The organism is Paraburkholderia sp. BGA-UO-ETr-F21, assembly GCF_059567925.1.
In genome coordinates this window covers 287,400-344,389 of the sequence record NZ_JCAQOY010000036.1, presented here as the reverse complement: position 1 = coordinate 344,389, position 56,990 = coordinate 287,400, and the positions used below count along the sequence as shown (strand labels likewise).

The 56,990-nt window shown below is 60.7% G+C and carries 52 protein-coding genes and 2 pseudogenes (2 of these 54 cut by a window edge); 42 read left to right on the top strand and 12 right to left on the bottom strand.

The window, feature by feature from the left end; genetic code table 11:
• From AC57B1_RS22590 to AC57B1_RS22500, 19 genes and pseudogenes are all read left to right on the top strand, one after another.
• On the top strand, positions 1 to 651 hold the 3' portion of the coding sequence (locus AC57B1_RS22590) for an electron transfer flavoprotein subunit alpha/FixB family protein (RefSeq protein ID WP_496418851.1). Its footprint begins 282 nt before the window's first position; the window shows 651 of its 933 coding nt (coding positions 283–933); the start codon falls outside the window, past its left edge; it ends in the stop codon at positions 649 to 651.
• A 10-nt stretch (positions 652 to 661) separates the two neighbouring features.
• Positions 662 to 1,681, top strand: a complete 1,020-nt coding sequence (locus tag AC57B1_RS22585; RefSeq protein ID WP_496418722.1) for a Gfo/Idh/MocA family protein — start codon at positions 662 to 664, stop codon at positions 1,679 to 1,681.
• A complete protein-coding gene (locus tag AC57B1_RS22580) occupies positions 1,681 to 2,478 on the top strand; it encodes a shikimate dehydrogenase family protein (RefSeq protein WP_496418850.1) in 798 nt (265 codons plus the stop codon). The genes AC57B1_RS22585 and AC57B1_RS22580 overlap by 1 nt, the downstream gene beginning before the upstream one ends.
• Positions 2,479 to 2,718: 240 nt before the next feature.
• The gene (locus AC57B1_RS22575) at positions 2,719 to 3,735 is read left to right on the top strand and encodes an aldo/keto reductase (RefSeq protein WP_496418721.1); all 1,017 of its coding nucleotides are present in this window, start codon (positions 2,719 to 2,721) and stop codon (positions 3,733 to 3,735) included.
• A 129-nt stretch (positions 3,736 to 3,864) separates the two neighbouring features.
• Positions 3,865 to 4,887 (top strand): zinc-dependent alcohol dehydrogenase, encoded by a 1,023-nt coding sequence (locus AC57B1_RS22570; protein WP_496418720.1) that lies wholly within the window; start codon positions 3,865 to 3,867, stop codon positions 4,885 to 4,887.
• Positions 4,888 to 4,927: 40 nt separating this feature from the next.
• Positions 4,928 to 6,406, top strand: a complete 1,479-nt coding sequence (locus AC57B1_RS22565; RefSeq protein ID WP_496418719.1) for a sugar ABC transporter ATP-binding protein — start codon at positions 4,928 to 4,930, stop codon at positions 6,404 to 6,406.
• A gap of 2 nt (positions 6,407 to 6,408) precedes the next feature.
• The gene (locus AC57B1_RS22560; RefSeq protein ID WP_496418718.1) at positions 6,409 to 7,401 is read left to right on the top strand and encodes an ABC transporter permease; all 993 of its coding nucleotides are present in this window, start codon (positions 6,409 to 6,411) and stop codon (positions 7,399 to 7,401) included.
• Between the two features lie 24 nt (positions 7,402 to 7,425).
• On the top strand, positions 7,426 to 8,367 hold the full coding sequence (locus AC57B1_RS22555) for a substrate-binding domain-containing protein (protein ID WP_408346405.1): 942 nt from the start codon (positions 7,426 to 7,428) through the stop codon (positions 8,365 to 8,367).
• Between the two features lie 51 nt (positions 8,368 to 8,418).
• Positions 8,419 to 8,931, top strand: coding sequence for a VOC family protein (locus AC57B1_RS22550; RefSeq protein ID WP_408346403.1), 513 nt, complete (start codon positions 8,419 to 8,421; stop codon positions 8,929 to 8,931).
• Between the two features lie 109 nt (positions 8,932 to 9,040).
• On the top strand, positions 9,041 to 10,054 hold the full coding sequence (locus AC57B1_RS22545) for a zinc-binding dehydrogenase (RefSeq protein WP_496418717.1): 1,014 nt from the start codon (positions 9,041 to 9,043) through the stop codon (positions 10,052 to 10,054).
• Positions 10,055 to 10,141: 87 nt separating this feature from the next.
• The gene (locus AC57B1_RS22540) at positions 10,142 to 11,440 is read left to right on the top strand and encodes an MFS transporter (RefSeq protein WP_496418716.1); all 1,299 of its coding nucleotides are present in this window, start codon (positions 10,142 to 10,144) and stop codon (positions 11,438 to 11,440) included.
• Positions 11,430 to 11,876, top strand: coding sequence for a MaoC family dehydratase (locus tag AC57B1_RS22535; RefSeq protein WP_408346397.1), 447 nt, complete (start codon positions 11,430 to 11,432; stop codon positions 11,874 to 11,876). The genes AC57B1_RS22540 and AC57B1_RS22535 overlap by 11 nt, the downstream gene beginning before the upstream one ends.
• Positions 11,877 to 11,942: 66 nt before the next feature.
• Positions 11,943 to 12,449 (top strand): heme-degrading domain-containing protein, encoded by a 507-nt coding sequence (locus AC57B1_RS22530; protein WP_408346395.1) that lies wholly within the window; start codon positions 11,943 to 11,945, stop codon positions 12,447 to 12,449.
• Between the two features lie 490 nt (positions 12,450 to 12,939).
• A complete protein-coding gene (locus AC57B1_RS22525) occupies positions 12,940 to 13,854 on the top strand; it encodes a LysR substrate-binding domain-containing protein (protein WP_496418715.1) in 915 nt (304 codons plus the stop codon).
• A gap of 166 nt (positions 13,855 to 14,020) precedes the next feature.
• On the top strand, positions 14,021 to 15,298 hold the full coding sequence (locus AC57B1_RS22520) for a dicarboxylate/amino acid:cation symporter (RefSeq protein ID WP_496418849.1): 1,278 nt from the start codon (positions 14,021 to 14,023) through the stop codon (positions 15,296 to 15,298).
• Positions 15,295 to 16,755 carry a cysteate racemase gene (gene cuyB, locus AC57B1_RS22515; protein WP_496418714.1) on the top strand — a complete coding sequence of 487 codons (1,461 nt, stop codon included), beginning with the start codon at positions 15,295 to 15,297 and terminating at the stop codon, positions 16,753 to 16,755. The genes AC57B1_RS22520 and cuyB overlap by 4 nt, the downstream gene beginning before the upstream one ends.
• A gap of 752 nt (positions 16,756 to 17,507) precedes the next feature.
• Positions 17,508 to 18,053, top strand: coding sequence for a hypothetical protein (locus AC57B1_RS22510; RefSeq protein WP_496418713.1), 546 nt, complete (start codon positions 17,508 to 17,510; stop codon positions 18,051 to 18,053).
• A gap of 52 nt (positions 18,054 to 18,105) precedes the next feature.
• The gene (locus AC57B1_RS22505) at positions 18,106 to 19,227 is read left to right on the top strand and encodes a porin (protein ID WP_408346387.1); all 1,122 of its coding nucleotides are present in this window, start codon (positions 18,106 to 18,108) and stop codon (positions 19,225 to 19,227) included.
• Between the two features lie 132 nt (positions 19,228 to 19,359).
• Positions 19,360 to 19,546, top strand: a pseudogene (locus AC57B1_RS22500) (DODA-type extradiol aromatic ring-opening family dioxygenase); the annotation flags it as partial.
• 335 nt (positions 19,547 to 19,881) lie between these two features.
• On the opposite strand, the gene AC57B1_RS22495 reads toward AC57B1_RS22500, so the two are convergent.
• The 4 genes and pseudogenes from AC57B1_RS22495 to AC57B1_RS22480 all read right to left on the bottom strand — a co-directional run.
• Positions 19,882 to 21,498: an FUSC family protein gene (locus tag AC57B1_RS22495; RefSeq protein WP_496418712.1), complete on the bottom strand. Its 1,617-nt coding sequence runs from the start codon at positions 21,496 to 21,498 to the stop codon at positions 19,882 to 19,884.
• Positions 21,499 to 21,667: 169 nt separating this feature from the next.
• Entirely contained in the window at positions 21,668 to 21,835 is a 168-nt protein-coding gene (locus AC57B1_RS22490; RefSeq protein WP_408346381.1) for an RraA family protein, read from the bottom strand.
• A 47-nt stretch (positions 21,836 to 21,882) separates the two neighbouring features.
• Positions 21,883 to 22,440: a hypothetical protein gene (locus AC57B1_RS22485; protein ID WP_408346378.1), complete on the bottom strand. Its 558-nt coding sequence runs from the start codon at positions 22,438 to 22,440 to the stop codon at positions 21,883 to 21,885.
• A gap of 58 nt (positions 22,441 to 22,498) precedes the next feature.
• Positions 22,499 to 22,918 (bottom strand): annotated as a pseudogene (locus AC57B1_RS22480) (TolC family protein); the annotation flags it as partial.
• 274 nt (positions 22,919 to 23,192) lie between these two features.
• Between AC57B1_RS22480 and AC57B1_RS22475 the strand changes: the two are divergent.
• The 4 genes from AC57B1_RS22475 to ligK are packed head-to-tail and all read left to right on the top strand — an operon-like array spanning position 23,193 to position 27,092.
• Positions 23,193 to 24,032 (top strand): IclR family transcriptional regulator, encoded by an 840-nt coding sequence (locus AC57B1_RS22475; protein ID WP_408346375.1) that lies wholly within the window; start codon positions 23,193 to 23,195, stop codon positions 24,030 to 24,032.
• Positions 24,025 to 25,326 carry an MFS transporter gene (locus AC57B1_RS22470; protein WP_496418711.1) on the top strand — a complete coding sequence of 434 codons (1,302 nt, stop codon included), beginning with the start codon at positions 24,025 to 24,027 and terminating at the stop codon, positions 25,324 to 25,326. Before AC57B1_RS22475 ends, AC57B1_RS22470 begins: the two co-directional genes overlap by 8 nt.
• Before the next feature lie 54 nt (positions 25,327 to 25,380).
• Entirely contained in the window at positions 25,381 to 26,406 is a 1,026-nt protein-coding gene (locus AC57B1_RS22465; protein ID WP_496418710.1) for an amidohydrolase family protein, read from the top strand.
• A gap of 2 nt (positions 26,407 to 26,408) precedes the next feature.
• Complete coding sequence (gene ligK / locus AC57B1_RS22460) at positions 26,409 to 27,092, top strand: 4-carboxy-4-hydroxy-2-oxoadipate aldolase/oxaloacetate decarboxylase (protein ID WP_408346366.1); 684 nt, start codon at positions 26,409 to 26,411, stop codon at positions 27,090 to 27,092.
• Here the strand turns inward: ligK and AC57B1_RS22455 are convergent.
• Together AC57B1_RS22455 and AC57B1_RS22450 are read right to left on the bottom strand one after the other, a co-directional pair.
• Complete coding sequence (locus AC57B1_RS22455) at positions 27,080 to 28,342, bottom strand: LysR family transcriptional regulator (protein WP_408346363.1); 1,263 nt, start codon at positions 28,340 to 28,342, stop codon at positions 27,080 to 27,082. The genes ligK and AC57B1_RS22455 overlap by 13 nt on opposite strands.
• Before the next feature lie 50 nt (positions 28,343 to 28,392).
• On the bottom strand, positions 28,393 to 29,094 hold the full coding sequence (locus AC57B1_RS22450; protein ID WP_408346360.1) for a GntR family transcriptional regulator: 702 nt from the start codon (positions 29,092 to 29,094) through the stop codon (positions 28,393 to 28,395).
• A gap of 420 nt (positions 29,095 to 29,514) precedes the next feature.
• Between AC57B1_RS22450 and AC57B1_RS22445 the strand changes: the two genes are divergently transcribed.
• The 5 genes from AC57B1_RS22445 to AC57B1_RS22425 all read left to right on the top strand — a co-directional run bounded on the left by AC57B1_RS22445 (position 29,515) and on the right by AC57B1_RS22425 (position 35,557).
• Positions 29,515 to 30,816, top strand: a complete 1,302-nt coding sequence (locus AC57B1_RS22445) for a gallate dioxygenase (RefSeq protein ID WP_496418709.1) — start codon at positions 29,515 to 29,517, stop codon at positions 30,814 to 30,816.
• Between the two features lie 180 nt (positions 30,817 to 30,996).
• Entirely contained in the window at positions 30,997 to 31,374 is a 378-nt protein-coding gene (locus AC57B1_RS22440; RefSeq protein WP_408346354.1) for a porin family protein, read from the top strand.
• Positions 31,375 to 31,402: 28 nt separating this feature from the next.
• Positions 31,403 to 32,752, top strand: a complete 1,350-nt coding sequence (locus AC57B1_RS22435) for an MFS transporter (RefSeq protein WP_408346351.1) — start codon at positions 31,403 to 31,405, stop codon at positions 32,750 to 32,752.
• Positions 32,753 to 32,916: 164 nt separating this feature from the next.
• Positions 32,917 to 33,624 (top strand): substrate-binding domain-containing protein, encoded by a 708-nt coding sequence (locus AC57B1_RS22430; RefSeq protein ID WP_408346348.1) that lies wholly within the window; start codon positions 32,917 to 32,919, stop codon positions 33,622 to 33,624.
• Between the two features lie 172 nt (positions 33,625 to 33,796).
• Positions 33,797 to 35,557 (top strand): tannase/feruloyl esterase family alpha/beta hydrolase, encoded by a 1,761-nt coding sequence (locus AC57B1_RS22425; RefSeq protein WP_496418708.1) that lies wholly within the window; start codon positions 33,797 to 33,799, stop codon positions 35,555 to 35,557.
• 241 nt (positions 35,558 to 35,798) lie between these two features.
• Here AC57B1_RS22425 and AC57B1_RS22420 read toward each other — a convergent pair whose 3' ends face one another.
• Positions 35,799 to 36,116 carry a DUF4148 domain-containing protein gene (locus AC57B1_RS22420; protein ID WP_408346343.1) on the bottom strand — a complete coding sequence of 106 codons (318 nt, stop codon included), beginning with the start codon at positions 36,114 to 36,116 and terminating at the stop codon, positions 35,799 to 35,801.
• Positions 36,117 to 36,468: 352 nt separating this feature from the next.
• On the opposite strand from AC57B1_RS22420, the gene AC57B1_RS22415 reads away from it, so the two are divergent.
• The gene (locus AC57B1_RS22415) at positions 36,469 to 37,326 is read left to right on the top strand and encodes a DMT family transporter (protein WP_496418707.1); all 858 of its coding nucleotides are present in this window, start codon (positions 36,469 to 36,471) and stop codon (positions 37,324 to 37,326) included.
• Between the two features lie 221 nt (positions 37,327 to 37,547).
• Here AC57B1_RS22415 and AC57B1_RS22410 read toward each other — a convergent pair whose 3' ends face one another.
• Both AC57B1_RS22410 and AC57B1_RS22405 read right to left on the bottom strand, forming a co-directional pair.
• Entirely contained in the window at positions 37,548 to 39,227 is a 1,680-nt protein-coding gene (locus AC57B1_RS22410) for an ABC-F family ATP-binding cassette domain-containing protein (RefSeq protein ID WP_496418706.1), read from the bottom strand.
• 335 nt (positions 39,228 to 39,562) lie between these two features.
• Complete coding sequence (locus AC57B1_RS22405; RefSeq protein ID WP_408346337.1) at positions 39,563 to 40,510, bottom strand: LysR family transcriptional regulator; 948 nt, start codon at positions 40,508 to 40,510, stop codon at positions 39,563 to 39,565.
• Positions 40,511 to 40,638: 128 nt separating this feature from the next.
• On the opposite strand from AC57B1_RS22405, the gene AC57B1_RS22400 reads away from it, so the two are divergent.
• From AC57B1_RS22400 to AC57B1_RS22390, 3 genes are all read left to right on the top strand, one after another.
• Positions 40,639 to 41,373, top strand: coding sequence for an SDR family NAD(P)-dependent oxidoreductase (locus AC57B1_RS22400; protein ID WP_496418705.1), 735 nt, complete (start codon positions 40,639 to 40,641; stop codon positions 41,371 to 41,373).
• A gap of 71 nt (positions 41,374 to 41,444) precedes the next feature.
• Positions 41,445 to 42,044, top strand: coding sequence for an NADPH-dependent F420 reductase (locus AC57B1_RS22395; protein WP_496418704.1), 600 nt, complete (start codon positions 41,445 to 41,447; stop codon positions 42,042 to 42,044).
• Positions 42,045 to 42,352: 308 nt separating this feature from the next.
• On the top strand, positions 42,353 to 43,876 hold the full coding sequence (locus tag AC57B1_RS22390; protein ID WP_496418703.1) for a sensor domain-containing diguanylate cyclase: 1,524 nt from the start codon (positions 42,353 to 42,355) through the stop codon (positions 43,874 to 43,876).
• A gap of 203 nt (positions 43,877 to 44,079) precedes the next feature.
• On the opposite strand, the gene AC57B1_RS22385 is transcribed toward AC57B1_RS22390, so the two are convergent.
• Positions 44,080 to 44,514, bottom strand: coding sequence for a hypothetical protein (locus AC57B1_RS22385; RefSeq protein ID WP_496418702.1), 435 nt, complete (start codon positions 44,512 to 44,514; stop codon positions 44,080 to 44,082).
• Between the two features lie 191 nt (positions 44,515 to 44,705).
• Here AC57B1_RS22385 and AC57B1_RS22380 point away from each other — a divergent pair, with 191 nt between their 5' ends.
• From AC57B1_RS22380 to AC57B1_RS22360, 5 genes are all read left to right on the top strand, one after another.
• On the top strand, positions 44,706 to 44,987 hold the full coding sequence (locus tag AC57B1_RS22380) for a hypothetical protein (RefSeq protein ID WP_496418701.1): 282 nt from the start codon (positions 44,706 to 44,708) through the stop codon (positions 44,985 to 44,987).
• 153 nt (positions 44,988 to 45,140) lie between these two features.
• Positions 45,141 to 46,049, top strand: coding sequence for a LysR family transcriptional regulator (locus AC57B1_RS22375; RefSeq protein WP_496418700.1), 909 nt, complete (start codon positions 45,141 to 45,143; stop codon positions 46,047 to 46,049).
• Positions 46,050 to 46,164: 115 nt separating this feature from the next.
• Positions 46,165 to 47,034, top strand: a complete 870-nt coding sequence (locus AC57B1_RS22370; RefSeq protein ID WP_408184069.1) for a class II aldolase/adducin family protein — start codon at positions 46,165 to 46,167, stop codon at positions 47,032 to 47,034.
• Between the two features lie 84 nt (positions 47,035 to 47,118).
• Positions 47,119 to 48,423 carry an MFS transporter gene (locus tag AC57B1_RS22365; protein ID WP_408184068.1) on the top strand — a complete coding sequence of 435 codons (1,305 nt, stop codon included), beginning with the start codon at positions 47,119 to 47,121 and terminating at the stop codon, positions 48,421 to 48,423.
• 302 nt (positions 48,424 to 48,725) lie between these two features.
• The gene (locus tag AC57B1_RS22360; RefSeq protein WP_496418699.1) at positions 48,726 to 49,478 is read left to right on the top strand and encodes an AraC family transcriptional regulator; all 753 of its coding nucleotides are present in this window, start codon (positions 48,726 to 48,728) and stop codon (positions 49,476 to 49,478) included.
• A gap of 22 nt (positions 49,479 to 49,500) precedes the next feature.
• Here the strand turns inward: AC57B1_RS22360 and AC57B1_RS22355 are convergent, their stop codons facing one another.
• On the bottom strand, positions 49,501 to 51,078 hold the full coding sequence (locus tag AC57B1_RS22355; protein WP_091807968.1) for a DHA2 family efflux MFS transporter permease subunit: 1,578 nt from the start codon (positions 51,076 to 51,078) through the stop codon (positions 49,501 to 49,503).
• 325 nt (positions 51,079 to 51,403) lie between these two features.
• On the opposite strand from AC57B1_RS22355, the gene AC57B1_RS22350 reads away from it, so the two are divergent.
• The 3 genes from AC57B1_RS22350 (at position 51,404) to AC57B1_RS22340 (ending at position 54,398) form a co-directional block, all read left to right on the top strand.
• Positions 51,404 to 52,063, top strand: a complete 660-nt coding sequence (locus tag AC57B1_RS22350) for an alpha/beta hydrolase (RefSeq protein ID WP_496418698.1) — start codon at positions 51,404 to 51,406, stop codon at positions 52,061 to 52,063.
• Positions 52,064 to 52,281: 218 nt separating this feature from the next.
• A complete protein-coding gene (locus AC57B1_RS22345; protein ID WP_091807970.1) occupies positions 52,282 to 53,334 on the top strand; it encodes a rod shape-determining protein in 1,053 nt (350 codons plus the stop codon).
• Positions 53,335 to 53,612: 278 nt separating this feature from the next.
• The gene (locus AC57B1_RS22340) at positions 53,613 to 54,398 is read left to right on the top strand and encodes an alpha/beta fold hydrolase (RefSeq protein WP_496418848.1); all 786 of its coding nucleotides are present in this window, start codon (positions 53,613 to 53,615) and stop codon (positions 54,396 to 54,398) included.
• Between the two features lie 81 nt (positions 54,399 to 54,479).
• Here AC57B1_RS22340 and AC57B1_RS22335 read toward each other — a convergent pair whose 3' ends face one another.
• Positions 54,480 to 54,881, bottom strand: coding sequence for a hypothetical protein (locus AC57B1_RS22335; RefSeq protein WP_496418697.1), 402 nt, complete (start codon positions 54,879 to 54,881; stop codon positions 54,480 to 54,482).
• Positions 54,882 to 55,313: 432 nt separating this feature from the next.
• Between AC57B1_RS22335 and gltA the strand changes: the two genes are divergently transcribed.
• Positions 55,314 to 56,612: a citrate synthase gene (gene gltA / locus AC57B1_RS22330; RefSeq protein ID WP_091807975.1), complete on the top strand. Its 1,299-nt coding sequence runs from the start codon at positions 55,314 to 55,316 to the stop codon at positions 56,610 to 56,612.
• Between the two features lie 220 nt (positions 56,613 to 56,832).
• Positions 56,833 to 56,990, top strand: the 5' portion of a protein-coding gene (locus AC57B1_RS22325) for an amylo-alpha-1,6-glucosidase (protein ID WP_408346310.1). Its footprint extends 2,116 nt past the window's final position; the window shows 158 of its 2,274 coding nt (coding positions 1–158); its start codon is at positions 56,833 to 56,835; its stop codon lies beyond the right edge, outside the window.

Genomic DNA, 56,990 nt, shown 5'->3' with positions numbered 1-56,990 from the left:
GGCAAGAACATCGCGCCGCGTATCGCCGCGAAGCTGGACGTCGCGCAGATCAGCGATATCACCGCAGTCGACAGCGCTGACACGTTCGAGCGCCCGATCTACGCAGGCAACGCGATCGCGACGGTGCAATCGGCTGACCCGATCAAGGTCATCACGGTTCGTTCGACCGGTTTCGACGCTGTGGCGGCTGTTGGCGGAAGCGCAACGGTCGAGAAGATCGAAGCGGCGGCAGACAGCGGCATCTCGTCCTTCGTGAGCCGTGAAGTGACGAAGCTGGACCGTCCGGAACTGACGTCGGCGAAGATCATCGTCTCGGGCGGTCGTGGTCTAGGCAACGGCGAGAACTACACCAAGGTTCTCGAGCCGCTGGCAGACAAGCTGAACGCAGCGCTGGGTGCATCGCGTGCAGCAGTGGACGCAGGCTTCGTGCCGAACGACTATCAGGTCGGCCAGACCGGCAAGATCGTCGCGCCGCAGCTGTATGTCGCGGTCGGTATCTCCGGCGCGATCCAGCATCTGGCCGGGATGAAGGACTCGAAAGTGATCGTCGCGATCAACAAAGACCCGGAAGCGCCGATTTTCAGCGTCGCCGATTACGGTCTGGTGGGCGATCTGTTCGACATGGTGCCTGAACTGACCGTTTCGGTTTGATGCTACCCACATGGAGCCCGACATGCGCAAGACCCGGATTGCGATCGTTGGCGTCGGGCTAGCCGCTGCGCCTCACGCGCTTGCGCTTAACGATTTGCGTGAGGAAGTCGAGGTGGTCGGGGTAGTGGGCCGCTCGCGCGAACGGCTGGAGTCGTTTAAGGACCGGTATGGCTTTCCGCTCGGCGAATCGTTCGAGGCGGTGCTCAAAGATCCCGAAGTCGATGCCGTTCTGGTGTTGACACCGCCGCACACGCATCTTGATCTCGTGCTGCAGGCCGCGACTGCCCGCAAACACGTCCTACTGGAGAAGCCGCTCGATATCTCGACGCAACGCGCAGAACGGATCGTGCAAGCGTGCCGCGACGCTAATGTGCGGCTCGGCGTGGTATTTCAGAACCGCTTTCGTCCGGCAGTCCAGCGGCTTGCCGCTCTTGTGCATGGCGGAGCGCTTGGCCCGCTCGCTTACGCGGGACTCGATCTGCGCTGGTGGCGCCCGCAGTCCTACTACGATGAACCGGGCAGGGGCACCTACGCACGCGATGGCGGCGGCGTACTGATGACGCAAGCGATCCACGCTCTTGATCTACTCATGTGGCTGGCAGGTGACGTGTCATCGGTAGCAGGGACGACTGCGACCACCCTATTGCACTCGATGGAAGCGGAGGACTTCGCAAGCGCCGCGTTAAATTTCGAAAATGGCGTGGCCGGCTACGTGCGTGCTACCACTGCTGCGTTTCCGGGATTTCCCGAGCGCATTGAACTGGTCGGCAAGCTCGGCACGGCAGTGCTCGAGGGCGGGGCTTTGCGGGTGTTCTTTCAGAACGGCGGGACGCACGAATTCGATGATCCGTCTTCGACCGGCTTCGGTGCTAAGCCGATGGATTTTCCTCACGTCGCACATCGCGAGCTGATCCGTGATTTTTGTGCTGCGATCCGGGAGGGTCGGGCACCGGCAGTCGTTGGTGACGATGGGTTGCGCGTGCAACGATTGATCGAACGCATCGCGCATGGACACGGAGGCAGGCTTTGATGCAGATCGATGGCGAAACAAAAATCGTCGCCATTCTGGGTGACCCCATTGCGCAGGCGAAATCACCCCAGTTGTTCAATGCGCTATTCGAACGTCATGCAGTGGGTGCCGTGCTGATTCCATTGCATGTGCCGTCGCTTCGACTCGGTGCGGTTCTCGACGGCCTCCGCAATATCGTCAACCTGGCGGGGGTGGTCGTTACGGTGCCCCACAAGTTTGCTGCCGCTGCACATGCGGCGGATTTGTCCGATTCGGCCCGGCAAACGGGCGGCGTGAACTGCCTGCGCCGGGAAGCGGACGGTACATGGTCGGGGGGCATGTTCGACGGCACGGGTTTCGTAAGAGGTCTACTTGCATGTGGGCATTCCGTGCGGGGAAAGTCGGTGTTGCTGGTTGGAACCGGCGGGGCAGGCACGGCGGTCGCGCACGCGCTAGTCGATGCTGGCGCTGTGTCGATCGACCTTTACGACGCCGATCCCGGATCGCTGGCACGTCTCGAAGACGCCCTAAGGTCGCGCCAAAGCACTACGTCGATACGTCGAGGCGTGGCATCCGCACAATCAACGCATGACCTGATCGTGAACGCGACCCCATGTGGCATGCGCGCCGGAGATCCCTCGCCGATCGATCTGACTGGTGCCGCTCAGCAAGCGGTCGTTGCCGATCTCATCATGAAGCCCGAGCAGACGCCGCTGTTGAACGCGGCCAAAGCGAGCGGTCTCACGGTACATCCAGGTCGCCATCTTTTCGAATGTTCTGTTGAAGCGATGGCCGCATTTCTACGACTCATGGCCTGACTCCTTCCAACGTATGAATGCTGTAATCGCCGCGTCACAATGTTTCGCATATACAGCGGTAAATCTAGGGAAAACCCGCTTGATCGATATTCCAGCGAAGCCTAACATCTACTCGAAGTAACTATCCGGTGAGTTACGAAAGTGGCCGATGAGTAAGTAAAAAAGTGTTTGCCGCATATGCCTTGAATGAATCCAGAGTTCCTCTATAGCGCTGACTCTGGTCGATACAGGAGATAGAAGATGGATCCGGTAGTAAAGCGAAAATGGCCGCGTTCAGGGCTCGAGACAACCGTGATGGGCTTTGGTGCGGCGCCGATTGGCAACATCTTCAGGCCGATCAGCGAAGAGGATTCCGCGACGCTGATCAAGGCCGCGTGGGACGCAGGCGTGCGCTACTTCGACACCGCGCCGATGTACGGGCACGGCCTGAGCGAGGCGCGTTGCGGTCAGGGGCTGCGCTGGTATCCGCGCGAGGAGTATGTGCTCTCGACGAAGGTAGGGCGGCTACTGAAGCCGCGCAAACGCGCGGAGATCAATTTCGAGCCGTGGGTGGACGGCCTGCCGTTCGAGCCCGTATTCGATTACAGCTACGACGGTACGATGCGCTCGATCGAGGACAGTCTACAGCGTCTGGCGCTGGAGCATATCGATATCGCGCTGATTCACGACATCGACGTATTTACGCATGGCGAGCGCCAGCCTGAAATGTTCGATGCGGCGATGAAGGGTGCGTCCAAAGCGCTGCTGAAACTTCGCGACGAAGGCGTGGTGAAAGCGGTGGGTCTCGGCGTTAACGAGTGGCAGGTCGCGCACGAAGCGATTCGCCAGCAGGATTTCGACTGCCTGCTGCTGGCTGGCCGCTATACGTTGCTCGAGCAGGATGCGCTGGACGGCTTTCTGCCGCTGTGCGAAGAGAAGCAGGTGTCGGTGATTCTTGGCGGCGGCTACAACAGCGGCATTCTGGCGACGGGCGCGGTGCCGGGCGCGAAGTACAACTATGCCCCCGCACCGGAAGCGATTCTGGAACGCGTGCGCAAGATCGAGCAGGTCTGCCGGGAATACTCGGTGCCGCTCAAGGCCGCGTCGCTGCAATTCGTTCTCGGCCATCCGGCGATTCCGACCAACATCCCCGGCGTGCGCACTGTGGCGCAACTGGAAGACAACCTTCAGACATTCCGCGCCGACATCCCAGCGGAATTCTGGGTTGAATTGAAGCGCCGCGGGTTGATCCGCGAGGATGCGCCGACGCCACAGTAGGGTCGATCGAGCCGTTGCCGCGCACTCACGATCTACGCGACACGGGACAAACTCAACAAGCAATGCTGCCACGGTCCGCCATGGCGGAGGGGGCGTTTCGTCCCTGCGTTCACCGTTCGCGAGAAAGCCATGAAAGCTGCTGTACTAGTTGCCCCCAGACAGTTCGAATTGCGCGATGTGCCGATTCCGGAATGCGGTGCATCCGATGTATTGATCAAGGTCGAGCGCTGCGGTATCTGCGGCACCGATCTGCATATCTATAACGGTAATTACTCGGCCGATCGCCTGCCGCTCATTCCAGGACATGAGTTTTCCGGGACGATTTCCGAAATCGGTTCCGATGTGAAGGGACTGCGTGTCGGTCAGCCGGTGACCGCAGATATCAATCTGGGTTGCCGTAGCTGCTTTTATTGCCGCAAGAACGAGATCCTGAACTGCACGCAGATGCTGCAACTCGGGATCCATGCAAACGGCGGCATGGCTGAGTACGTGCGTGTTCCGGCGTATGCGGTCGTTCCGTTGCCGCCGTCGATGCCGATCGAAGAAGGCACGATGGTCGAACCGTTGTCGTGCATCGTGCGGGCATTTCGCAAGAGTCATCTGCGTCTTGGCGAGAGTGTCCTGATCATTGGTGCAGGTCCGATCGGTCAGTTGCACCTGCAACTTGCGCTGCGTTCGGGAGCGGCGCCGGTGGTGGTCATGGAGCCGAATGCGCAGCGCGCGCAACTGGCCAAAGAGCTGGGCGCGGACCTGGTTGTGACTGATGCAGCGGAGCTGGAGGCCACCGTGCGGACCGCCACCGATGGACGAGGTGTGGATGTCGCGATCGAGAGCGTTGGTTTCACCGAACTCTACGAACGGGCACTTGCGCTGATCCGTCCGGGTGGTCGCGTGGTTGCCTTCGGCATCGCGAAGCCGGGTCACACATTCCGTATTTCAGCGCTCGATTTCGTTCTGCGCGAGCAGGGCGTCCAGGCGAGCGTAGCGGGAATGGGCGACGACATGCACGAGGCCGCGACACTGCTCGGCTACAAACGTATCGCTGTTGCGCCGTTTCTGACGACGATCTATCGGCTCGAGGATGTCGATCACGCCTTTGCGCGTCTCGCCGAAGACAAAAGCGTACTGAAGATCCAGTTGCAGGTCGCCTGAACGAGCGCTTTGTCAGCGTCGTCAACCCAAGAGGTGCGCGATGAATGCCCTTGAAGTACGAGGAATCAGCAAGACTTACCCGGGCGTGCGTGCGCTCGATCAGATCGCCTTCACCTGCAACAAAGGGTCCGTCCACGCATTGGTTGGAGAGAACGGAGCAGGCAAGTCGACCCTCATCAAGATTCTGAGTGGCGCGATTGCACCGGACGGCGGGGAGTTGCTGCTCGACGGACAGCCTTACGCGCCACAGTCGCCGAGCGAAGCGGCTAGCGCCGGGGTCTCGACTATCTACCAGGAGTTCAATCTGATACCGGGATTGAACGTGGCGGAGAACATCTTCCTCGGACGCGAGCGGATCGAAAACGGACTGCTCGACAGCCAGTTCATGCGCAAGGAGGCGCAGGCGCTACTGGAGCGCATCGGTGCGCCGATCGATGTGCGTCGACGGGTTGGTACGCTTTCTGTCGCCGAACAGCAACTCGTGGAAATCGCCAAGTCATTGGCCATATCGGCGCGGGTGCTGATCATGGATGAACCCTCGGCAACGCTGTCCGACCACGAAATGACGTTGCTGTATAACGTAGTCAGAAAACTCTCCGGCGAGGGCGTGACGATCATCTATGTGTCCCATCGCATGGATGAAATCTTCGATCTTTGCGATACCTGCACGGTGATGAAGGACGGCCGCTCGGTATGCACACGGCCCGTCGGCGAATTGAGCCGGGAAGCATTGATCCGGCTCATGGTGGGCCGGGAACTCGATACTCGCTTTCCCGATAAGCGACCGCCGGCCACCGGAGAGATCGTGCTCGAAGTCGCGGGTTTGCGCCTCGAACAACGCGTGCGCGACGTCAGCTTCACCGTTCGTGCCGGCGAGGTCGTCGGCCTCGCGGGGCTCGTCGGCGCAGGGCGAACCGAAGTTGCGAGAGCGATTTTCGGCCTCGAGAGCGTCACTGGTGGCCACATTTCGTTCCAGGGCCGCAGTCACCGACCCGAATCGCCTTCGCAGGCAATCGAGGCGGGTATCGCGCTGGTTCCCGAAGATCGGAAGACTCAAGGTCTCGTGCTGGGATTGAGTATTCGCGAGAACGCCATCTTACCCACGCTGAAAAGCATCTGCCGGTTCGGCTTCGTCGACGGTCGCAAGGAGCGGGCGCGCGTCGCAAAAGTGTGCAAGCAACTCGCGGTCTCCACTTCGAGCGTGGAAGTGCCTGTCGTGACGCTTTCCGGAGGAAACCAGCAGAAGGTGGTTTTCGGCAAGTGGATGGCGCATTCGTTTTCGTTGCTGATTCTCGACGAGCCGACCCGGGGGGTCGACGTGGGCGCGAAAACGGAGTTCTACAAACTCATCGATGAAATCGCACGCTCGGGTAAAGCAGTGCTTCTGATCTCTTCGGAATTGCCGGAACTCATCGGCATGGCCGACCGCATCGTCGGCGTGCGCGACGGTGTCGTGACAGGCGAGGCCCCTGCGCTCGGCGCAACCGAAGAGTCCGTCCTACAAATGATTGCGAGGTAATCATGGCTATCGCCGAGTCGATGTCGAATGTTAGTTCCAGCGAGCGCTTTTCGAATAACGCCTATCGGAGAATCGAACTCGTTCAACGCTACGGAATTCTGGCGATCTTTCTGTTGCTTTGCATGACGGCGGCTCTGTCGTCGCCGTTTTTTCTCACGCCGGACAACCTGCTCAATGTTGTGAGACAGGTGTCAGTGGTCGGTCTCACCGCGCTGGGCATGACCTTCGTCATCCTGACCGCGGGTATCGATCTGTCGGTCGGTTCCATCCTTGCCTTGACGACCCTGGCGGTTGCCGGGCTGAAGCCCTATGGTCCTGTCGCGTCGCTTGCTGGCGGTATAGGGGTGGCAGTGGCGTGTGGATGGTTGAACGGCTTTATAACCACGAAAGGACGCATCCAGCCGTTCATCGTCACGCTCGGCATGATGACGGCGCTAGTCGGTGTCGGGCTCGCCTATTCCGATGGTCAACCGGTCATCGGTGTGCCCGTGTCGCTCGGATGGATCGGTCGCGGTCGTGTCGGTGGTGTCCCGGTGCAGGCCATTCTGTTCGTCCTGATGGCTCTGGTTTCGATGTTGATCCTGAAGAGGACGCGCTATGGACGCCACGTCTACGCAGTGGGCGGAAACGTCGAAGCTGCGCGCCTGTCGGGCGTTGCAGTGGATCGGGTCCGGGTCATCGCGTACGTGCTGTCCGGCCTTTTCGCTGGACTCGGCGGCATTGTCATGGCCGCGCAATTGAACATCGGCGAGGCGAATCTTGGTAAGGGTCTTGAACTCGATGCGATCGCGGCGGTTGTGGTGGGTGGCACGAGCCTGGCCGGTGGTGCCGGCGGAATCGGTGGAACGATCATCGGGGTACTGCTGATCGGCGTGCTCAACAACCTGCTCAACCTTTTGAACATTCCTGCTTATACGCAATTGATTGTGAAGGGCGCCATCATCGTGATAGCCGTCCTGATTCACGCTCAGCTTAGTCGTTCCAAGGGCCGATAGGCTATACGACACAAAGGAGACAACATGAAGACATCAAAAATTACACTGACGTTGACTACGGCGGCGCTGTGTTTTGGTGCAGTGAACGCCGCATGGTCCGCGTCGGAAACCATCGGGCTCTCTCAGGAGAGCCTGGACCATCCGTGGCTCGCAACTCAGCGTAAGCAGATTGAAGCCGGTTCCAGCACAGCCGGCGTCCGGTTGCTGGCTACCGATGGACAGGGCAACGTCGCAACGCAGATTGCCGGCATCGAGGACATGCAGTCGAAGGGCATCAAGTTGTTGCTGGTTCAGGCGGGCAAGGCAGAAGGGCTGCGTCAGGAATTGCAAAGTCTGAAAGAGCGCGGCATCCCGTACATGTTCGTGGGCAAGCCTATCGAAAATGCCGGCGCGATCACTATGGTGTCGGGCGACAACCGTGCGTTGGGTGTGGACGCCGGGCAATTCATTGTGGATACCTTGACGCAGAAGAACGGCAAACCGAAGGGCAACGTGGTCATTCTCGAAGGGATTCCGGGAGACGAGACGTCGCTGAATCGGGTCGGCGGGGCACTGTCGGTCATCAAAAAATATCCAGACATCAAGGTCGTTGCGTCGCAGCCCGGCGACTACCGCCGTCCTAAAGCATATTCAGTGATGCAGAACATCCTTCAGGCTCATCCTCCGGGGACGCTCGATATTGTCTTTGCCGCAAATGGAGAGATGGCGCTGGGAGCGATTCAGGCCATCAAGGAAAGCGGACGCTCGAAAGAAATCAAGGTAACCGGGCTTGACGGACAGAAGGAAGAATTCGACGCTATCCGGGCCGGCGATGAAGCCGCCACCTGGCTCTATCCGCCGGCTGGCACCGAGGGCATCGCTGTGGCGCTGAAAATCCTGAAGGGAGAAAAAGTCCCACCCAAAATTGTGCTGCCGACGGTGCGTGTGACGAAAGAAAACGTGGATATGGTCAAACCCGCGTTCTAAGTTTGAGTATTGGGTTGATCCATTTACGAACTACTTGATGGAAAGCAGACGATGAAATTCTTCGGTATGGAGCACGTTGGCTTCACGGTTCCCAATCTCGACGAAGCCGTGCAATTTTTCGAACGCGCTTTCGGGGCGGTCACGGCGCTGGAGACGGGACCCGTCGTCGCGGACAACGCATACATGGTGCGGCGCCTGGGCGTGCCCGAGCATGCCCGGATCGAGAACATCAAGGTTCTGCGCGTTGGTAATGGCGCCAATCTCGAACTGTTCGAGTACTCGGGGGAGAGCGAAACATCAGCTCTCAAGCGCAACAGCGAGGTAGGCGGCTTCCACATGGCCTTTCAGGTGGAAGATGCCAAGGCGACTGCCGCTCACTTGCGGGAGATCGGCGTTGACGTGCTGGACGGGCCGACCTATGTCGACTCCGGTCCAATGAAGGGACTGACCTGGGTGTATCTCCGCACGCCGTGGGGGCAATTCCTGGAAGTGGTGAGCAGAAGCGGTCCGCTCGGATATGAAGAGGCAGGCGGCCCGACTCTTTGGGCACCCGAATCGGCATAACGCAGGCGAAGATCGGCAGCGGTATTCGTCTCGACAGGTGTCCGCTGTCGTTTTCGGAATTCAGTGTCACAGCTGTACAGCGGTGTTGTCGCCCGCTTGGAGACATCAAATGCAAGAAATGGAAATCTGTTTTCCCGCGAAGGAGCAATTCGTTCTGCAACCGTGCGAACCGGCAGGGGCATTGCGCCCGAACGAGGTCCGTGGCCGTACGGTTGCCACGCTCGTGAGTCCCGGGACGGAACTGGCGTGGGCGAGCGGAGAGGACTTTCCTGTCAGGCCGGGCTACTCGGCGGTGTTCGAAGTTCAGGAGCGTGGCGCGGAGGTGAATGGCGTGGCTGTGGGTGATCTGCTGTTCTGCATGGGCAGCCATCGCACCTACCAGCAGGTCGACGTAGCCCACACGGTTGCGATACCGTCCGGAATGAACGCTCAAAGTGCGCTGCTGGCGCGCCTCGTCGGGGTATCGATGACAACGTTGATGACGACGAAAGCCCGGCCCGGCGACCCCGTTGTGATTTGCGGTGCGGGTCCGGTCGGCTATCTGGCCGCGCATATTTTCCGGATCAGCGGCTACGAAGTTACGGTCGTCGAACCGGATGCGAAGCGACGCGCGCAGGCCGAGCATTCGGGCTTGCAATCAGTGCTGCCGGCGTTTCCCTTCGACCGTGCCGACCTGGCAGGTCAGGTCGCCTTGGTGGTCGACTGCTCTGGCCACGAGCAGGCAGTGCTGGACGGTTGCCGGATCGTCCGTCAGAACGGCGAAGTGGTACTGGTCGGCGTGCCCTGGCGCCGCCAGACGGATTTGTCTGCTCACGAATTGCTCAATGCCGTGTTCAACGGTTTCGTGGAGTTGCGCAGCGGCTGGGAGTGGGCGTTCCCGTTGGTCTCCCGCGGTTTCAAGTGGGAAGAACTGCTTGAGGGCTACAACAACAGCGCGCAGAGCATCATGGCGGGCTTTCGTAAAGCGATGAAATGGCTAGTTGAGGATCGCATTCCCTTGGCAAGGATGGTGCGAGTCGAAACGCCTGAAGCACCTGAAAAAGTCTATCGTGATCTACTGGCGCGAAACATCGATGAACCTTTCGTTGTGTTCGATTGGCGGATGCTTCACATCGAGCATTGAGTTTCTTCCCTACTCCATACGATTGCGGCAGATGGCTTTGGTCCCGGAATGCGCGGGGTTCCGGGACGTTCATTTAAGGGAATAGCGGTGGCTCACTCCAACTACAGATGGCGTATTTGCGCGCTCCTCTTTTTCGCAACAACAATTAATTATCTGGATCGGCAGGTTCTCGGACTGCTGAAGCCTGACCTTGCCGCCAGGTTTCATTGGACCGAAACCGAATACGGCTACATGGTGGCCGTCTTTACGGCCTGCTATGCCTTCGGACTAATCCTGTCGGGCAAACTGATCGATCGATTTGGCGTCAAGGTCGGCTATGGAGTCTGTGTATTGGTCTGGAGTCTGGCGGCCTGTGGGCATGCGCTGGTGCGCAGCACGTTGGGGTTCGTGTTCGTGCGATCGTTGCTGGGTCTGGCCGAGTCGGGAAATTTTCCATCGGCAGTGAAGTCGGTCTCTGAGTGGTTTCCTCGAAAAGAGCAAGCCCTGGCAGTGGGAATTCTTACGTCCGGGACCAGCATCGGCGCCGTGGCCGCGCCTGCCATCGTGCCGCGTCTGGCGGCTGCCTATGGCTGGCAGGCTGCGTTTCTTGTAACGGGGCTTACGGGCTTCATCTGGCTCGGTCTATGGTATGTCATGTATTACGCGCCGCAAAATCACCGCAGGGTTTCGCCGTCGGAATTGAAGTACATCGAGGACGACCGTAGCGCGAACGAAGACGCGGTCAAAGTTGTGTCCTGGTTGTCTCTGCTGAGGCTGCGAAAGACCTGGGCGTTCATTGTAGGGAAGGTATTAACGGATCCCATCTGGTGGTTCATGTTGTTCTGGCTCCCTTCGTATTTTTCGACCCGCTATCACCTCGATTTGAAAAACCTTGGATTGCCACTTGTCGTCGTCTACTTCGCGACCTCGATCGGAAGTATCTTTGGCGGCTGGCTTTCGTCGCAATTGATCACGCGGGGCTGGACGGTGCAGCGTGCGCGCCAGAGCGTCATGCTGGGCTTGGCGTTTCTGGTGGTGCCGATCGCTTTCTCACCCTGGATCGATAACATGTGGGCGATGGTTGGACTGCTCAGTCTTGCGGCCGCAGCACATCAGGGATGGTCAGCTAATCTCTTTACAACGGTATCCGACATGTTTCCCCGAACCCTGGTCGGGTCGGTAGTTGGCAGCGGCGGCATGGCCGGAGCGGTAGGAGGTACGGTGTTTCCGTTATTCGTCGGGGCACTCCTCGATCATTTCGTCGCGCTCGGCCGAATCAACTCGGGGTACAACGTTCTCTTCATAGTATGCGGCTCGGCGTATCTCGTCGCCTGGGGCGCGATGTTTCTGATCCGATCGTCGCAACGACAACTGGATGGTTCTTTGAGGCAATCGCTTGGACTCTGATTTCTATCTGAAAGTTGGTGACGAGGTCATTTTGACGAAAGCGGTGACGGCTCAAGTCATCGACGCTTTTGCTCGAATGAGCGGCGACTTCTCACCGGCTCACATGAGCGAGGAGATCATGTCGCGATCGCCGTACAAAACGCGTATCGCTCACGGTGCACTGCTTGTTGCATGGATGTCGCACTGCTCGACCGAAATAGTGGAGCGACTATCGGGCCTGCGAGATACGGGTGAAACGCCCGTGTCGCTCGGGTATGACCGGGTCCGTTTTCTTAAGGCCGCGCTTATAGGGGACATTCTGACGTACACGTATCGCGTGCAGGCCATCGACCTGAAGAGGCGACGTTCGGTTTCGAAACTGGACGTGGTCAATCAAGCGGGAGAGCTCGTCTGTGTGGCCGAGCACATCCTGAAGTTCGTTCCGTTGGTTGGCTAAGCGCTCTCTGGCTGCCGTTTTTTCAATAATTTTACTGGATGGCGGACTCGCTCCGCTCATATCGTCATGACTATTGCCGAAGACCTTCAGTTGATTGCGCAGCAGGAAAAGTTGCTGGTCGCACCGCATTTCGATGCAGATTTCGGCTGGCAGATTGGGGCGCATTTACATGAAATGGCCAAGGCAAGAGGGCTGCCGATTGCGATCGACGTGCGGACGTTCGGCCAACCCATCTTCTACAGTGCCCTAGCCGGGGCAACGCCCGACAACGCGGATTGGGTGCGGCGGAAAAGTAATACCGTCGCGCATTTCCGTTGCAGCTCATACGCGGTCGGCCTGCGACTGACAGAATCCGGTGCAACGTTGAGCGACAAATTCGGTCTGTCGATTGCCGACTATGCGACGCATGGCGGTGGATTTCCGCTAACTGTACAGGGTGCGGGCATCATCGGTTCGATTACCGTGTCCGGGTTACCGCAACGCGACGATCACGGTCTGATAGTCGAGGTATTGTGCACGTTATTCGATCACGATCCCACGACGTTGCGGCTGGCTCACCGGGATGGTGAATAGGAATCGTAGACGGATCAGACGCGCGGCGTTGTTCTCACGCGGCTGAGCCGGTCACGGACGCTGACCCCAACTTTCCGTAGAGTCCCGCGCATCTCTGTCAGTGGGCAAGCGACTATTGCGTCTGGTCGAATCGGGGCAGTCGGAAATTGCCCATGAATTCGCGGCGTCGGTCTGCAAAAGTACGCCGGACGCCGTCGAAGGTGTTAGAGCCTTCCGCGAAAAACGTCGCGCCGAATTCGAGTGAATGTCTTCGACGGGGCAGTGCGTCAGTCCGGGAAGTTCCTGGCTAACCGCACAACACGGTTCTTGCCGGGATTGTGTTCTAACCGCAGTGGCTAGTGCTGTTCCATGAAGTGATCGACGACCGGGGCACATCGGGATCCGGTATCGATTGCGTGCTGCACAGACAGCTCCGGATTCGCGCATCTTCTGTCAGGTTGGCCAGACTACGGATAAAATCGACGATTCCGCAGACGGTCCGAAGGCCAACATGGAAATCAAATGGATTGAAGATTTCATCGCTCTTGCGCAGTATCAGAGCTTCTCCCGTGCCGCTGAATTTCGCAATGTCACGCAGTCCGGCTTCAGCCGCAGAATCCAGTCACTCGAACAATGGGTCGGCGCTGACCTGATCGACCGCAGCAGCTTTCCTCCCGTCCTGACACCCGCTGGTCAACTGTTTCGCGAAGTTGCCGACGATGTCCTTGCCCGGCTTCTCGATACGCGGGCCATCATCCGCACCGAACAGCGCATTGCGGGGAAGAGTCTGCAGATTTGCGCTGGACACACAATTGCGTTGAACTTTCTTCCAACATGGCTCAAAGCGCTCGCGCCCCAATTCGGAGAGGTACGGGCGCGCGTAATTCCGACCAACGTCCACGACTCGATTCTCATGCTCGTGAATGGCAATTGCGAGCTGATGTTTGCCTATCATCATCCCGAGCTGCCCCTCCATCTCGACGCCGCGAGGTACGAGCATCTCACCGTCGGTCTGGATACCCTGATGCCAACCAGCACGTCAAACGAACGTTCGGCTCCCAAGTTCCGCCTGCCGGGGACCAGGCAACGTCCGTTGCCCCTTATCTCCTACACCGAAACAAGTTACTTCGGCCGTTGCCAGGCGCTGCTGTTGAAGAAGGCATCGGACGCGCCGTCGTTGCGGCTTCACTACGAGTCCGACATGGCGGAAGTTCTGAAGAAACTCGTCATGGAGGGGGAAGGAGTGGCCTGGCTTCCCAGGAGCACGATTACGAAAGAGCTTGCCGATGGCGACCTCGTACCGGCAGGGCCGGCGAGCTGGCACTTGCAGGTGGAACTGCGCGCATATCGTGATTCAACGAATCGCAGCGAATTCCTGGATACGCTCTGGTATCACCTGCGCGCCGGCTCCGCCACACTGGAATAGGGTTTTCCCGCATTATGCGAATTTCGCATGGGCGCATGTCGTAACAGCATGAGCGTTTTTTTTCACGTCCCTACCATCCGTTCTACGGTGAAAGCGCCGCTTTCATTTTTTCTCACGCGCGTGGCCGTCACTTCCCGTCGCCCACGCCGCTACAGGACGGATGACCATGAAGAATCGCCTTACCCTGAGCATCGCGGTAGCCATGCTCCTTGGAGTCGGAGCTGGCTACGCATGCCACACGAACATTACTGACCCCGCCACGCTGAAAGCGGTTGCCGGCTACTTCTCGATTGTCACGGATATTTTCCTGCGATTGATCAAGATGATCATCGCACCGCTGGTCTTCGTCACGCTCGTGTCGGGGCTCGCGGGGATGGATAGCGGCGATGATGTAGGCCGGATCGGCCTGCGCTCGGTTGGATGGTTCATTAGCGCGTCACTCATCTCTCTGGCGCTCGGGCTCATCATGGCCAACGTGCTGGAACCCGGGGCAGGTCTGCATCTGACTGAGAGTTCCAGCGAAGTGAACACGGGGCTCAACACGGCGGCATTGAATGTCAAGGACGTGATCACGCACGCATTCCCGACAAGCCTGCTGGATGCGATGGCGCGCAATGACATCCTGCAGATTCTCGTATTCTCGCTCTTCCTTGGCGTCGGCCTTAGCGCACTCAAGCGTGACTCGCGCGTCGGCATCGTCATCCAGGCGATCGACGGAATGGTCCCCGTGATGCTTCGGCTCACGAACTACGTCATGCGTGCCGCGCCGCTTGGTGTCTTTGGTGCCATCGCTTCATCCGTGACGCTGCGTGGCCTTGACGTGATCTACACCTACGGCAAGCTGATCGGGTCGTTCTACCTGGGGCTGTTGATCCTCTGGGCCATCCTTATCGCGATCGGCTATGCCTTTCTCGGACGCAAGGTGGGTAGTCTGCTGAAGGCAGTCCGTGAACCCGCGATGATTGCATTCTCGACGGCAAGCAGCGAGGCCGCATATCCGCGCCTCACCGAGCAACTGGAAAAGTTCGGCGTCGACAAGAAAGTGGTCGGCTTCACATTGCCGCTGGGCTACGCATTCAACCTCGACGGTTCGATGATGTATCAGGCGTTCGCGGCGATTTTCATTGCCCAGGCCTTCGGCGTCCAGATGCCGGTGTCGCAGCAGATCTTTATGTTGCTGATTCTGATGTTGAGCAGCAAGGGAATGGCAAGTGTGCCGCGCGGGTCGGTGGTCGTCGTTGCGGCTGTCGCGCCGATGTTTCATCTGCCTGTCGCCGGCGTGGCTTTGGTCCTGGCGATCGACCAGATTCTCGACATGGGTCGCACGATGACCAACGTGATTGGCAATAGCGTTGCTACTGCTGTCATCGCGAAATGGGAAGCTGCACGCGAAGCAAAGTCGACGGACGCCTCCTTTGAGCAGGTTGAGGCCGGTGCACGATGAGTGCGACTGTGGCGGAAAGCCGGCGCAAGCTGGGCGTAGTCGGAGGATTGGGCCCGCTGGCAAGTGCCGATGTGTTCTTCAAGATCGTGAAGGCGACGCCGGCGTCCTGCGACGCCGAGCATGCGGAGGTCATCTTCGAGCAGCATCCGTTCAGGGGAGCCGGGGCGGGGAGTACCGCGACGACGGAGCGCAAACTGTACATCTTCAACATGATCCGGGATTTCGAGAAACGCGGGGTAACGATGATTGTGCTGCCGTGTTTTCTGAGTCACACGTTTATCGACGAACTGAAAGCGAATACGAACCTGCCCATTGTCGATATCGTCGAAGCAGTTCACGGCCACGTGCAGCGAAAGTTTCCCGCCGCGAAGCGTATCGGCGTGCTCGCATCCGGTTACGTCCGTGAAAAGCGACTCTTTGAACGGTATTTCGCCGCCCCCGAATTCGAGGTGGTGTATCCGCGCACTGCCGACAATACCGATACGGTAACCGAAGCCATCTATGGCTCAGAGGGTATCAAGAGCGGTAATCTCCGTGGCCGCCCGGTGGCGCTGTTACGCGCTGCGTGCGAGAGCCTCGTGGATCAGGACGTCGACGTCATCGTGCCGGGCATGACGGAGATTGCGCTCGTCGCCGAGGAAATCGGGCAGTTGCATGTGCCACTTGTCGATTCCAACATGGCGTATGCACAGTATGTCGTCTCGGGTCGTCCCGGTTCACCCGCACCGGTCTTCAAGGTCGGCGTGGTGGGTGGCGTAGGCCCTGCTGCGACGGTCGATTTCCTTAACAAGGTCGTCCGTCATACGCCGGCGTCGCGCGACCAGGAGCACATCAAGCTTCTGGTTGAGCAGAATCCGCAGATTCCGGACCGAACAGAAAACCTGATCAGCGAAGGGGTGGACCCGACCGTCTCCCTTTACGCCACGTGCAAAAAACTGGAAGACGGTGGCGCAGACATCATCGCAATCCCCTGCAACACTGCCCATGCGTTCGTTGACCGGATCCAGCCGTATCTCGGCGTACCTATCGTCAACATGCTCACCGTCACGGTGAACCACCTGCGTGATTCCTTTCCCGGCTTGCGCGATATCGGCGTGCTGGCCACATCGGGCACGATCGAAAGCGGCGTCTACCAGAAGGCTCTCGAATCGCAGGGCCTGCACCAGATTGCCCCTGGCGCCGGTTTGCAGGCGCGTGTGATGGACGCCATCTACGGAAAGAACGGCGTCAAGGCAGGTTTCAAGACCGGTCAATGTCAGGAAGACATCATCGCAGCAGTCGAAGGACTGATTGCAGAGGGCGTTGAAGTGATTATCCTTGGATGCACAGAGCTCCCAATCCTCCTTCCTGCCGGCGAATTCGTGGACCGTAACGGCGGGCGCGTGCAACTGGTTGACCCGACTGAAGTCCTCGCGAGGCAATGCATTGCTTACGCGAAGGGCGGTGCCACTCACTGAGCTGAGACCGGCTCGCTCCCAAAAGCTTTCGTGACCCGGTTCGAAAGCGGACCGTGCGCGCCGGACGCAATACGCCAGTGACTGCCATGGCGTCTGCTCCATCGAAGGCATGTATTGAGTTCTCGCACTCATGTTACGAAGCTCGCGTGCATTCAGCGTTTGCGCGTCGCACTGGCTGTGCGAAAGCCGCGCGCAACGTCTGAACGATCGCCTGCTGCGTGGTCTCGTTCATGGTTTTCATGTTTCGGCGGTGTCTGGGATAGCGACGGCGACCCTGTGCTCAAAGCTCCAAACCTAGGTTGCGACTTCGTTTGGATGCCATCTAATTTGTTTATCCAGCTTGGCGGGCGTAGCAAACTTATCCCAGGTTCTCAACAAACACTTGGGATCCCGTTGGAGCCAGAGCTGGTGCGGCCTCCGTTGCTTCATGCGAGCGTGAAAATCTCGGCGTCTCCTTGGTTTGCAGATGTTTTTGGGGGGTAGATGAGGTTTACCCTTTCTTTCTGCGGCCAACCCGCATTTGTATCTTCGTATCCCAAGAGGCGGAGCGGGGAGCCACGTCTGCAGAGACGAAGTACCCCATCCACGCGGCATCCCTTCCAGGCGCTTCATCGACGCCGGGACGGGTCGACTGGCGCGCCTTCAATACGACGATTGTCGCGGAAGTTGGTTCAGAGAATTGCGGTACACGCAATCGGTTGGATCAACAGCGGTATGGCAGCCGCCAGATATATCACTTGAGGAGAAGAGACATGGGTAGCAATTTAAGCGCTAGCGGCAATGAACTCAAAAACGGTTCGGCATTGCCGGTTTCGGATAGACCGAGTTTCACGGCGGTCGTTCGCGCCGGAGTCGCAGGCGGCCTGGCCGGGGCGGTCATCATCTGGATCTACGAAGCGCTTATCTGGGTCGGGGTGCAGCATTTAATGCCGCTCGCGGGCATTCCACGCAACGCAACTGGGCTGGTGTTCGGCAAGGCGGTACAGGATTCACTCGGTATAGGGGCATATATCCTCGGCACAGGGATTCATTTCTTCTTTTCGATCGGCTGGGGAATCCTGTTTGCGGCCATCTGGCCTTACTTCCGTCGGCGCGGGTATGAGGCGAGTTTTGTTGCATTGTTCTACGCCCTTTTCGCGTGGATCGTCATGCATGTAGCGATCTCGATTGCGTCCAACAACCATCCGAACTACTTCGACCCAGTCGTGATCATCGGCGGGTTCATGTCCCACTTCTGCTTTACTGTTCCTCTTGCATTGATTGTGAAGAGGATGCTGGCTCCGCAGTCGTATCGCTAACAAAAAGTAGTCGCCATTTGATAGTTTGACGAAATGAGACCGGGTGAGGGGAATGCATAAATCCAACAAAGTAGCTCTACTAATCGCATCGGCGATCGTGACAGCCGCAGGGCCGGCTCACGCGCAGTCATCGCTGACCTTATATGGGATTCTCGACGTTTTCGCGGGGTATCAGTCAGCCAAGGTTGGCGGAAAGAATACGTCTCTCTATGTGCTGGGGAACAACGGCGAACTGACTAGCCGCTGGGGGCTGCGCGGGACCGAAGATCTTGGCGGAGGATATCGCACTACCTTCGCTCTCGAGAACGGCTTCGACCCGGGCACAGGCAAGCAACAAAATCCGTACCGCTTTTTTGACCGGCAAGCATGGATTGGTGTGTCGGCGCCTTACGGCGAGATGAGGTTCGGTCGCCAGAACACGCCAATGTTCGCGTGGAGCGGCAACATGGATGCGTTCAGTGCTGCGACGTATGGGTCCGGCTATAACAATTTCGCCAATTGGCTGGCTCGGGTCGACAACGATATTAGCTACATTTCCCCCAAACTGGCCAACACACAGCTGGAACTTCATTATTCGGTCGGCGGGCAGCCTGGCACGCTGGCTGGCAACGCGGTTTATCAGGCCGGTGTGCAAACGGTCCAGGGCCCGGTTTACCTCGCGCTCGCCTATCTGAATGCAGCCAACGCCACGAACACCAATCGCGTGCAGGAAATCATGGCGGGCGGAAATGTGGACTATGGCTGGGGAAAGATCTACCTCGGCTTTTTCCGGGCGAATGAAGTGATCTCCGCCACGACCGGAAATGCCTTGTCGAATCCGGCGGGAAAATATGACCCGGCCGTTGGCCCGGTGGGGAATACTCGCGGAAATTACCACAACACCTACTCGCTTTCGGCCGATTACCGCTTCACTCCGTTTCTCACTGTCGGTGCGGGATACGCTTACATCAAGGACAGTTCGTCGTTAAGCAATGACGCGAGCCAGATGAGCGGGATCGTCAATTACGACCTTTCAAAGGGCACGCGGCTGTATGGCGTCGTTTCGCGGCTGAACAATCGCAACTCCGCGCAGTTCAAGATGGCGGGCGCGAGCATCACGACGGGGTCCTTTCTAACGCCAGACGGTGGACAGAGTGAAACGGCCGTGCAAATTGGCATTCGCCACCTGTTCTGACAGGCGCTGTTGTGTGGATGAGTAACGCCGTGATGCTCTCGCGGCGTGCCTCTCTCGCTAAAGGGTGGATTGCATAGGGACCGACGGGGGCAGTTGGTCTGTCGGTCCCTATGCACCTGAAGGAGTATCCGCATGGCACGGATCATCGGTGGTATCGTCGCCTTGCATACCCCGTCGATCGGATTCGCATTTGACGGGAATCGACGCGACTATCCTGTGTGGGCCCCCGGTTCTTGAATGCTTCGTACCGCTCGCCGACTGGACCGCGGAGAAAAAGCCGGACGTGCTTCTCACGATCTACAACGATCACGTTAATGCAAGCATTGCACCCTGACCCTCGGCTGGAGCTTGCGTGCTGCACGTGTCGCCGCAGCGCAAGCCATTCGTCAAGCGGATGTCGACGCGCAACGTACGCGAGGGGTGTCTCGTCCACCGCCGGGTAGCCGCGACGCCCCGTACCCTCACTACGCGTCGGAAGCAAGCGAGTCGCGCAAATCACGGATTTCGTCTCGTAACAGATCGGGCAAGCCGTGAAGCGCTATCGAGCCAGCACCCGTGCGTACCATGACGATGAGTTCTGATAGGGCCGTGTTGACGGTTGCAAGCTCATCCAACGTGAGGGATCCGGGAGCAGAGTCAATTTCTGGATCATCGTCAATTGGTTCGAGCGACCAGCACGCGGCCAAAACCTGGGTGGCGTGAAGTGCCAACGGCTGTGGCAGTTTCATACAATGTCAGGAGCGCAAAAATGCGGTGCTGAAGCTCGCGCCGCACTCGCAATGCTGCATTCGTGGTCACGGTGCCGGCGGCCACGTGCCCGAGAGCGGCTTGCGCAGTGACCAGTGTTTTGACGATGGCGTGGCGCAATGAAGCAGGGGCGCTGCGCGGCCCGACAAGTGCATGAATGAGCAGTCCGATCCCACAACCGATGACGGTGTCAATTGCGCGCGCCGAGAGCAGCACGCCCGGGTGGGAAATGGATCGACCACCGGAAGCGATCACCAGGGCGACCGTGGTAACGAAAACGACGGCGAATGCATAATTGCGTGTGACTAGAATTTCGGTCAGAAACTGAAGGCTCATTACAGTTGCGACGAGCCACAGGCCTGTGGGGTGAACAGCGAGGATCGCAGCAGCGACGCCGAGGCCGACGAATGTGCCGACGGTACGCTCCATGCCTCGTTGCAAGGTTCGCGCCCAATCCTGTCCCATATGCAACACGAGCACGGCGGCGGCCATAGCCCAATAAGCACGCTCAAGGCTCAAGGCTGCGGCCGCTGCACCGGCGACGGCCACGGCTATACCCACGCGTATCGTAACCATCGACGCGGGGGAACCTGGTGTCAGGTTGTCAAGCAACAACTGCAATGTTGGAAGTCGACCCAGCGGGACATGTAACCGATTTGCGCGCGCCTCACGGTTTTCGCCGGACGATGTCGTCGCTTGGCCGATTTCGTGTGCTCGACTCGCCAGGGCATCCAGTCTCCCGGCCGTCGAATCGGTGACGTTGACACACGCCGCAAAGATCAGATGCAATTCGCGATTCATCTCCCGCAAACGGGTGAGGACGCTATCGGAGCGCGGGGTGGACGGCTGAAATGTGACGAGCACCGTCCAGGCGTCATGGAGCGCGAGAGCCGCCTCATGACAGGTGCGATCGCGTGCTTCGGCGCCCGTCGCCTGCGCAAACTCAACCACTGCACGGGCAGCGGCGCCGACAGCCCTCGTTTCCGGTCCTCTTGGCAGGATGAGTGCCCCGAACATGTGGGCGAGCCATGACACCGCGCCTCCGCCGAGCACGAGCCAAAAGACGCGATCGGCGGGAACCGGTAGCGCGGTACCGGCGGCACACGCCAGCGCGAACATGTAGGCGCCCGGTGGCCCAATCCGAAGCGAATTGCAGACGAAAGTCGCAGCCATTGCGATCACGACGACGAGCGGAACAGCCAGCAACGCCCATTGTTGCGCCCATACGCCGAGCGTGACGATCACGCTGAACGAAAGCGCTATACCCGCGAGTAGCCATGCGCGATTCAAATACGGCCGCTCCGACCCGTACAAGGATGTGAACGCACCGATGGTCGCCATCAGTCCCGCCGACACGTCACCCACGGCCCATCCGACGGTGACCGGCACCCCCACACTGAGCGCCGCACGGCAGGCGATAGGTAATCGTCTGCCCGACTTGCGAAAACTGAAGAGAACGCGCAGCCCAAGTGCGGGTCGCGGTGTAGCTTGCGTTTCCGGTGTCGAACGAATCAGGTGTTTCATGCGTTGGCTAAGAGGATCGAGCGACCCGAGCCTCGCTCGCGTCGAGGTGGCATATTCGCGGATTGGCGCGGAGCGCGCTGATCTTGCATCTTAACCAGGTCTGTCAGCATCTGGCGCGTCGTCACCGACGAGATGCCGGTGATCTTTGAGCTCATGGTTCCATCTGCTTTCAATCGACATAGCGCAGTCCGGTTTTTTGCAACGGTTTGCGCATGTTGTACACATCGAGGCCGACCACCCCGGAAGCCGGATTCGCGTGCTTTTCGCCTTCGCACGCCAACCGCGCGGCGGCCTTTGCGAGCACCTGCCGCGCCGTGGCCGGGGGCACCACGATCACGCTATCGTCATTTGCGACGCATTCCCCGCTTTTGATTCGAACTGGACCTACGCAGCCTTCTTCCTTCCATTTGCGATCGCCGCCCGAGCGATGCTCTCGGCGAAGAGCGGCGTTTCTCGCCGGTTATGATCGCCCGAGGCGTCCTGACGGTCCTTTGCAGCCTGCTCAAACGAAGTGCCATTAGCTTCGATGAACGACAGGAAATCGTCGGTTGGATGGGACGTGACGCGGTTCGTATACTCCGTCTTGCCGGACTCGAGCGCTTTCGCACTCAATTCCCAAATCACCTGAACCTTTGTCCGACCCTTCGGCGTGAAGACGTCCGAAATGGACACCATACGGCAGTAATCTTTATCCGTGACCTCTCCGACGTAGTGCTGGACCACGAGGCCACTTCCAATCATCTCGACGTTAATTGACATGCGCTTGCCGTCATCCGTCCACGTTGCTCCGGCTGCGATGTGATCCGGCGGCGCGCAACGCTGGTATTCCGCGTCCGGCAATGAAAACAGCCAGTCAGCAATGTTCACCTGGTCATGAGGGACGTCGATCACATGGCTGAATGCGGACTGCGACAGGACGAGATCATTGCGTACTTGAGTCATCGAACACTCCTTTGAATTTTGGCTGCGGTTAGATGATGCGAAAGGAATTGTCGATCGCTTAACCAATGAATTTTTGCTCGTCTGCACGCATTTGTCTGATGTGCACTTTGATAGCCAGGATCTTGTATAACGTCACGAGATTGGCTTGTCGCGACAGCGTATCGGTCGCGAGTTGCTGCTGCGCCGTGTAGAGCGTGCGCTGCGCATCGAGGAAGGTCAGAATGCTGTCCGTGCCCGCCTTGTAGGGCGCTTCGGCCGGCGTTTAGTAACGCTGCGAGCACGTGACGTATTCGCGATCCGCCCGCGCCTGATCGATGTGGGTGGCGCATGCGGTCAGCGCATTCGATACTTCCCCGAACGCCGTCTGAATCGTGTTTTCATAGTCGGCGACTTCGATCTGCTTCTCGGCCTTCGCCATATCGAGCGATGCGTTGTTGCTTCCATGACTGAAGATCGCGGTGCTTGCCGCGACGCTGAACGGCTCGATCGTGCTAAGCGCGCTGCAGGCAATCGAGCAGGCACGGGATCACGTGCCTGTCAGCAGGCTGCCAGGCTTGCCCTGAGAGACGCACCAGCTTAACCATCAATTCGCCCACGCTTACACAGCCGGTGCGCGGTAGCCGCGCTCACCGCCTCGCATCGACGACGCGACGCGTTCGCTCTTCAATTTGACAGTCTCCGCCGGGCCGTAATAGTATTGTTCCATCCAGTGGGTATCAGTTCTATCAGATAGAACAACTAGGAGACAAATTGTGACTCGCACTGCCGACAGCGTTCGCACCCCGCATGGCGTGACGCCAAGCGGGATCGACGTTCTCGATCGCGCCGCGTCGATTCTTTTCGCGTTCCGCCGCGACGACCCGCCGCTCACGCTGACCGAGCTTTCCGTTCGTACTGGCCTCTACAAAAGCACCTTGTCGAGGCTCGCCCAGGCGCTCTGTCATCACAAGCTTCTGATCCGCCTGGACGACGGCCGCTACCGGATCGGGTCGTCTGCCATGCACCTGGGCGCGGTCTATGAGGCGGGCTTCGATCTGCGCGACATTCTGCTGCCGGCAATGAAATCGCTCACCGACGAGTTCGGCGAGGCTGTCTCGTTTCATGTGCGCGAACACGACCATCGGGTGTGCCTGTATCGCATCGCGTCGCGCCATTCGATCCGCGCCGAGGTTCAGCAGGGCGATGTGCAACCGCTCGAACGCGGCGCCGGCGGTCGTGTGCTGCTCGCGTTCTCGGGCGGGGTCGGGGCGCCGTACGACGAAATCCGCGAGCGCTACGTGTACCTGTCCATGGGCGAGCGCGATCCGGAGACCTCGGGCATTTCGGCGCCGGTGTTCCGTGTCGGCCAGGAGCTCGTCGGCGCGCTCGGAATCGTCGGTCCGGCAGCCCGGATGGGCATGGACGAAATGGAGCGCTACCGGCCGCGGCTGCTGGAGGTCGCGGCTCAGGTAACGGCCGCTTTGGGTGGAAACGCCGCGCGTCTGCTCGCTGCTGCCGCGGAAGCGCCGCCTAAGCCGCAACGCGGCCGGCCTGCGGCGCAGGCGAAACGAACTGCATCACGTGGAAAGCCAGAGGACAAAGAACATGTTTAGTTGGTACAACGACTTAACGAAATCGGAAAAGCGCACATACTGGGCATGTTTCAGCGGCTGGGGACTGGACGCGATGGACACGCAGATGTATGCGCTCGCGATTCCCACGTTGATCGCGCTATGGGGCATGACGCGCGGCGAGGCAGGCATTCTCGGGACGACCGTGCTGATCATGGCGTCGCTCGGCGGGTGGATCGCGGGTATTCTCGCCGACCGCTACGGCCGCGTGCGCATCCTGCAGATCACCATTCTGTGGTTCTCGGCCTTCACGCTGCTGTCCGCATTCACGAATTCATTCTGGCAGTTGATGATCACGCGCGGCCTGCAAGGACTGGGTTTCGGCGGCGAGTGGGCGGTGGGCGCCGTACTGATCAGCGAGACGATTCGCCCGCAGGTGCGCGGCCGCGCGGTCGGTTCGCTGCAGGCAGGCTGGGCAATCGGATACGGTGTGGCTGTTCTGCTCTCGACGTTGCTCTTCAACACACTGGAGCCCTCGCTCGCGTGGCGCGTGCTCTTTGCAATCGGTCTCGCGCCCACGCTGCTCGTGTTATGGATTCGCCGGCATATCGAAGAGGCGCCGGTTTTCGCGCAGAATCTTCGCGAACACGCCGCCGAGCGCCCCAGCATCTGGGCCGTTTTCGACCGCTCGACGCGCGTCACCACGTTCAAGGCAATTCTGCTGACCTTCGGCATTTATGGCGGAAACTACGTAATGATCACGTGGCTGCCGGCGTATCTGAAGCTCGCGCTGCATCTGTCGATCACGAACGTCGGCGGCTACCTGGCCATCAACATCCTCGGTTCCTTCGCCGGTGCGTTTCTCAACGGCTGGATGGCGGACCGCTTCGGGCGCCGCCGAACTTTCATCGTGATTGCGTGCCTGCAGGCAATCGCCGTGGCGATTTACACGTTGGCGCCCATCACCTTGCCGATCACCCTGGTATTGGGCTTCGTGCTCGGAACGCTGCAATCGGGCACGGCTGCGGGCACGGGCGCCTATATCGCGGAGCTGTTTCCAACCCGCATTCGCGCATCTGCACAGGGCTTGTGCGGCAACGCGGGGCGTGCGATCGGCGCCATCATGCCGGCGATGGTCGGCGTGCTGAGTGCAAAGTTCGAACTCGGTGCGGCGATGGGGTTGTGCGCTTGCCTCTCTTATCTGCTCGTGGTCACGGCCGCGTTGATGCTCCCTGAAACGCGCGGTCGCGATCTAACGCATGTCGAAGAAGCCAGCACGCCGGACGGCGACAGCACGCTGGCGGCCAAACGCGCCGATAGCGCGGCGGGCCGCTGAAACGCTGCCCTCGAGGCAGGACACTTTTTGCTGAGGCTGGATCAAGGAACAACGATGATCATCGATATTCACGGTCACTACACGACCGCTCCCAAAGCGCTGGAAAACTGGCGCAATCGTCAGATAGCCGGCATCGCGAATCCTTCGGAAGTGCCCAAGGTGTCGGAGTTGCATATCAGCGACGACGAGTTGCGCGAATCGATCGAGACCAACCAGTTGCGTCTGATGCGCGAGCGCGGCCTCGACCTCACGGTGTTCAGCCCGCGAGCCAGCTTCATGGCGCACCATATCGGCGACTTCGAAGTGTCGAGCACATGGGCCACGATCTGCAATGAACTCTGCTATCGGGTGAGTCAGCTCTTTCCGGAGAACTTCGTTCCGGCTGCGATGCTTCCGCAGAGCCCCGGCGTGGATATCGCCACCTGTATTCCCGAACTCGTGAAATGCGTCGAGCAGTACGGCAACGTCGCGATCAATCTGAATCCTGATCCATCCGGCGGCCATTGGACGAGCCCGCCGCTTTCGGATCGCTATTGGTATCCCATCTACGAAAAGATGGTGGAGTATGACATTCCCGCCATGGTTCACGTCAGCACGAGTTGCAACGCGTGCTTTCACACCACCGGTGCGCACTATCTGAACGCCGATACCACGGCGTTCATGCAATGTCTCACGTCGGACCTGTTCAGCGATTTTCCGACGTTGCGCTTCGTGATTCCGCATGGCGGCGGCGCGGTGCCGTATCACTGGGGACGTTTCCGTGGTCTCGCGCAGGAAATGAAAAAGCCGCCGTTGCAGGAGCATCTGCTCAACAACATCTTCTTCGACACTTGCGTGTATCACCAGCCGGGCATCGACCTGCTGACGAACGTGATTCCGGTGGACAACATTCTGTTCGCCAGCGAGATGATCGGCGCCGTGCGCGGCATCGATCCGCAAACGGGGCACTACTTCGACGACACGAAGCGCTACGTCGAAGCCGCGGATATGAACCCGGAACAACGCTACCAAATCTACGAAGGCAATGCTCGGCGCGTCTATCCGCGTCTCGACGCAACCCTCAAGTCACAAGGACGTTGAACATGTACGAACTCGGAGTGGTATATCGCAACATCGCGCGCGCCGACAGCCGTGTCGCGGATGGTCTCGGCGCACTCGGCAGCGCGACCGTGCATGAGGCCATGGGCCGCACGGGTCTGCTCAAACCCTACATGCGGCCGATTTACACCGGCGCGCACGCATGGGGCACCGCGGTCACGGTGCTGCTGCACCCGGGCGATAACTGGATGATGCATGTCGCCGCGGAACAGATCCAGCCAGGCGATGTGGTCGTAGCCGCCGTGACGGCCGATTGCACCGACGGCTATTTCGGCGACCTGCTGGCCACCAGTTTCCAGGCGCGCGGCGCGCGAGCACTCATCATCGACGCGGGTGTGCGCGACGTGAGCGTGCTCAGGGAAATGGGCTTTCCGGTCTGGAGTCGAGCGATCTCCGCGAAGGGCACGATCAAGGCGACGCTCGGCTCGGTGAACATTCCGGTGGTCTGTGCGGGCGCGCTGGTGGCGCCGGGCGACGTCGTAGTGGCCGACGAGGACGGTGTGGCCGTGGTGCCGGCGGCCAAGGCGCTCGAGACGCTGGAGAAGGCCAGCGCCCGCGAGGCCAACGAAGCAGCGAAGAGGGCTACACTCGCCTCCGGCGTGCTCGGCCTCGACATGTACAAGATGCGTGAGCCGCTGAAGGAACTGGGCCTGCGCTATATCGATTGATCAGGGGGAACGCGGTTGTTGACTTCGCGCGCAACGTCGGCAACCGATAAACGGATCGCATCGATCAACGCGCGTGCAGCAGGAGAGGGCGCGCCTGCGGCGCGCATGGTCAGTCCGATCTCGCGTCGCGTGTTGAGCAACTTCACGTCGAGAACCGCGAGCTGCCCGGATTGAATCTCGTGGTGCAGTTGATGCGCCGACAGCGCGGCGATCATATCGGTCTCGAACAGTATCCCGCGAATCACAGCCAGGTCGGCGGTTTCGACCGTCGGCACCGGTGGCTTCACTTTCATCCGCTTGAACTGCGCTTCGAAGAGTGCAAGAGCCGGTGCATTGCTGCGCGGAAGGATCCACCGCGCGTTGCGCAGGTCCATGAGGTTCAGGTCGCGCGCCTGTGCGAGCGGATGATCCCGGCGCACCAGCAGCGCCATTTGGGACGACATCAGGCGTTCATTCTTGAGGCCGCTCGCGGCGTCGTTATCCCGTAGGGCGCCCAGAATGAAATCGACATCACCCGCCCGCAGGTCCGCCACGAGTGCGTCGTAGGCGCTCTCGTTCGTGACGGTTCTGACGCCAGGATGCTCTCTAATCGTGCGCGTGATCGCGCGGGGCAAGATCAGGGTACGTCCGAGCGGCAACGCGCCGACGGTTACGGTGCCCTGAATCTGACCGTGGGTCGCCGCAATATCATCGGGTATGTGCTTCAATTCGTTCAGCGCGCGGCGCACGCGCAGCACGAACGTCTCGCCTTCCGTCGTCAGCAGAATACCGCGCGGGCTGCGATGAAACAGCGTAAGCCCGGAGCCGCTTTCCAGCACCCGAATGGCGGTGCTCACCGCAGGCTGGCTGATGCCGAAGGTCCTCGCCGCGCTAGGCATGTGCCGGTGGCGGGCGAGCGCGGCGAATAATTGAAGCCGCCGGGTGTTGAGCAGATAAGCCGGCAAAATTCCGTCGGTTGCGGGACGGCGGCGCCCCTGTCGCGTCGAACACCACTGCGCGAGTTCTTCCAGTTCGGCGAAGATGCGTTCGCAACGCTTAAGCACAGCGCGTCCGACCGGCGTGGGCAGCATGCCCGACGGACTGCGCACGAAAAGCGGCTCCCCGAGAGCGGACTCGAGTTCCTGCACCGAGCGCGTGACGGCGGATTGAGCGCGAAACAGGGTGGCGGCTGCGCGGGTCGCGCTGCCGGTATCGGCGACAAGTCGAAACGCGCGCAACTGCGAGAGATTGGGAAGTTCGCTATGACTCATGGATGGTGTCTGCGGCGAGGTCGTGTTCGAAAGGGCAAGCGTTCAGGCGGTCAGGCCGCGCCAGCGATCAATTGCAGCGCCGGAAGCGACAGGTTCAGGCTCTCTTTGGAAATGTGCGTGTGTTCTTTCATCAATGCCTCGACACGCGCGCCTTCGCCTTTTTTCAACGCATCCGCGATGGCGTGATGCTGGCGGTGCGCGTAACTGAGCATCGTGAACTGGCGTTCCCTTGCGGACTCGTCGAAGGCGATCGTGAAGGGTGAGACGAACGGAATCTTGTCGTTGAGGCTCAATGCCGCGCTAACGGCCGCATTGTTCGCCGCGTCGACGATGAGCGCGTGAAAGCGTCCGTTCATGTCCGCGTAGACGACGTCGTCACCCGGCTTCAGAAGGCCCTTGTTGAAGATCTCGTCTCCCTCGCGCAGGCAGTCGTCTAGCGCCACGGACAACGCATTGGAGATCCCGTGCTCGGCAACCGAGCGGGCAGCGAGCCCTTCGAGCACCCCGCGCACGTCGATTGCGTCGAGTACGTCCCGCACGCTGAATCGGCGCACCACGTAGCCCCGGGCACCCGAGCGGTCCAGCAGGCCTTCCGCGGATAGCACGCTCAATGCATAGCGCAGCGGTGTGCGCGATACTCCGAGCTGTTGCGCGAGTTGCGCTTCCACGAGACGTTGCCCAGGCGGAAGGTGGCCGGCCAGGATCTTTTCGCGCAAGGTCTGCACGATCGCTTGCTGGGTGGTTTCACTCATAGGTAGGCCAATCCAACGATTTTCGAAATGGACCGAATCTCCATCATGTCACCGTGTTCGGCCCGGCGGATTGCGATTTGGTTTGTCAGTCATCTGTTTTAATTATGACCTATGACTAGACGGGAAACGGCGCCTTGTAGTGTTGGCGCACGACGGGATCCCGAACGGCCTTGACCTGATGCGAGTTTCGCCTCACGTCGCAGATCAAATCTTGTCAGCGGAAGCCGTTTTCGGCTTATTTTCGATGACCGAATGTGGTTTACCCTGCCTTCCGATGAACCCCCGCAATTCTTATATTCGTATCCCATAGAAGGGATGGCAAATGCCCTTGCAGGCCGGCGCACCCATTCAATCGGGCAAACAGATCGTCTGGCGCGCAGCTTCCACGGGCGGTTTTCGAGTATTTGAGGAGTTCAAGGCATGGCACGGATCATTGGCGGCATCGCTGCCTCGCACACACCCACGATTGGCTTTGCTTTCGACAAGAACAAACGTGACGATCCTGTGTGGGCGCCGATCTTCGACAACTTCGCGCCTCTGGCGGAATGGCTTGCCGAGAAGCGTCCCGATGTGCTGCTGGTTATCTATAACGATCACGTCACGTCATTCTTCTTCGACCACTATTCGGCGTTCACTTTAGGCGTGGGTCCGGAGTGGAACGTCGCCGACGAAGGCGGCGGCGCGCGCGATTTGCCGATGATCAAAGGGCATCCCGCGTTGGCAGCGCATATCGGCACGTCGCTCATGACCGACGAGTTCGACATGTCGTTCTTCCAGAACCGGGCACTCGATCACGGCTGCTTTTCGCCTTTGTCGATGCTGTGTCCGCATCAGCCCGAATGGCCCGTAAAACTTGTCCCGCTGCAAATGGGTGTATTGCAGTTGCCCGTTCCGAGTGCGCGCCGCTTTTACAAGCTCGGACAGGCGTTGAGGCGCGCAATCGAGAGCTTCCCGGAAGATCTGAAAGTGGCGATCGTCGCAACGGGCGGCTTATCGCACCAGGTGCACGGTGAGCGCTCCGGTTTCAATAACACGGAATGGGACCATCGTTTTCTTGATCTCTTCGAGAACGATCCCGAGCAGCTCGCCGAGATGACGCTTGCGGAGTACGCGGAGCTCGGTGGTTTCGAGGGCGCGGAAGTCATCATGTGGCTCACGATGCGGGGCGCACTGTCGTCCAACGTCGTCTGCAAGCATCGCAGCTATTACCTGCCGTCGATGGCAGGCATCGCGACCGCGATCTATGAAAGCACGGAAAGCGAGACCAAGCCTTCCGTGATCGAACGGCACCGGCAACGGATGGCGGTTCAACTCACGGATGTCGAAAAACTCGAGGGTACCTACCCGTTTTCGATCGAAGTCGCCGTGAGGGCTTATCGGATCAATGATTATCTTCACAGAATGGTCGAACCCGCTCATCGCGAGGCGTTTTTAGCGGATCCGGAGGCGAGTTTCGAGGCGGCAGGATTGACTGGGGAAGAGCGCGACCTGATCCGTCGGCGCGACTGGCGCGGCATGCTGCACTATGGGGTGATCTTCTTCATGCTCGAAAAGCTCGGCGCCGTGACCGGCGTGTCGAATCTGCATATCTACGCCGCCATGCGTGGCGAAACGCTCGAGGCGTTCCAACGGACCCGCAACGCGCCTGGCGCCCTGTACTCGGTGGCGGGAAAAAACGCTGGGAAGCTCGACTGGGATAGCGCGGAAAAAGCAAAGAGCTGAAATCCACCGGCCTGTTGCGGCAGCAGGCCCGCTCGTTTATATCGGCCTGATAGCACTATCGCGTGCAGGAGCGCAGCAAGTCGGGTCGACTCAATGCTTGAATGCAAGTCCATAGCTTCACACTTCGATTAGACGGGAAGCCGGCATTGCATAGAGCACTACCGGTTCGGCTCATGGTTCGTGAATGCACTGTTCACTACGGTCCATAACGGCGCGAACGGTGCGGCCGTGTACGAAGGCTCGGTAGTCGGGCACTACAACTTGACGAAGGCGTTCAACGCGGGCGTGTCGTACATGGACATGAAGGGCAATGAAACCGTCGACAACAATCACGCGCATCAGGTCGGCGCAAACGTCGACCATGCGCTGTCCAGGCGCACCAGCGTCTATGTGCTGGGCCTTTATCAACACGCCAATTCGGACGCGCAGGCACAAATCAACGGCTTGAACCGCGCCGACGGCGCATCGAGCAATGAAACCCAGGCGATCGCACGGGTCCGGCATCCACAGCCGTTTTTGAGCAGGGCGTTTGGGGAAGCCGGCACGCGTTGCTCATGAAAGACATGCAGGAGACAGGAGTAATTCGATGACTAGCGGACGAACAATTGATATCAAGGCGTTTATCGACGGGCGATCCATTTCGCCCTACCAGTGGTTGCTGGTGGCGCTGTGTTTTCTCGTCGTGACGGCCGACGGCATGGACGTCGCCATCATGGGCTTCGTGGCGCCTTCCATCATCCACGATTGGGGGATTTCGCGTCCCGCCTTCGGTCTGGTGATGAGCGCGGCGCCGCTCGGCCTCGTGATCGGCGCGCTGGGTGCGGGACCGGCTTCGGACCGCATCGGCCGTAAGTGGGTGTTGATTACGTCCGTGTTTCTGTTCGGCATATTCACGATTGCGACGGCCTTTACGCAGTCGCCCACGCAGATGGCCGCGCTTCGCCTGCTCACCGGCATCGGACTGGGCGCCGCGATGCCCAACTCGACCACGCTGCTGTCCGAGTACGCCCCGCAGCGCAAGCGGTCGTTGCTGATCACGATCATGTTCACCGGCTTCAACCTGGGCTCGGCCTTGATCGGGTTCGCGGCCGGCTGGTTGATTCCCGAGCATGGCTGGCGTTCGGTCTTGATCTTCGGCGGCGCTTTGCCGCTTGCCCTGATTCCGCTGCAGGTGTGGCTGTTGCCGGAATCCGCTCGCCTGCTCGCGGTGCGCGGCGCGTCGCCCGCACGCATTGGCGCGGTGCTGGGCCGCGTATGCGGTACACGCTTTGCCGGTGACGAGTCGTTCGTTTCCACTGAGCCGCCGTTGCCCACGCGCAAGCCGATCGGCGTGCTCTTCTCGCAAGGCTATGGCGTCATGACAGCGGCGCTCTGGGTGACGTATTTCATGGGACTGCTGGTCATCTATCTGCTAACGGGATGGCTGCCCACGCTCATGAAAGACGCTGGCTTGAGCGTCACCTCGGCGGCAAACATCACAGCGATGTTCCAGATCGGTGGGACGATCGGCGCGATTCTGGTCGGCTGGATGATGGACAAGGTGCGGCCGGCGCCCGTGATCAGCGCGGCTTATCTCGGCGGTGGTCTGTGCGTGCTGGCGCTGGCGTGGATCGGTGCGCTGTCGTCGTCGCTGGCCTTGCTGGTATTCGCCGCCGGCTTCTGTATGAGCGGCGCGCAGACGGGCCTGAATGCCTTCGCGCCGGGCCGCTATCCGACGGTTGCGCGCGCAACCGGTGTTAGCTGGATGCTGGGCATGGGCCGCTTCGGCAGCATCTTCGGCTCCGCGATAGGCGGCGCATTGCTCGGATTCGGCCTGCAGTTCGGTGCGATTCTCGCGATGCTCGCCGTGCCCGCCACGCTGGCCGCGGTAGCCATCCTGCTGGCCCAGCGGGCGAGGGTGAGTGAACCGGCACCGCAGCCGAATGCGGTCCCCTGAAGAAACCGTCGGGCGATGACCCGCCCGGCACCGCGGCAATTTTTGGATCAGCTGTCTGGAGCAAGCATGAGCGATGCGGATGAACGGTGCGGGATCTACGAAGGAGCAGCGAGGCGCGTCGATGCACGTCCCGATACCGCGTTGAAAGCGCAAGGTCGTTGAACATGGCAGGCGAACCAACCGTTGGCCGACCTACCACCGGCATCTCGTCGATGGCGACCCGCAACCTGCTGGCAGAGTTAGCCGAACGATACGCGCGGCAGACCGGGCAGCGGGTGTTGATCGAATCGGTTGGTGGCGTCGATGCCGCGCGGCGCGTGACGGACGGCGAGTCGTTCGACGTGGTCGTGCTGGCGTCCGACGCGATCGAGCGGCTGGGCGCGGCTGGCAGGATCGTCGTCAGCATTCGCGCGGACATCGCGCGTTCGCCTGTGGCGATTGCGGTGGCTGCCGGCGCGGCGCGTCCTGATATCGCGAGTGAAGCGGCGCTTCGTCAGGCGATTCTCGGCGCGCGCAGTGTGGGCTACTCCACGGGGCCGAGCGGTGCGCATCTGGCGCGGCTTTTCGAGCGTTGGGGCATTGCCGCGACGATCGCGCCGCGCATCGTAAAGGCACCGCCCGGAGTTCCGGTGGGCTCGCTCATCGCGAGTGGGGACGTCGAACTCGGGTTCCAGCAGTTTAGCGAACTGATGCATCTTCCCGGTATTGATGTCGTCGGGACACTGCCGGCTGAGATCGAGATCGTCACCGTTTTCTCGGCTGCGGTTTGCGCAGCTTCCACGCAGCCGCACGATGCGCAGGCATTCATCTCGTATCTGGCTTCGGCCGAGGCGTCTTCGGCTAAACGTGCACAAGGTATGGAGCCGGCCTGATACAGATCGAGTGAAGCGGTTCGTTGCACCGGACGCGAGAAGAGGAGGCTTAAAAGAGGAAATATAAATAAGGAATCCGATTTTATTATTCCGTTCGGGAGGATGCGTCGTTGTCGTGACGCAGCTGGACGGCTCCGGCATCCGACATAAGAGACAGACTCAGGAGATAAGTATGAAACCCCGGCATACACTCGGGCGGGCTGCGCGCGCCCATGCATTCGTGGCCTCGTTGCTGACAACGTTTGCGATCTGCGTGACGGCTGCTCTCGTCGCCGCTTGCGGCGGCAGTAGTGGCACGCTCACTTCAGCGCCGTTGGCGGTCGTGACACCAGTTGTAGATTGTTCGAAACTGGCCGCCGTCGATATCACCGACATCGGTGGCGCGGGCAGTTCGATTACTTCGGCGACTGTCACCGCGGCCACGATCAACGGCGCCACCGTCAATTTCTGCACCGTGAAAGGCACGCTCGCACCTTCGAACACTTTCGAAGTCGCGCTGCCGCTCAACTCATGGACCCAACGCTTCGCGGAACTAGGTTGCGGCGGTCTGTGCGGCGCGGTGAGCGATCCGACCCAGCAAAGCTCGTTCAGCTTCAGCTACACCTGCCCGCTGGTTCAGCATGGCGGCTTCGTGACGGCCGCGACCGATATGGGCCACGCCGGGCAGAATGCCTCTTGGGCGTCCGATACCCAGAAGCAGGCTGACTTCGCGTACCGTGGCCAGCACATCACGACCCTCACGGCGAAGAAGCTGATCCAGGTCTATTACGGGCAGGCACAGAAGTACTCGTACTTCGTCGGCTGCTCGGACGGTGGGCGTGAAGCCCTGATGGCCGCACAGCGCTATCCGGCCGACTATAACGGTATCGTGGCAGGCGCCCCGGCTGCTCACTTCCAGATTCAGAACTCGCTCTATCACGGTTGGAGCGTGGAATCGAACAGCACGACGGGTACCAGCGCCGGCAATGCGGTGCTCTATGCCGACAAGGCGCTCGTGCTGCACAAGGCGGTCGTGGCGGCGTGCGGTGGGCAGACCGGCGTTCCAGACGGTCTGCTGACCGATCCGCGTACCTGTAATTTCGACCCGGCGTCGATCCAGTGCGCAAGCGGCGCGACCAGCACCGCCAACTGCCTGACCGCGGCGGAAGTCGCCACCGCCACCAAGATTTACGGTGGCCCGAAGGACGCGGCCACCGGCACGCGCATGCTGGCCGGATCGCCCCAATTGGGTTCGGAAGCGAACTGGATCGGGGTGGAAGTGCCGACCTCCAATTCGACGGACGCGCCCGTGCCCGTGACGAGCCTGTTCAGCTATCTGATCGTGACCGGTGCATACAACCTGATTTTCACGGGTTCGCCGAGCATGCCGAACATCGACACGTTCGGCTACCAGGACGCAAGCTTCTATACGAACTACCTGCAGGCCAACCATCCGCTCAACGATGCAACCAACCCGGACCTGTCCGCGTTCCGGAATGCAGGCGGCAAGCTGATCCTGTGGCACGGCTGGGCGGACCAGCACATCTCGCCGCTCTTCACGATCGCTTATTACGAGGCGATGCAAAGCACGATGGGCGAGTCGAATGTGAGCCAGTTCGCCCGGCTTTACGTCGTGCCGGGTGTCGGCCATTGCGGCGGCGGGGAGGGCTTTCCCAACATCGATCTGGTCTCGCAGATGACAGGCTGGGTCGAGCAGGCTAAAGCGCCCAATGCGGTCATGAGCTATCAGACAGATGCGTCGAACACCGTGACTGCGTCGCGGCCGGTATATCCGTATCCGGCGGTGGCCCGATACACCGGCAGTGGCGACTGGCACGACGGGGCCAATTACACCCAGGGCGCACCGCTTTATAGCGCCTCGACGCCTGCCTGGGCCGGCGCGAGCTTCTACAAGCCGTACGTAGTGAAGACGCAAGGAGTTGCCGCGCCATAAGGTGAGGGCCGATACCGGCGCAACCGCGCGATCATGATGAAACAGGCCGCACCGGGATGGATCTCTTCCGTCTGGTGCGGCACTCGACGACACTGGTGGGTTAGTTTGTTCCTTCCGGGCGTTCGTGACGCCGCGCACCGGTCAGCCCGCTTAATCCTGGGAACCGAAACTGTGCGAACGCAGTCGCTCACTTGATAGGCCGAAAGAAGTAGCAAGCGATGGCTTGTGAGACGTGCGGGCATCAGCGACCGAAGTAGATCGAGCGAGTCCCTTGGGTTGCCGTCCGCGCACCCGACTGCGATGAGCCATCCGATACTCCGCCTACACCCGAGCTTCCCGGCGCAGTGACATCCTGCGTTTGAAGGCGCGCCTCAGCCGCCTGAACATCTGCTGGGTAGTGCACATCCTTTGCGGCCGGCCGGTACCCGGCCTGTTCTACTCGAGTCAGATCCGCGCGTACTTCGGCGCGCGTCAACGGACCAGTAGCGTCCTGTGCGAAAGAGGCAACTGGAGTGGCAAGTACGCCGGCAATCAGCGCTGCATATATAAGGGCCTTCATAGTGAGTTACCTCCTGAACTTGGTTTTTGGTCAGCTTCTCGCCGCCGTGACGGAAGCCTTCGATCTCACCACCTCGTGGAAACGGGGGTGAGTACCCTTATTCTGTACAGCGAAGATTGAGGGACGCTGACGCTCACATTACATTGATGTTATGTTTGCTTCGCCTTCAGGAATGGCAGGGCGGCCCTGGAAGCAGTCGTTCAGGTCTCGAGCGGCGAAGCACTGCAACGGATCGACACGAGCCGATGGCAAAAGGCCGCGCTCGGGCAGAGGTGACCGGTCACTGACGCTCGTACAGGCGGCGCAATGGCCGGATACTGACGGAAGATTCAGCGTTTTTTGGGGGGGGTCTGTGTCGCCCGTGCGTGTCACTGTGCTGACGCTGCTTGCAATGGTCGCGTTTGCAGCGAACTCGTTGCTATGCCGGCTGGCCCTCAAGGGCACCGGCATCGATGCAGCGAGTTTTACGTCGATCCGTATCGCGTCGGGCGCCCTCGCGCTCTCGATGATAGTGCGGCTCCGGGGCGGCAGGCTGGGCGGCGCCGGAAACTGGCTGTCGGCGCTGGCACTGTTCGCCTATGCGGCCGCATTCTCGTTTGCCTACCTGAGCCTGCCGGCGTCCACTGGTGCCCTACTGCTGTTCGGCGCCGTGCAGACGACAATGATCGGCTACGGCATCCGAAAGGGCGAACGCTTCCATTGGCGGCAATGGATCGGATTGACATGCGCGTTGGCAGGCCTTGCGGGGCTGCTGCTTCCCGGTCTCTCCGCGCCACCTCCCGGAGGCGCTGTCCTTATGCTCGGCGCCGGCGTCGCTTGGGGCATCTATTCGTTGCGCGGCAAGGGCGCGGGAAATCCCACCGCGGTGACGGCCGGTAACTTCCTGCGCGCAGTCCCACTTGCCGCGGCGCTCAGCGCCGCCATGTCCGCCCACGCTTCGATTGATTGCGCCGGTTTCTGGTACGCAACGGGTTCCGGCGCAGTGGCCTCCGGCATTGGCTACGCCATCTGGTACGCGGCATTGCCAGGTCTGAAAGCAGGCAACGCGGCCACGGTGCAGTTGAGCGTGCCGGTCATCGCGACGCTCGGCGCAGCCGCATTTCTTGGAGAAAGCGTGACCATCCGAATCGTGTTGGCCTCGGCAGCAATCCTCGGAGGTATTGCCCTGGTTGTGGTGGGTCGGGGAACTCGGCACGCCAGGCAGCCGTAAGAGGGCGGGGGACGATGTGGATGTATCGGGATTGACGATCGCGCTTGCCTCTTTCCACGCTCTCCCCCGCGGACTTTGATGTTTCTCCATACGTAGTATGGGCAGACAACAAAGTCGCGCTCGCTGTGGCATCGAAGAATGCGTATTGTTCTGCCTTAAGGCCTCTTCGACTCGATGCGAGCGCTACAGCAGCTTCCAGACTGGAACTACCAATAGTTCCCTCAGGCAATGACCTTCTGCTCTCCGGCAGCCTGCTCGCGCATGCGACGGGCTTCGTCGCGCAGGAACTCCTGGTAATCGTCCAGATCGCCGTCGAATGGCTCGACGCCACCCTTGGTGACGAGCCAGAACTCGTCACATACCGCGCGCAGCAGGGACCGGTCGTGACTGACCAGCATCACCGTGCCTTCGAATTCGTTGAGTGCCATGCCTAGCGCTTCGCGTGTGGCCAGGTCGAGGTGGTTGGTCGGCTCGTCGAGCAGCAGCAGGTTGGGGCGCTGCCACACGATCATGCACAACACGAGCCGCGCCTTTTCGCCGCCGCTCATCGTGCCGACCGGCTGATGGACCATGTCGCCACTGAAACTGAAGGTGCCGAGGAAGGTGCGAAGCGATTGTTCGGTGCCGCTCTGGCCGGGGGCGCGCATGTGCGCCGGCGTGTCCTTGGCAAGACGGATCATGTGTTCCAGCGGCGTGTCGAGAGGACGCAGCACGTCGAGTTCCTGCTGCGCGAAGTAGCCGATGTTCAGGCCTTTGCCTTCGCTGATTTCGCCGGTAATCGGCGCCAGCTCGTGCGCCACCGTCTTCACCAGCGTGGACTTGCCTTGGCCGTTGGCACCGAGAATGCCGATGCGCTGCCCGGCCAGCACGGACCGGTTGATGCCCCGCACGATGACGGTCGGCGGCGTGCCCGGGGGCGCTTCGGTCGGCGCCGGGTAGCCGAAGCTCGCGTCCAGCATCGACAGCAGCGGGTTCGGGACGTTGAGCGGCTCCTTGAACTCGAACGTGAACTCGGCGTCGGCAAGCACAGGTGCGATCTTCTCCATGCGTTCGAGCGCCTTGACCCGGCTCTGCGCCTGCTTCGCCTTCGAGGCCTTGGCCTTGAAGCGGTCGATGAATTTCTGCAGGTGGGCGATCTTGTCCGCCTGCCGGGCCATCGCGGCCTGCTGCAACAGCAGTTGCTCAGCGCGCATCTCTTCGAACTTGCTGTAGTTGCCGCCATAGCGAACGAGCTTGGCGTTGTCGACGTGCACCGTCACCTGCGTCACCGCGTCGAGGAATTCGCGGTCGTGGCTGATCACGACCAAAGTTCCTGGATAGCGCTTGAGCCACGCTTCCAGCCAGACCAGTGCGTCGAGGTCGAGGTGATTGGTCGGCTCGTCGAGCAACAGCAAGTCGGACGGGCACATGAGCGCGCGCGCCAGTTGCAGTCGCATGCGCCAGCCGCCGGAGAAACTGTTGACCGGATGGCTAAGCTGCGCGGCACTGAAGCCAAGGCCCAGGATCAGCGCCTGGGCACGCGCGGGAGCATCATGTGCGCCGGCGTCGTGCAGGGCCATGTAGGCGTGCGCCATGCGCATGCCGTCGTCGCTGGCCTCCGCGGCGGCGACTTCGGCCTGCGCGGCCAGCAGTAGGGTGTCGCCCTCGATCACGAAGTCGGTCGCACTTTGCTCGGTCTCCGGCATCTCCTGCGCGACCTGGCCCATCTTCCATGCAGCGGGAATCGAGAATTCGCCGCCGTCTTCGTGCAGCGTGCCGTTAAGAAGGCCGAAGAAGGATGACTTGCCGGCGCCATTGCGGCCGACAAGGCCAATCTTTTCGCCGGGGGTGAAGGTGACGGATGCGCGGTCGAGTACGACATTGACGCCGCGGCGCAGGGTGACATTACGGACGGAAATCATAAGGAGCTACTTCGAAGAGGACAGGCATGATAGCCCACCGGACGGACAGGGCTGTTTCTTTTCTGACCGCGCGGCTGGAGAGCGGCTTTCGCTTTGCGTTGCCGAGGCCACAAAGCGAGGCGGGCACTGGCGCGGCGGGCGGCTGCCGCTCGTCCCTTTGCAGTCGTTGGCGCTCCGGTGGTGGTGAATGTCGGCGTCCGACAAGCGTGAATGAGTCTTCGCGACCCGTTGCAGCCGTTGAAGATTTCAGAACGCGCGAGCCGTTTATTCACCCTTGCGGGCATCCGTCGTGGAGCAGCAGGCCTTGCTGGCGGTTGCTCAGGCGTAGCGGCCCTTCACGCTTTTTTGCCCGCGCGTGAGACGGAGCGTTTGCTGGCACCCTTTGAAACGCGATGACGATTGCCCAGGAGCGCAACCAGCCGCATCTCGCAGTCGGAAAACGAGTACCCGCGCCGCTGCGAGATCATGAACGTGAGGGCGCGCATGTGCCATGCGCGCCGTTGGAGTTCGACAAGTGTTCCGTTCACGAGGTCTTCTGCAACCAGATGATGCGGCATGTGCCCCCAGCATAAGCTGCCCCTGAGCAGATCGTGCTTCGCACCAAGGTCATTCACCAGCCACTGGCGTTCACCGGCGACCCCCTGTTGGGTCTTTTCCGCATCGGGCTGATTGTCGGTTACGACGAGCTGGATGTGCCGGCCAAATTCCTCCCGCGGGATCGGCCCCGCGATTGCGGCCAGCGGATGCGATGGCGCACAGACGGTCACCATTTGCGCTTCGCATAGATGCTGCCTTTCTATGGTACCCGGGCTCAGTTCCGGCACGTCGTTGATCGTTACCGCCAATGCGCACGTTCCTTCGAGAACCAGGCGCTCGCCGCCTTGCATGGTCGTCATGCGCAGATTGATTGCGACGGTTGGAAAGTCCGACTGCAGCCGGTGCAGGCATTCAATCAGGTGCGCGCGCGGAAAATAGGTGTCCACTGCAAGAGATACCTGTGGCACCCCGGCTTCAGCAATGGCAACCGCGCGCATCTTCATTTCCTCGGTGCGTGAAATCACCCCACGAGCATCAGGTAGAAGGCTACGGCCCGCCGCCGTGAGCGTCGCTTTACGCGCGTTGCGTTCGAACAGCAACACATCGAAGGCACTCTCGAGCGCGTTGATCGCGTGACTGATCGCTGACTGTGCACGCCTTAGCTCCCGTGCAGCCCCGGAAAAGCTTCCGTGGTCACACACGGCAACGAAGGCCCGAAGTTGATTGATCGTGACGTTGTCTAGCATAGGTATCCAAAGAGTAGATGGCAATTATAGATATTTAGTCAATTGGCTTCATGCATCAACACCTCCAGAATCGAGCTTGTCGCTTGTGTTTCGGCGCTCCAGACCAACTTCAACGAAGGATGCATGACATGAACAGACTGAATGGAAAGACCGCCGTGATCACCGGTGGCGCTACCGGCATCGGCCGCGCCGCAGCAAAGCGCTTCATCGAAGAAGGCGCCTTCGTCTTCATCTTCGGCCGGCGGCAGGAAGCCCTCGACGCCGCTGTTGCCGACCTCGGGCCCAATGCCCGCGCGGTGAAGGGCTCGGTCTCCGATCTGGCGGACCTCGACCGACTTTACGCGGCGGTGAAGGTCGAGCGCGGCATCCTCGACATCGTTTTCGCCAATGCCGGCGCGGGAGGCCAGCTTGCGCTAGGCAAGATCACCGCCGAGCACATCGACGAAACTTTCGACACCAACGTAAAAGGTACGATCTTTACGGTACAGAAGGCGCTGCCGCTGATGCGCAAGGGCGGTTCGATAATCCTGACCGGATCGAGCGCCGGCACCACGGGCGCCCCGGCAATGAGCGCCTACAGCGCGAGCAAGGCGGCAGTCCGCAACCTCGCACGGAGCTGGGCGGAGGACCTGAAGGGCACCGGCATCCGGGTCAACGTGCTGTCACCCGGGGCGACGGCGACCGAACTCGCGAAGGAAGCGCTAGGCGAGGAAGGCCAGAAGGTCTTCGCCTCGATGACTCCGCTCCAGCGCATGGCCGATCCTGCCGAGATCGCAGCGGCGGCCGCCTTTCTCGCGTCGCCGGACAGCGGCTTCATGACCGCCAGCGAGGTTGCCGTTGACGGCGGCCTTGCACAACTCTGACACGCTACGCCCGCCGGTCACTCCATTCGATATTCGGAGCCCGTAGGGTGTCGCACACCAAAGGAAAACCTATGACCTACGCAATTATTGGCTTCGGCAAGATCGGCCAGGCGCTTGCCAGGGCGTTTGCCCGACGCGGCATCGAAGTATCCGTTGCAACCACTCGCGACCCGGAAAGCTTTGCATCCGCTGCGGCCGCGATCGGATCCACGATCATTCCCAAAAAACTGGCGGACGCGGTCAAGGCGGACATCGTTTTTCTGGCTGTCCGTTTCGAGTCGTACCGGGATGTCGCGAAGGCGCTGCCTACCTGGAAGGACAAGATCATCGTCGATGTCACCAATGCCTACGGCGTGCCCCCTGAGGAACTGGGCGGACAACCTTCTTCCAGGGCCGTCGCGCAAGCCTTCACTGGTGGAAGACTGGTTAAGGGCTTCAATCATTTGGGCGCTGCCGTCCTGGAACAGGATCCGGCAGTACATGGTGGCAAGAGAGTCGTGTTCCTCGCGAGCGACGATGACGGCGCCGCTTCGGAGATTGGTGCGCTTGCGGAAGATCTCGGTTTCTCGCCGATCAAACTGGGTGCGCTTTCGGAAGGTGGACTGCTTGTGCAGGGGCGTGGAAATAGCTGGGGGCAGCTGATCTTTAAGGACCTGATCAAATTCGACTGATGAGCCGTGGTCGCAATTTTTCGATGCGATCCTGCCTCGTAGGCAAAGGGCTAAGGGTCAAGCCTGCCGGGGCAGATGTCCAGTTACTCAATTGCCCCCAACCAAGGTCAACGGCCGCGGTAGAAAATGACTAGCCGGAAGCGCAGGGGCCTCTACTTTTTATGGTCTTTGCCGTAAACCCGGTCATCGGCTAGCCAAGACACTCGGGCATTCATTTGCCGAAGGACCCGCTAAACCGAATCGATAATCTCGCTTCGACCGCGGGACGACGACGTTTGCACCGAGTGTACTCACCACAACATTAAAAAGTGTCTGTTTCTATTTCCACCGGAAAACTGGCCGTTCTCGCAGGCCGACATCCCTTGATTGTCGGTGTGCTAGGTAGCCTGATGGCAATAGTCGTGATGGCAATCAGCCTGATCACGCTTCTTGCCTCTCGTGACGCAACTGTCGACCATGCTCATGAAACGTCGCGAAACGTCACTGCTGTCCTGGTCAGCAACATCGCCCGAACTATTGAGACGTCGGATAATTCCCTTCGCGCTCTGGTCGCGTCGCAGAACAAGCCCGCCATCCAAACTATGGATCCAGGCCTGCGTCACGAATTGCTGTTTGATCGGACTGCTGCCGAGTATGTCACCGGCATGGGGGTCACAGATGATCGGGGTCGTCTGATCGACGGCTGCTGCTCGAGCACCCATACCTGGGATTTCAGCGATCGTGACTATTTCATTACACATCGCCAGTCGGCGAATGTCGGGCTATATGTGTCGTCCGTCTACCGGGCACGGTCACGGCCTGGCGCGCAGTCGATTGCGATGACGAGAAGGATAAGCCGGCCCGACGGGTCATTCGGCGGAGTAGCGATTGTTGCCATTGACGTCGAATACTTCAAGCAACTGCTTGCAAAGCTGGACGTGGGGCCAAACGGTGTCACTGCGATCGTTCGCACGGACGGCACGCTGGTGGCCAGAAATCCCCCAATCAGTCATGACAGACTGGTCAATCTGGGTAATTCACCGACGTTTCCGCGTATGGTGAACCATGATTCCGGGTTCTATGCGGCTCCCTCGATCTCGGACGGGGTCATGCGCCTCTATACATTTCAGCGTGTGCCCGGGACGCCGCTCATCGCCGTTGTCGCGCCGGCGGAAGGCGACGTACTGGCATCCTGGAGGCGACTGTCATGGATAGTCGGAATTTCAGCGTCGTCCGTTAGCCTTGCGTTCTGCACGGTGGTCTGGCTCCTTGCTTTTGCATTGCGAGACCACGCAAAGGCTCAGGAACTGCTTAGGGAGCTAACGCAAACCGACCCGCTGACAGGACTCAAGAACCGCCGTGCTCTCGACCATGTCCTCGAAAACGAGTGGGGAAGACTGCAGCGCAGCGATGGTTCCTTGTCGCTGCTGTTCGTCGATGCGGATAACTTCAAACAATATAATGACACGCACGGTCACGCTCAAGGTGATATTGCACTGAAACATCTCGCGGAATGTATCAATCGGCACGTGCGTCGCCGTGGCGATCTCGCCGCGCGATATGGCGGGGAAGAGTTTGTTGTCGTGCTGCCCAATACGGACAAAACGGGAGCGGCTCGGATCGCTGAAGCTATACGTCAGGAAGTTGAGCGTGCTCGGCCAGCAGTCTCATCCGGGACACTCCCACATTTCACGGTGAGCATTGGGTGCGCGACCGGTCGACGCTCATGTCCATCGTCACTAGATGAATTGACGAATTCAGCTGATCTGGCTCTGTACGCGGCCAAAAAGAGTGGAAGGAACGCCGTCGTCTCTGCAGGCGATATTATTGCGCCGGCTCAGCCGCAGGGCTGATGACACTTCTTGATGGTGGCTGTCTCATGCTGACGTCGCAGCGGCCGGTCGTGGAAGAATGCGACCGGCCGTTTAAGGGTTGTTCTCAACCACCACGGAACTGCGCGTCGATGCTTTCTCCAGCAGGGCCGTGGTTAACCGGCGGCTGCGCCGGCTTCGGCTCGCCTCCTTGCATAGGATCGTCCACTCTCACAATCCCTCGTTCATGCGGAGAGGGCGCTTTGCTGACGACGGGCTTCGCCAATGCACCCTTGGTGTGGTGGCAGTACGGTGCAGCTTTCTTGCAGGTGGCTGCCTCGCCAGACGAAACCCATATAGCTGCGCCAGCGACCAGCAGGCCGACAGCGGTATTCCTTGCGCTCATGACGAACTCCACGTTTCCGATGCATTGACGGCGTACGTCGGAGCTTTTCGTGGTGTTTGTCCGGCGTGCGTCGATGACGTGCCAATATCAGCAAGACGGCGCAGTTCGCCTTTTTCTGAACTCGATCCCCGAGTTCGATAGTCATGCGCCACGTTTGCAACGGTGCATCTCCTCCAGATTCCGGCCACGAAAGGAAACGCGAATTCACTGTGAGCGGTGCACGGAAAAACCGGTGATAGGGATCGTCCTTATTACGAACATCGATTGTCTGCATGAGGATGGAAAATCGATTGCTCCGTTGCCGTCCTGTAGTCTTTGGTTCGGCGTGCATGCGTTGCAGACGCTTCCGTACAGGCGTGCATGCGGATGCTCAATCCGGCATCACATGTTCGGCACGTCCGGAATGCGTAACCCGTTGTCAGACGCTTCGGACAGCCTACGACTGCATCTCATGAGGTAACCGTCATGAACCGTTCTGAATTCCTGCAGGCTTCGCGACAACTAGCAGCGGCGGCGCAAATTCTGGCCACAACCGGTCCGCAGGACCGGCGGGCAGATGCACTCCGAACGCTCGAACTCTTTCGCCGCAGCGATGAGACTGGCACCTCTTCGGATGTGGTCGCGACATCTAACGACGAGCTGTTTGCAAGCACCGGCGCCGCCGCCCTTACCATGGCGGGACGCAATGAATTTGCCGCGTCGCACGCTCTTCTTGAACAGGCCAGGTCACTTTTGACCGGCGCATGAAATCAGCCGCGGCCGACGAGCCCGTTCGCGCACAGCAATCGATTGCCCTGAACCGGCAGGGCGTAAAGCACGGAATCTTGCGGCGGAAATCGTTTTCGTCATATCGTCCTCAAACGGGTCGATCAGGCGGCCCGGTGCACGGGGATTCGAAAAATGAAGGACGAAAGATTGCTGGAGATGCGCGTCTTCAAGGCGGTCGTCGAGGCCGGGGGCTTCACCGCCGCGGCGAATATGCTCAGCGTGAGCCAGCCCTTTGTCAGCCAAAGCGTCACCAGTCTGGAGCGCAGGCTCGGCGTGCAACTGCTGCATCGTTCAACGCGCACGCAGCGGCTGACTCATGAGGGCGAGCGCTTTCTCTCGTCCTGCAACGACATTCTCGATAGTCTGGAGGAAGCGGAGGCGCAGGTCCGATCCAGCGAGCCGACCGGCAATCTGCGCGTCAGCGCGCCTCACGCGTTCGGCATGGATCAACTGGTCGCCGCGTTGCCCGGGTTTCTGTCGTCCTACCCGAAGCTGGGCGTGCATTTTTCCCTGTCGGATTCCAACGTCAATCTGATCGAGGACAACTTCGACGTCGCGGTTCGCATGGGCCGGCTGCAAGACTCCTCATTGCGCAGCCGGAAGCTCTGTGACCTGCAACGAATCGTCGTGGCTTCGCCGGGCTATCTCGCCGCGCACGGCACGCCCGTCACTCCGCTCGGCCTGACGAGGCACGCCTGCCTGACCTGGGAGTCGCCGCGCGAGCACCTGAACCAGTGGCCGTTCATGATCAACGGCAGGCTCGAACGCGTCGCCGTGCAGGGCAGTTTCCGCAGCACCGACGGCACGACGCTGTTTCAGCTGTGCGTGGCGGGCGTGGGCATCATGCGCCTCGCGGAACACCTGGCATTGCCCGCGATCCGCCGGGGTGGACTGGTGCCGCTGCTATCGGAGTACCAGGCCAAGGATGACACCGCGATCCACGTCGTCTATCTGCCCGAGCGCCAACTGGTCCCGCGCATCCGCGCCTTTATCGACTACTTCGTCGAAGTTTTCCGCGAGCCGCCCTGGCAGAAACCCTAGAAGCCGGGGATTTATATGGGGGCGTAATAAATCCTATTGTCCGGCGCGCCTAGATCGGCGACCGGTGTTTCCTTATCGTTAGCGACATGCAATCACTGCTGACACAGGAGACACCATGAGCACCGGCACTGGAAAAATCGATATCAGCGCGCAGCAGGCCGAACTGCGTCGCACGATTTCCCATCCTTCGAACAATTCCATTTACCGGCCGAAGCAGGCTGGGTTGAAGTTTCCCGAGCTGCCCGACTTTTCGTCCTTTGCCCAGGAGCGCCAGCACCGCAAGGAACGCCTTGTCGCCGCATGCCGCGCCTTTGCGCTGCACAATCTCGACTACGGTTTCGCCGGCCACCTCACCGTGCGTGATCCCGAGTTCCCGGATCTGTACTGGACCAATCCCATGGCCGTGCATTTCTCCCAGGTGAAGCTCTCCAACCTGATTCTCGCCGACCATACCGGCAAGGTCGTGGAAGGCAAGTACGCGCTCAACCGCGCCGGCTTCGTGCTGCATGCCGCGGTGCATGAAGCCAATCCCGACATTGTGGCGATGTGCCATGCGCACACGGTCTACGGCACCGCGTTCGCGGCGCTCGGACGTCCGCTGGACCCGATCACCCAGGATGCCGCGGCCTTCTATGAAGACCATGTCGTGATCAAGGACGAGGCCGGCGCGGTCGCGGTCGAGGAACAGGCCGGGCTGTCGGTTGCCGACTACTTCAAGAACGTCAAGGCGGCCATTCATCAGAATCACGGCCTGCTGACGGTGAGCCGCCACAGCATCGAAGCCGCCGCGTTCTGGTTTATCGCGCTGGAGCGCTGCTGTCAGCAGCAGTTGCTGGTCGAGGCCACTGGCATCAAGCCGGTCATGGTGCCGCAGCACAGTTCGCGCTACAGCCGCGAACACGTCGGCAGCGAATACATCGGCTGGCTGCATTTCCAGCCCATTTATGAGCAGCTCGTGCAGACCAGCCCTGACATGTTCGACTGAACGGCCAGCATAGGCCGTCACATACACAACAAGCCGCGCTGGCGCGACCACGAAGCGCGCCGGCCGTGATTCAAGGAGACAACGATGTTGAAATCCGCTTACGGCGATGTCGTCACGCCCGCCAACTCCGAGGACCGGACCTATGCCAAGGTGACATGGCGGCTGGTTCCGTTCCTCTTCCTCTGCTACGTCTTCGCGTACCTGGACCGCGTCAACGTAGGCTTTGCCAAGCTGCAGATGCTGACCGACCTCAAGTTCAGCGAAACGATCTACGGTCTGGGCGCGGGAATTTTCTTTATCGGCTATTTCATTTTCGAAGTGCCGAGCAACATCGCACTGCATCGTTTCGGCGCGCGGAAGTGGATCGCCCGCATCATGCTCAGCTGGGGAGTGCTGTCCGGTGCGATGATTTTCGTGACGACGCCCACCGCCTTCTACGTGCTGCGCTTTCTGCTTGGCGTCGCTGAAGCCGGCTTCTTTCCGGGCATCATCCTTTACCTGACCTACTGGTATCCGTCCTCACGCCGCGGAAAGATCACCGCGATGTTCATGACCGGAATTCCGATCGCGGGCGTGATCGGCGGCCCGCTGTCGGGCTGGATCCTGAACAGCTTCAGCGGCGTTCACGGCATGGCGGGCTGGCGCTGGCTGTTCCTGCTCGAAGCGCTGCCTTCGATCATCGGCGGCATTGCCGTGCTGCTTTACCTCGACGACAGAATCAGCGCGGCAAAATGGCTCACCGCCGAAGAAAAGTCGCTGCTCGAGACGGGCCTCGCGAACGAGTCTGGGCACATCGAGGTGCATAGTGCGAGCGGCGCATTCACCAACAAGCGCGTGTGGGTGCTGTGCCTGTGCTACTTCGGCATCATCATGGGCCTCTACGGCATCAGTTTCTGGCTGCCCACGCTCATCAAGGCCTCGGGCGTCAGCGACGCGTTCAACGTCGGCCTGCTGACGATGATCCCTTACGGCGCCGCGGCCATCGCCATGGTGCTGCTGGGACGCAGTTCGGACCGGAGCAAGGAACGGCGCTGGCACGTGGCGCTGCCGGCCGTGATCGGCGCAATCGGCCTCGTGGCGAGCACGCTGGTGGCCCACAACGTCGCGTTGGCTGTCGGGTCGCTGACCTTTGCCACGATCGGCATTCTCGGCGCGTTGTGCCAGTTCTGGTCGATTCCGCCTGCCTTCCTGGGCGGCGTGGCAGCGGCCGCGGGCATTGCGTTGATCAATTCGGTCGGTAACCTGGCAGGCTTTGTCAGCCCCTATCTGGTCGGCTGGATCAAGGATATGACGCACAGCACCGACGTGGGCCTGTACTGCGTGGCAGCTTCGTTGCTCGTGGCGGCGGCCATTGTGCTGACAATGCCCAAAAGCGTGGTCAATCGCTAGGGAAACGGTTTCGCGGCAGCATTACCCGAGATGCCGGATGTACCGGCGGCCACCCGCTTCGCTGCAGTCGGTGGCCGCCGATTGAGTTTTGAAGCACCCGTTCTCGGGCGCCTGTCATTGGCACAGAACGAGGAGAGCGCAAGTGCGTGGTCTGCCTCCTTCGCTCCGAATGCCAGCCTCTCGTTGAAACCTGATTCGAATGTCCACGTGAGCCGCCGCAAGCGACACTCACGTGGCGCCGCGGCCCGGCTATGCTAATCTTGCTGCCTTTCCGGCAGTAACCGGGCAAGACGGACACCACCATGGAGAATCTTGATCCAGACGGCGTCGAGCAACAGGCGTTCGTGATCGGCGAGCACTACGAGACACTGGATGAGCCGTTGAGCGCCTCTCGTCGCGCGCGGCTGATGCACGTGAGCGCCGGGGTGCTGATCGTGCGCACGCAGACCGAGCGCTGGGTCGTGCCGCCGGGGCACGCGGTGTGGATGCCCGCGGGCGCGCTGCACCGGCTGTCCGCAACCGGTCCCGTCCGGTTCTATTCGCTCTACGCCGGTATGGATGCCATGCCGCTCCCGCCGCAGCACGCCGTCGCCATCGTGCCCGATCAACTGGTCGCGGCTTTACTGAACGCCGCGGCTGATCTGCCGCACGACACTCCATTCGACGAACCCGCCGCGCGACTCGTGCAAGTCCTGCTGGACCGCTTGCCGGGTCTGCCCGCCGCGCCGCTTGGGCTGAACTGGCCGCGCGATCTGCGTGCCCAAAGTATCGCCGATGCGCTGAGCGCCAATCCCGCGGACCCCGCAGTCCTGGAGGAACTGGCTACGGCGGCGGGTGTGACGGCGCGCACGGCGGCGCGCCTGTTCGTCAAGGAAACGGGGCAAACCTTCGGGCAGTGGCGCCAGCAGCTTCGCCTGCTGGTCGCGCTGGAGCACCTCGGTGCCGGCGCGAGTGTCACGCAGGTGGCGCTCGAGGTGGGATATAGCGACGTGTCATCCTTTATCGCGATGTTTCGGGACGCATTCGGCGACACGCCCGCACGTTATTTCCGCTGACGCAGCGCGCTTGCGAGCGCTGTCAGTGCGCGCCCGCCGCATCCGGGCCGCCGCCGCCCTTGGCCGGCCGCGTGATCCAGATCAGCGGAATGATCAGAATGAAGATGACCGCCGAGACGAAAAAGATATCGTTCAGGCCCATCATGGCCGCCTGCGTGTTCACGGTGAAATCGAACAATGCATGGGCGGATTGCGGATTCAGATGCAGCAGCGATTGGGTCGAATCGATCTGCTGATTGAACACCGGGTTGTTGACGGAGGCCTGTTCCGTGAGTCGTTCGTGATGCAGCACCGTGCGGTTGTTCCACTCGTTGCCGGCGATCGAGGTGCCCACCGCGCCGCAAAACACGCGCGCGAAATTCGACAGGCCGGCCGCCGCGGGAATCTTGCTCGGCGGCTGGCCTGACAGAATGATCGAAGTCAGCGGCACGAAGAACAGCGCCATCGGAATGCCTTGCAGCAGCGTGGGTATCACCAGATGCCACGTATCGATTTCGATCACGTATTTCGAGCGCATATAAAACACGATTGCGAAGCCGATGAACGCCAGCGTGGCGATCACGCGCGCGTCCGAGCGCGGCAGGACGCGGCCCATTACCGGCGCGAGCAACACCGCGAAGACGCCGAGCGGCGCGGTCACGAGACCGGCATCCACGGAACGGTAGTTCAGGTACTCCTGCATCCATTGCGGCAGCAGCACGAGGTTGCCGAAGAACACGCCGTACGCGACCGAAATGGCAATCGTGCCGCCGAGAAAGTTGCGTTGCTGGAAGAGCCGCAAATCGACGATCGGATTTTCCTCGGTCAGTTCCCAGACGAGAAAGAACGCGAAGCTGATGAGTGCGGTGATGCCGAGAATCACGATTACCGGCGACGAAAACCAGTCGAGGTCCTTGCCTTTGTCGAGCATGATCTGCAGCGAGGCGACCCACGTGATCAAGAGGCCGAGCCCGACCACGTCGATAGGCGGCTTGCGCGTTGGCGACTCGCGGGTGCGGTAGATCATCCACGTAACGCCGGCCGCGAAAATGCCGACCGGAATGTTGATGTAGAAGATCCACGACCAGCTGTAACTGTCAGTGATCCAGCCGCCGAGCGCCGGTCCCGCAATCGGGCCGACGGTCGCGGTCATTGCCCATAAGGCGAGCGCGGTCGAGGATTTCTCCTTCGGATACGAGCCGAGCAGTATGGCTTGCGACAGCGGAATCAGCGGACCGGCCACGGCGCCCTGGAAGATCCGCGCGAGCAGCAGGATCGGCAGCGTCGGCGCAATTCCGCACAACCACGAAGCCAGTACGAACATCAGAATCGCGCCGACAAACAGCTTCACCTGGCCAATGCGTTGCGTGAGCCAGCCGGTGAGCGGAATGGACACGGCGTTGGCCGCGGCGAAAACCGTGATGACCCACGTGCCTTCGTCGACCGAAACGCCGAGGTTGCCGGAAATGGTTGGGATCGCAACGTTCGCGATCGACGTGTCGAGCACGTTCATGAACGTGGCGAGCGCGACGGCAATCGTGGCCAGCACCAGCTGGCCACCCTGCAGCGGCGGTGGAGGTGCGGGCGGCGCCGAGGCAGGCGCGGAAGTGGGCTGGCTCAAACGGTTCTCCGGATCGGTGTGCTGCGAACGTGCTGCGAGAGTGTTCTGCTTGAATGTTCTGTGTGAGTTTTCTATTGCGCGCCCGCGCAGTGCGGGCGGCCGCTGGTGCGCTGAATGCTCGCAAAAGCATACCTGCATTCACGTCGGGACGTCGTCGACGCATGCAAGGCGGAGGGCGGAAACAAATCCGGCGGCGTATGCTCGCGGCTGAGGCGGCGTGTGAGCGCGCGGCATGTCGGCGGCGCGTTTTCGCACGTCGATAGCCGCGCCGTGCATCGCGCATGCGGAAATATCCACGACGAATCAACAGAGCAAAGGAAACGATATGACCTGGGAGCAATTCGAACAAGGCTGGCGGCGAGCGCCGGTGACCGCACCTGCCAGGGGGCTGGTGGTGCTGATGCATGGCGTCGGTAGCAATGCTCGCGACCTGATGCCGCTTGCGGACATCTGGAGCGACAGCCTGCCGGACGTGGCGTTCACTTCGCTCGACGGCACCGACGCCTTCGAAGGCGGTTTCGGCGGACGCCAGTGGTTCAGCCTGCGCGACCTCAACGAGGGCAATCGCGAGGCGCGCGTTGCCGCAGCCTATCCGGCACTGCGGCGCATGCTCGAAAGCGAGCTTGCGCACTGGCAGTTACCTTTCGGACGCCTTGCACTGGTCGGTTTCTCGCAAGGGTCGATCATGGCGATGCATCACGTGGCGACGAGTGCGGAAGGGGCGGCCGGCGTGGTCGCGTACTCGGGGCGGCTCGCCTCGGTGATCGTCGCGCAGAACGGCACGCCGCTCACCCTGATCCACGGCGAAGACGACGAAGTGATTCCCGTACGGGAACTCGAATACGCTGCCGACACCTTCAACAACGCCGGCTATACGGTGGACGCCTATGCGCTGCCCGGCATTGGCCACACGATTAACGCCGACGGCGTCGCGCTCGGCCAGGAGGCGCTGGAACACGCGCTGGGCGCTTTGTCGCGCGGCTGACACGGCCCTGATTGAAAAACGGCTCTAAAGAATCCGATCTGCTTGCCGTTAATGGCTCATAAGCATGAAAATCACCCCCGCCGCGCGGACCGCGCAACGCCTGGCAGGATTTCCTCTCAACGGGACTTCCTGCGGGTGTGCCGAACGGCTCGGGTGACCGGGGGCGCATTTTCCAGACTGCCCGGTACGGGCGGATAACGACACATCAGAGCCTTCCTATGGCCAGACCGACGCCGCATTACCCGCTTTTCGATCGCTTGTTCCGTCATTCCGTGACGGTGGACCTCGGCACGGCCAATACCCTGATCTACACCGACGACGGCGGCATTGTGCTGAACCAGCCGTCCGTGGTGTGCTTCCAGAAAGAGGCTTCGGACCGGCCGAAACGCGTCGCGGCCGTGGGCACCCAGGCGCGCCAGCTTCTCGGCCGCGAGCCGGCCAATCTCGAAGCCGTGCGGCCGATGCGCCACGGTGTGATCGCCAACTTTTCCGCGGCAGAGCACATGATCCGGCAATTCGTCGACATGGCGCGCCCGCGGCCGCTGTTCAGCCGCCGCGCCGCGTTCACGCTGTGCGTGCCGGCGGGCGCGACCCAGGTCGAGCGTCGCGCGATCAAGGAGGCGGCCGTGGCGGCCGGCGCGTGGAAGGTGAGTCTGATCGGCGAATCGCTGGCGTCGGCGGTCGGCGCCGGTCTGCCGGTGTCCGAGGCGACCGGTTCGATGGTGGTCGATATCGGCGGAGGCACGACGGAGGTCGGCGTGATCGCGCTCGGCGGCATGGCGTATAGCGGTTCGATTCGCGTGGGCGGCGACAGCTTCGACATGGCGATCGTGAGTTATGTGCGTAATCTATACGGCGTGCTGCTCGGCGAGCAGACCGCTGAACACGTCAAGAAGAACATCGGCTCGGCCGTGCGCGACGTGCCGCGTGAGCATATGAACGCGACCGGGCGCAGCGTCGACGACGGTTTGCCGCGCACGGTTCAACTGAGCAACCACGATATCGCCGATGCGATCGAAGGGCCGCTGCGCCAGGTCATCGGCGCGGTGAAACGCGGGCTCGAAACGGCGCCGGCGGAACTCGTGACCGACATTGCCAATAACGGCATTGTGCTGACAGGCGGCGGTGCGCTGCTCGGCAACCTGAGCCGCCGCCTGACGAGCGAGATCGGCCTCGAGGTGCGCGTCGCCGATGAACCGCTGACATGCGCCGTGCGTGGCGCAGGTACGGCGGCCGCAGCCGGTCTGCTGGACGAACTCGCTTACGAATGATTTCCCGGGTCCCTCGCGGGATCCGTCGCGCGGCCGCTTCGGCATCGCCCCAGTCCATCCGCTGAATCGGGCGGCCACACCGAGCGACCGGCTGTGTGACAATACGCCTCGCATCCCAATTTCAGGGATGCATACGCGTTTCTTCTCCCCATTCCATTTCGAGCCGGCACAGCTTGGTCAGGCGTTGCCGCGCTGTCCGTGAACCAGCCGTGAATCAATCCGTTGCCGTTTCGTCGCCGTCGTCATCGCGTTTCATCGAATTGCGAAGCGGTTTGCGCATGCCTTATGTGGAAGCCGGTGAGGGCGAACTGCTGCTGTTCGTGCATGGCTCGCTGTGCGACTACCGCTATTGGCAACCGCAACTCGCGGGCCTGTCGAAGCACTACCGTTGTGTCGCGGTCAGTCTCACGCACTACTGGCCGGCGGCGGATACGGATTCCGGCTTGCCGTTCAGCTGGAGCGAGCATGCGGACGAAGTGGCTGAATTCATCGATCGACTCGGCGCGGGGCCGGCACATGTGGTGGGGCATTCTCGCGGCGGTTGCGTGGCTTTTCACTTTGCGGGGCGTCATGCCCGGCACGTGCGTACGCTGACGCTCGCCGATCCGGGCGGCCCGTTGCAGATTGCCGGCCGGCCGCCCGCGAGTCTGCCGGAGACGGCCAATACGTTGCGCGCGAAAGCGGCGCAACTGATCGAAAGCGGCGACGTGGAGGCCGGTCTGCAACTGTTTGTCGATTCGGTCAGCCGGCCCGGCTTCTGGGCCATGAGCACACCGGGCTTTCGCAGGATGGCGACCGACAACGCGCATACGCTCGCCCGTCAGTTTCGCGATCCACTGCCTGCGTATGTTCCGGAGGAGGCCGCCGAGGTGCGTTGCCCAGTTCTGCTGATCGACGGCGAAAAAAGTCCCGACATGTTCCGCCGGACCGTGGCCGCGCTGCAAATCTGGTTGCCGGATGCGCGCCGCGAAACCGTGCGCGGCGCGTCGCATGGGATGAACCTCGCGCATCCGGCGGCGTTCAATCGCTACGTCGACGAGTTCATTCGTTCCGTGAGCGTGTAATGCGGCGTAATGCGCGCATGACGAACGCGTAAAGATCGTGCAATGACTGCACGAAGAAGGCAGCGATTCAAACGCCCGATATCACGGCTTGCGATGCGCGTCTTTGTCGAGCGCACGTTCCGCCGCTTCGCCGACGAGGCCGTGGTAGTACAGATGCACGCCGATCGCGAGTGAATCATTGCGAATTTCGTGGAAGGCTTTCCACGCTTTCACGGGGTCCTTGAACAGCAGATAGTGCGCTTCGTCCGAGATCAGATCCGCGACTTCATGCAGACCGTGACCGTGCAACACGTTCACGAGCGTATCGAGGCTGCGGTGCGTGCGCGCGTCGGTACGCGGGTAGAGCATATGCAAGACCGCTACGTCTTGCGTTTTCAGCGCCGCGGACAATGCGACGACGATATCCTGGTGGTTCAGCGCGGAGACGATGTTTTCGTCGCTGTGCACATGATCCGGAAATAGCGTTTCGAGAGATGCGTTCATCGGGTCCTTCCTGTTCTTCTGGCTGATTAAAAAGGCCCGCCATGAAACGGCGGGCCAAAGACAGCGATGTGTTCGCAGGGGAAGCAAAACACGGATTCAGTATCGCAGATGCACCCATGCCTTCGCAGTCCGGCTGCCGCAAAACATTGTTGCAGTAAGTGTTCCAGCTTTCATTTTGCTGGCAGTCCGCAAGCGGGCGCGGCGCGTCGACGCGTGCGACGTTGGTGCGCGTTTCGCGGCAAATTGCAGCGCGTTCCACGGAAAAAAGGCAACGAATGTTGCGTCGGTCGAGATGGATTGTTGCAGTCAATCGTCGCAATTCGGAGCCCTGCGGACTTTAAAATGTGTGCCGGAGCCTGAGCATGCCGAGACGTTCAATGACGACCGGACATGCTGGCACGTGTGCGATGTGAAAGTAAAAGGAACATGTAGATGGACTCGAAGACACACGCAACGCTGAGCTTTTCCGACAGCGACAAGACTATTGATCTGCCGATTTATCAGGGCACGCTTGGACCGGATGTGATCGACATCCGCAAGCTGTACGGCCAGACCGGCAAGTTCACGTACGACCCGGGCTTCATGTCCACGGCGGCATGCAATTCCGCGATCACCTATATCGACGGCGATAAGGGCGAGTTGCTGTATCGCGGGTATCCGATCGACAACCTCGCGCAGAATGCCGACTTCCTCGAAACCTGCTATCTGCTGCTCAAGGGCGAACTGCCGAACGCGCAGCAGAAGGAAGAGTTCGTCAAAACGGTCACGCAGCACACCATGGTGCACGACCAGATGCACTTCTTCTTCCGTGGCTTCCGTCGCGACGCGCACCCGATGGCGATTCTGGTGGCCGCCGTCGGCGCGCTGTCGGCGTTCTATCACGACTCGCTCGACATCAATAACCCGGAGCACCGTGAAATTTCCGCGATCCGCATGATCGCGAAGCTGCCGACGCTGGTGGCCATGGCGTACAAGTACACCGTGGGCCAGCCGTTCGTTTATCCGAAGAACGATCTGTCGTACAGCGCGAATTTCATGCGCATGATGTTCGCCAATCCGGCCGAAGAGTACAAGGTCAACGACGTGCTGGTGCGCGCATTGGACCGTATCCTGATCCTGCACGCGGACCACGAGCAGAATGCATCGACCTCGACCGTGCGTCTGGCCGGTTCGTCGGGTGCGAATCCGTTCGCGTGTATCGCAGCCGGTATCGCGTGTCTGTGGGGCCCGGCGCACGGTGGTGCAAACGAAGCCGCGCTGAACATGCTGGAAGAAATCGGCTCGGTCGACAACATTCCTGAGTTCATCAAGCAGGTGAAGGACAAGAACTCGGGCGTGAAGCTGATGGGCTTCGGTCACCGCGTCTACAAGAACTACGATCCGCGTGCGAAGCTGATGCGCGAAACGTGCCACGAAGTGCTGGAAGAACTGGGCCTGCACGACGACCCGCTGTTCAAGCTGGCCATGGCACTGGAAAAGATCGCACTGGAAGACGAATACTTCGTGTCGCGCAAGCTGTACCCCAACGTCGACTTCTACTCGGGCATCGTGCAGCGCGCGCTGGGCATCCCGACGGCCATGTTCACGTGTATCTTCGCGATGGCGCGTACGGTCGGCTGGATTGCGCAGTGGAACGAAATGATCGCCGATCCTGAACAGAAGATTGGTCGTCCGCGTCAGCTCTTCGTGGGCGAGACGAACCGCGAAGCCACGCCGCTGGCCAAGCGCTAAAGCGTCGCGGCGGCCACCCGCCTGACGCTCGCGCGGCGCTCCCACGAGGAGCGCTGCGCCATTTCCTCTGCACGTCCTGTGCCACTGAAAAAACTGAAACTCCCATGTGATAAGTTCGTCTGACGCGGACAGACCCTCTACAATCGGAAGCGACCGGGCAGCGCCCGTGGCAACCGAATGTGACACTGAACGCAGAAGCGAACCCATAGGAGTGACACTGATGCAGCAGCCAGAAGCCCTCGGCGGTCTTTCGGGCGGAATCGACCACCGCGAACCCGAGCCGGACGGCGTATTCATCCCCACGGAAAACCTCAACGTCGCGAGCGCGACCCAGCACGTGCTGAAGTCGGGCGACACCTTCATTGTCAACGATCCGCT

Excerpts from the sequence above, each read along its gene's own strand:
- AC57B1_RS22470 (WP_496418711.1), top strand. The coding sequence starts at position 24,025 with ATGTTTAGTTGGTACAACGACTTAACGAAATCGGAAAAGCGCACATAC.
- AC57B1_RS22400 (WP_496418705.1), top strand. The coding sequence starts at position 40,639 with ATGAACAGACTGAATGGAAAGACCGCCGTGATCACCGGTGGCGCTACC.
- AC57B1_RS22405 (WP_408346337.1), bottom strand. The coding sequence starts at position 40,510 with ATGCTAGACAACGTCACGATCAATCAACTTCGGGCCTTCGTTGCCGTG.
- AC57B1_RS22370 (WP_408184069.1), top strand. The coding sequence starts at position 46,165 with ATGAGCACCGGCACTGGAAAAATCGATATCAGCGCGCAGCAGGCCGAA.
- ligK (WP_408346366.1), top strand. The coding sequence starts at position 26,409 with ATGTACGAACTCGGAGTGGTATATCGCAACATCGCGCGCGCCGACAGC.
- AC57B1_RS22430 (WP_408346348.1), top strand. The coding sequence starts at position 32,917 with ATGGCAGGCGAACCAACCGTTGGCCGACCTACCACCGGCATCTCGTCG.
- AC57B1_RS22435 (WP_408346351.1), top strand. The coding sequence starts at position 31,403 with ATGACTAGCGGACGAACAATTGATATCAAGGCGTTTATCGACGGGCGA.
- AC57B1_RS22375 (WP_496418700.1), top strand. The coding sequence starts at position 45,141 with ATGAAGGACGAAAGATTGCTGGAGATGCGCGTCTTCAAGGCGGTCGTC.
- AC57B1_RS22360 (WP_496418699.1), top strand. The coding sequence starts at position 48,726 with ATGGAGAATCTTGATCCAGACGGCGTCGAGCAACAGGCGTTCGTGATC.
- AC57B1_RS22575 (WP_496418721.1), top strand. The coding sequence starts at position 2,719 with ATGGATCCGGTAGTAAAGCGAAAATGGCCGCGTTCAGGGCTCGAGACA.
- AC57B1_RS22485 (WP_408346378.1), bottom strand. The coding sequence starts at position 22,440 with ATGACTCAAGTACGCAATGATCTCGTCCTGTCGCAGTCCGCATTCAGC.
- AC57B1_RS22530 (WP_408346395.1), top strand. The coding sequence starts at position 11,943 with ATGACTATTGCCGAAGACCTTCAGTTGATTGCGCAGCAGGAAAAGTTG.
- cuyB (WP_496418714.1), top strand. The coding sequence starts at position 15,295 with ATGAGTGCGACTGTGGCGGAAAGCCGGCGCAAGCTGGGCGTAGTCGGA.
- AC57B1_RS22510 (WP_496418713.1), top strand. The coding sequence starts at position 17,508 with ATGGGTAGCAATTTAAGCGCTAGCGGCAATGAACTCAAAAACGGTTCG.
- AC57B1_RS22565 (WP_496418719.1), top strand. The coding sequence starts at position 4,928 with ATGAATGCCCTTGAAGTACGAGGAATCAGCAAGACTTACCCGGGCGTG.
- AC57B1_RS22445 (WP_496418709.1), top strand. The coding sequence starts at position 29,515 with ATGGCACGGATCATTGGCGGCATCGCTGCCTCGCACACACCCACGATT.
- AC57B1_RS22425 (WP_496418708.1), top strand. The coding sequence starts at position 33,797 with ATGAAACCCCGGCATACACTCGGGCGGGCTGCGCGCGCCCATGCATTC.
- AC57B1_RS22335 (WP_496418697.1), bottom strand. The coding sequence starts at position 54,881 with ATGAACGCATCTCTCGAAACGCTATTTCCGGATCATGTGCACAGCGAC.
- AC57B1_RS22520 (WP_496418849.1), top strand. The coding sequence starts at position 14,021 with ATGAAGAATCGCCTTACCCTGAGCATCGCGGTAGCCATGCTCCTTGGA.
- AC57B1_RS22525 (WP_496418715.1), top strand. The coding sequence starts at position 12,940 with ATGGAAATCAAATGGATTGAAGATTTCATCGCTCTTGCGCAGTATCAG.
- AC57B1_RS22555 (WP_408346405.1), top strand. The coding sequence starts at position 7,426 with ATGAAGACATCAAAAATTACACTGACGTTGACTACGGCGGCGCTGTGT.
- AC57B1_RS22340 (WP_496418848.1), top strand. The coding sequence starts at position 53,613 with ATGCCTTATGTGGAAGCCGGTGAGGGCGAACTGCTGCTGTTCGTGCAT.
- AC57B1_RS22410 (WP_496418706.1), bottom strand. The coding sequence starts at position 39,227 with ATGATTTCCGTCCGTAATGTCACCCTGCGCCGCGGCGTCAATGTCGTA.
- AC57B1_RS22570 (WP_496418720.1), top strand. The coding sequence starts at position 3,865 with ATGAAAGCTGCTGTACTAGTTGCCCCCAGACAGTTCGAATTGCGCGAT.
- AC57B1_RS22350 (WP_496418698.1), top strand. The coding sequence starts at position 51,404 with ATGACCTGGGAGCAATTCGAACAAGGCTGGCGGCGAGCGCCGGTGACC.
- AC57B1_RS22585 (WP_496418722.1), top strand. The coding sequence starts at position 662 with ATGGAGCCCGACATGCGCAAGACCCGGATTGCGATCGTTGGCGTCGGG.
- AC57B1_RS22345 (WP_091807970.1), top strand. The coding sequence starts at position 52,282 with ATGGCCAGACCGACGCCGCATTACCCGCTTTTCGATCGCTTGTTCCGT.
- AC57B1_RS22450 (WP_408346360.1), bottom strand. The coding sequence starts at position 29,094 with ATGAGTGAAACCACCCAGCAAGCGATCGTGCAGACCTTGCGCGAAAAG.
- AC57B1_RS22455 (WP_408346363.1), bottom strand. The coding sequence starts at position 28,342 with ATGAGTCATAGCGAACTTCCCAATCTCTCGCAGTTGCGCGCGTTTCGA.
- AC57B1_RS22465 (WP_496418710.1), top strand. The coding sequence starts at position 25,381 with ATGATCATCGATATTCACGGTCACTACACGACCGCTCCCAAAGCGCTG.
- AC57B1_RS22550 (WP_408346403.1), top strand. The coding sequence starts at position 8,419 with ATGAAATTCTTCGGTATGGAGCACGTTGGCTTCACGGTTCCCAATCTC.
- AC57B1_RS22545 (WP_496418717.1), top strand. The coding sequence starts at position 9,041 with ATGCAAGAAATGGAAATCTGTTTTCCCGCGAAGGAGCAATTCGTTCTG.
- AC57B1_RS22580 (WP_496418850.1), top strand. The coding sequence starts at position 1,681 with ATGCAGATCGATGGCGAAACAAAAATCGTCGCCATTCTGGGTGACCCC.
- AC57B1_RS22380 (WP_496418701.1), top strand. The coding sequence starts at position 44,706 with ATGAACCGTTCTGAATTCCTGCAGGCTTCGCGACAACTAGCAGCGGCG.
- AC57B1_RS22495 (WP_496418712.1), bottom strand. The coding sequence starts at position 21,498 with ATGAAACACCTGATTCGTTCGACACCGGAAACGCAAGCTACACCGCGA.
- AC57B1_RS22560 (WP_496418718.1), top strand. The coding sequence starts at position 6,409 with ATGGCTATCGCCGAGTCGATGTCGAATGTTAGTTCCAGCGAGCGCTTT.
- AC57B1_RS22385 (WP_496418702.1), bottom strand. The coding sequence starts at position 44,514 with ATGCAGACAATCGATGTTCGTAATAAGGACGATCCCTATCACCGGTTT.
- AC57B1_RS22395 (WP_496418704.1), top strand. The coding sequence starts at position 41,445 with ATGACCTACGCAATTATTGGCTTCGGCAAGATCGGCCAGGCGCTTGCC.
- gltA (WP_091807975.1), top strand. The coding sequence starts at position 55,314 with ATGGACTCGAAGACACACGCAACGCTGAGCTTTTCCGACAGCGACAAG.
- AC57B1_RS22365 (WP_408184068.1), top strand. The coding sequence starts at position 47,119 with ATGTTGAAATCCGCTTACGGCGATGTCGTCACGCCCGCCAACTCCGAG.
- AC57B1_RS22505 (WP_408346387.1), top strand. The coding sequence starts at position 18,106 with ATGCATAAATCCAACAAAGTAGCTCTACTAATCGCATCGGCGATCGTG.
- AC57B1_RS22420 (WP_408346343.1), bottom strand. The coding sequence starts at position 36,116 with ATGAAGGCCCTTATATATGCAGCGCTGATTGCCGGCGTACTTGCCACT.